The 54,433-nt window shown below is 59.6% G+C and carries 49 protein-coding genes; 22 read left to right on the plus strand and 27 right to left on the minus strand.

What is annotated here, in order from left to right; all coding sequences use genetic code 11:
- The 3 genes from BV106_RS01230 to BV106_RS01240 all read right to left on the minus strand — a co-directional run.
- Positions 1–617 (minus strand): Gfo/Idh/MocA family oxidoreductase (locus BV106_RS01230; protein ID WP_265595205.1); only part of this gene is annotated, 617 nt, incomplete at its 3' end.
- Positions 618–768: 151 nt separating this feature from the next.
- Entirely contained in the window at positions 769–1,725 is a 957-nt protein-coding gene (locus tag BV106_RS01235) for a PmoA family protein (RefSeq protein ID WP_081891423.1), read from the minus strand.
- Between the two features lie 280 nt (positions 1,726–2,005).
- A complete protein-coding gene (locus BV106_RS01240) occupies positions 2,006–4,333 on the minus strand; it encodes a PAS domain S-box protein (RefSeq protein WP_265595206.1) in 2,328 nt (775 codons plus the stop codon).
- A gap of 154 nt (positions 4,334–4,487) precedes the next feature.
- Here BV106_RS01240 and BV106_RS01245 point away from each other — a divergent pair, with 154 nt between their 5' ends.
- From BV106_RS01245 to tsaD, 5 genes are read left to right on the plus strand one after another with little or no spacing between them, the layout of a single operon-like run.
- A complete protein-coding gene (locus BV106_RS01245) occupies positions 4,488–5,354 on the plus strand; it encodes a YicC/YloC family endoribonuclease (RefSeq protein WP_265595207.1) in 867 nt (288 codons plus the stop codon).
- Positions 5,355–5,372: 18 nt separating this feature from the next.
- Positions 5,373–6,608, plus strand: a complete 1,236-nt coding sequence (locus BV106_RS34865; protein WP_051944699.1) for a PmoA family protein — start codon at positions 5,373–5,375, stop codon at positions 6,606–6,608.
- Between the two features lie 18 nt (positions 6,609–6,626).
- Positions 6,627–7,244 carry a guanylate kinase gene (gene gmk, locus BV106_RS01255; RefSeq protein WP_038159291.1) on the plus strand — a complete coding sequence of 206 codons (618 nt, stop codon included), beginning with the start codon at positions 6,627–6,629 and terminating at the stop codon, positions 7,242–7,244.
- A gap of 36 nt (positions 7,245–7,280) precedes the next feature.
- Positions 7,281–8,813 carry a S41 family peptidase gene (locus BV106_RS01260; RefSeq protein WP_081891424.1) on the plus strand — a complete coding sequence of 511 codons (1,533 nt, stop codon included), beginning with the start codon at positions 7,281–7,283 and terminating at the stop codon, positions 8,811–8,813.
- 21 nt (positions 8,814–8,834) lie between these two features.
- Entirely contained in the window at positions 8,835–9,881 is a 1,047-nt protein-coding gene (gene tsaD / locus BV106_RS01270) for a tRNA (adenosine(37)-N6)-threonylcarbamoyltransferase complex transferase subunit TsaD (protein WP_038159295.1), read from the plus strand.
- Positions 9,882–10,610: 729 nt separating this feature from the next.
- On the opposite strand, the gene BV106_RS39200 is transcribed toward tsaD, so the two are convergent.
- The 8 genes from BV106_RS39200 to BV106_RS01310 form a co-directional block, all read right to left on the minus strand.
- On the minus strand, positions 10,611–11,051 hold the full coding sequence (locus BV106_RS39200; RefSeq protein ID WP_038159299.1) for a hypothetical protein: 441 nt from the start codon (positions 11,049–11,051) through the stop codon (positions 10,611–10,613).
- A gap of 132 nt (positions 11,052–11,183) precedes the next feature.
- Positions 11,184–12,344 carry a sulfite exporter TauE/SafE family protein gene (locus BV106_RS01280; RefSeq protein WP_038159302.1) on the minus strand — a complete coding sequence of 387 codons (1,161 nt, stop codon included), beginning with the start codon at positions 12,342–12,344 and terminating at the stop codon, positions 11,184–11,186.
- 32 nt (positions 12,345–12,376) lie between these two features.
- Positions 12,377–12,652 carry a metal/formaldehyde-sensitive transcriptional repressor gene (locus BV106_RS01285; RefSeq protein ID WP_009965182.1) on the minus strand — a complete coding sequence of 92 codons (276 nt, stop codon included), beginning with the start codon at positions 12,650–12,652 and terminating at the stop codon, positions 12,377–12,379.
- A 784-nt stretch (positions 12,653–13,436) separates the two neighbouring features.
- The gene (locus tag BV106_RS37945; protein WP_265595209.1) at positions 13,437–14,018 is read right to left on the minus strand and encodes a hypothetical protein; all 582 of its coding nucleotides are present in this window, start codon (positions 14,016–14,018) and stop codon (positions 13,437–13,439) included.
- 85 nt (positions 14,019–14,103) lie between these two features.
- Entirely contained in the window at positions 14,104–14,400 is a 297-nt protein-coding gene (locus BV106_RS01295; RefSeq protein ID WP_038159311.1) for a hypothetical protein, read from the minus strand.
- A gap of 150 nt (positions 14,401–14,550) precedes the next feature.
- Entirely contained in the window at positions 14,551–15,288 is a 738-nt protein-coding gene (locus BV106_RS34870) for a DUF6794 domain-containing protein (protein WP_051944705.1), read from the minus strand.
- Positions 15,289–15,313: 25 nt separating this feature from the next.
- A complete protein-coding gene (locus BV106_RS01305; RefSeq protein WP_038159314.1) occupies positions 15,314–15,709 on the minus strand; it encodes a VOC family protein in 396 nt (131 codons plus the stop codon).
- 173 nt (positions 15,710–15,882) lie between these two features.
- A complete protein-coding gene (locus BV106_RS01310) occupies positions 15,883–16,434 on the minus strand; it encodes a hypothetical protein (RefSeq protein WP_051944709.1) in 552 nt (183 codons plus the stop codon).
- Positions 16,435–16,975: 541 nt separating this feature from the next.
- Between BV106_RS01310 and BV106_RS37950 the strand changes: the two genes are divergently transcribed.
- On the plus strand, positions 16,976–17,164 hold the full coding sequence (locus BV106_RS37950) for a hypothetical protein (protein ID WP_265595210.1): 189 nt from the start codon (positions 16,976–16,978) through the stop codon (positions 17,162–17,164).
- 1,545 nt (positions 17,165–18,709) lie between these two features.
- Here BV106_RS37950 and BV106_RS01325 read toward each other — a convergent pair.
- The 7 genes from BV106_RS01325 to BV106_RS01355 all read right to left on the minus strand — a co-directional run bounded on the left by BV106_RS01325 (position 18,710) and on the right by BV106_RS01355 (position 25,804).
- Positions 18,710–19,324 carry a hypothetical protein gene (locus BV106_RS01325; protein ID WP_265595211.1) on the minus strand — a complete coding sequence of 205 codons (615 nt, stop codon included), beginning with the start codon at positions 19,322–19,324 and terminating at the stop codon, positions 18,710–18,712.
- Positions 19,325–19,639: 315 nt separating this feature from the next.
- Positions 19,640–20,272, minus strand: a complete 633-nt coding sequence (locus BV106_RS37955) for a hypothetical protein (protein WP_265595212.1) — start codon at positions 20,270–20,272, stop codon at positions 19,640–19,642.
- A 293-nt stretch (positions 20,273–20,565) separates the two neighbouring features.
- Positions 20,566–21,429: a restriction endonuclease gene (locus BV106_RS34875; RefSeq protein WP_051944712.1), complete on the minus strand. Its 864-nt coding sequence runs from the start codon at positions 21,427–21,429 to the stop codon at positions 20,566–20,568.
- A gap of 359 nt (positions 21,430–21,788) precedes the next feature.
- Positions 21,789–22,817, minus strand: a complete 1,029-nt coding sequence (locus BV106_RS34880; protein ID WP_051944715.1) for a toll/interleukin-1 receptor domain-containing protein — start codon at positions 22,815–22,817, stop codon at positions 21,789–21,791.
- A 103-nt stretch (positions 22,818–22,920) separates the two neighbouring features.
- Positions 22,921–23,370 (minus strand): hypothetical protein, encoded by a 450-nt coding sequence (locus tag BV106_RS01345; RefSeq protein WP_038159329.1) that lies wholly within the window; start codon positions 23,368–23,370, stop codon positions 22,921–22,923.
- Positions 23,371–23,745: 375 nt separating this feature from the next.
- Positions 23,746–25,185, minus strand: a complete 1,440-nt coding sequence (locus BV106_RS01350) for an AAA family ATPase (RefSeq protein ID WP_051944718.1) — start codon at positions 25,183–25,185, stop codon at positions 23,746–23,748.
- 43 nt (positions 25,186–25,228) lie between these two features.
- On the minus strand, positions 25,229–25,804 hold the full coding sequence (locus BV106_RS01355) for an aminodeoxychorismate/anthranilate synthase component II (RefSeq protein ID WP_038159331.1): 576 nt from the start codon (positions 25,802–25,804) through the stop codon (positions 25,229–25,231).
- Between the two features lie 290 nt (positions 25,805–26,094).
- Between BV106_RS01355 and BV106_RS01360 the strand changes: the two genes are divergently transcribed.
- Positions 26,095–26,910, plus strand: a complete 816-nt coding sequence (locus BV106_RS01360) for a hypothetical protein (protein WP_038159334.1) — start codon at positions 26,095–26,097, stop codon at positions 26,908–26,910.
- Between the two features lie 86 nt (positions 26,911–26,996).
- Here BV106_RS01360 and BV106_RS01365 read toward each other — a convergent pair whose 3' ends face one another.
- The 5 genes from BV106_RS01365 to BV106_RS34885 are packed head-to-tail and all read right to left on the minus strand — an operon-like array spanning position 26,997 to position 33,172.
- Positions 26,997–28,292, minus strand: coding sequence for a glycosyltransferase (locus BV106_RS01365; RefSeq protein WP_038159338.1), 1,296 nt, complete (start codon positions 28,290–28,292; stop codon positions 26,997–26,999).
- Between the two features lie 47 nt (positions 28,293–28,339).
- Complete coding sequence (gene wecB, locus BV106_RS01370) at positions 28,340–29,473, minus strand: UDP-N-acetylglucosamine 2-epimerase (non-hydrolyzing) (protein WP_038159398.1); 1,134 nt, start codon at positions 29,471–29,473, stop codon at positions 28,340–28,342.
- Positions 29,473–30,303, minus strand: a complete 831-nt coding sequence (locus tag BV106_RS01375) for a sugar nucleotide-binding protein (RefSeq protein ID WP_051944721.1) — start codon at positions 30,301–30,303, stop codon at positions 29,473–29,475. Before BV106_RS01375 ends, wecB begins: the two co-directional genes overlap by 1 nt.
- A gap of 30 nt (positions 30,304–30,333) precedes the next feature.
- Positions 30,334–31,380: an SDR family NAD(P)-dependent oxidoreductase gene (locus BV106_RS01380; RefSeq protein ID WP_051944723.1), complete on the minus strand. Its 1,047-nt coding sequence runs from the start codon at positions 31,378–31,380 to the stop codon at positions 30,334–30,336.
- A 55-nt stretch (positions 31,381–31,435) separates the two neighbouring features.
- Positions 31,436–33,172, minus strand: coding sequence for a glycosyltransferase (locus tag BV106_RS34885; RefSeq protein WP_051944726.1), 1,737 nt, complete (start codon positions 33,170–33,172; stop codon positions 31,436–31,438).
- Between the two features lie 457 nt (positions 33,173–33,629).
- Between BV106_RS34885 and BV106_RS01390 the strand changes: the two genes are divergently transcribed.
- From BV106_RS01390 to BV106_RS01405, 4 genes are all read left to right on the plus strand, one after another.
- Positions 33,630–34,037 (plus strand): hypothetical protein, encoded by a 408-nt coding sequence (locus tag BV106_RS01390; protein ID WP_038159341.1) that lies wholly within the window; start codon positions 33,630–33,632, stop codon positions 34,035–34,037.
- Between the two features lie 215 nt (positions 34,038–34,252).
- Positions 34,253–34,948, plus strand: coding sequence for a MotA/TolQ/ExbB proton channel family protein (locus tag BV106_RS01395; protein ID WP_038159345.1), 696 nt, complete (start codon positions 34,253–34,255; stop codon positions 34,946–34,948).
- Positions 34,949–34,992: 44 nt separating this feature from the next.
- Complete coding sequence (locus BV106_RS01400; protein WP_009965206.1) at positions 34,993–35,394, plus strand: biopolymer transporter ExbD; 402 nt, start codon at positions 34,993–34,995, stop codon at positions 35,392–35,394.
- The gene (locus BV106_RS01405) at positions 35,372–36,880 is read left to right on the plus strand and encodes a DEAD/DEAH box helicase (protein ID WP_265595214.1); all 1,509 of its coding nucleotides are present in this window, start codon (positions 35,372–35,374) and stop codon (positions 36,878–36,880) included. Before BV106_RS01400 ends, BV106_RS01405 begins: the two co-directional genes overlap by 23 nt.
- A gap of 620 nt (positions 36,881–37,500) precedes the next feature.
- Here BV106_RS01405 and carB read toward each other — a convergent pair.
- Positions 37,501–40,770, minus strand: a complete 3,270-nt coding sequence (gene carB, locus BV106_RS01410; protein ID WP_038159351.1) for a carbamoyl-phosphate synthase large subunit — start codon at positions 40,768–40,770, stop codon at positions 37,501–37,503.
- 290 nt (positions 40,771–41,060) lie between these two features.
- On the opposite strand from carB, the gene BV106_RS01415 reads away from it, so the two are divergent.
- The 10 genes from BV106_RS01415 to BV106_RS01460 all read left to right on the plus strand — a co-directional run bounded on the left by BV106_RS01415 (position 41,061) and on the right by BV106_RS01460 (position 50,153).
- Positions 41,061–41,321 (plus strand): hypothetical protein, encoded by a 261-nt coding sequence (locus BV106_RS01415; RefSeq protein WP_009965210.1) that lies wholly within the window; start codon positions 41,061–41,063, stop codon positions 41,319–41,321.
- A gap of 119 nt (positions 41,322–41,440) precedes the next feature.
- On the plus strand, positions 41,441–42,235 hold the full coding sequence (locus BV106_RS01420; protein WP_038159408.1) for an ABC transporter permease: 795 nt from the start codon (positions 41,441–41,443) through the stop codon (positions 42,233–42,235).
- Between the two features lie 28 nt (positions 42,236–42,263).
- Entirely contained in the window at positions 42,264–43,034 is a 771-nt protein-coding gene (locus BV106_RS01425) for an ABC transporter ATP-binding protein (RefSeq protein WP_051944729.1), read from the plus strand.
- Between the two features lie 72 nt (positions 43,035–43,106).
- Positions 43,107–44,189, plus strand: coding sequence for an MlaD family protein (locus tag BV106_RS01430; protein WP_038159355.1), 1,083 nt, complete (start codon positions 43,107–43,109; stop codon positions 44,187–44,189).
- 189 nt (positions 44,190–44,378) lie between these two features.
- The gene (locus BV106_RS01435; RefSeq protein ID WP_051944732.1) at positions 44,379–45,440 is read left to right on the plus strand and encodes a PIN domain-containing protein; all 1,062 of its coding nucleotides are present in this window, start codon (positions 44,379–44,381) and stop codon (positions 45,438–45,440) included.
- A 16-nt stretch (positions 45,441–45,456) separates the two neighbouring features.
- Positions 45,457–46,320 (plus strand): DKNYY domain-containing protein, encoded by an 864-nt coding sequence (locus BV106_RS01440; RefSeq protein WP_051944735.1) that lies wholly within the window; start codon positions 45,457–45,459, stop codon positions 46,318–46,320.
- Between the two features lie 72 nt (positions 46,321–46,392).
- Positions 46,393–46,968 (plus strand): redoxin family protein, encoded by a 576-nt coding sequence (locus tag BV106_RS01445; protein WP_038159357.1) that lies wholly within the window; start codon positions 46,393–46,395, stop codon positions 46,966–46,968.
- 189 nt (positions 46,969–47,157) lie between these two features.
- Positions 47,158–48,429, plus strand: coding sequence for an NAD(P)/FAD-dependent oxidoreductase (locus BV106_RS01450; protein ID WP_038159359.1), 1,272 nt, complete (start codon positions 47,158–47,160; stop codon positions 48,427–48,429).
- 5 nt (positions 48,430–48,434) lie between these two features.
- Positions 48,435–49,484, plus strand: a complete 1,050-nt coding sequence (locus tag BV106_RS01455) for an FAD-dependent oxidoreductase (protein ID WP_038159362.1) — start codon at positions 48,435–48,437, stop codon at positions 49,482–49,484.
- Positions 49,485–49,532: 48 nt separating this feature from the next.
- Positions 49,533–50,153: a class I SAM-dependent methyltransferase gene (locus BV106_RS01460; RefSeq protein ID WP_051944738.1), complete on the plus strand. Its 621-nt coding sequence runs from the start codon at positions 49,533–49,535 to the stop codon at positions 50,151–50,153.
- 75 nt (positions 50,154–50,228) lie between these two features.
- Here BV106_RS01460 and BV106_RS01465 read toward each other — a convergent pair whose 3' ends face one another.
- From BV106_RS01465 to BV106_RS01475, 3 genes are all read right to left on the minus strand, one after another.
- Positions 50,229–50,831 (minus strand): NUDIX hydrolase, encoded by a 603-nt coding sequence (locus BV106_RS01465; protein ID WP_051944742.1) that lies wholly within the window; start codon positions 50,829–50,831, stop codon positions 50,229–50,231.
- A 167-nt stretch (positions 50,832–50,998) separates the two neighbouring features.
- Entirely contained in the window at positions 50,999–51,433 is a 435-nt protein-coding gene (locus tag BV106_RS01470) for a hypothetical protein (protein ID WP_038159366.1), read from the minus strand.
- A gap of 146 nt (positions 51,434–51,579) precedes the next feature.
- A complete protein-coding gene (locus BV106_RS01475; RefSeq protein ID WP_051944745.1) occupies positions 51,580–52,443 on the minus strand; it encodes an AraC family transcriptional regulator in 864 nt (287 codons plus the stop codon).
- Positions 52,444–52,568: 125 nt separating this feature from the next.
- Here BV106_RS01475 and BV106_RS01480 point away from each other — a divergent pair, with 125 nt between their 5' ends.
- Positions 52,569–54,014, plus strand: a complete 1,446-nt coding sequence (locus tag BV106_RS01480; protein WP_038159369.1) for a hypothetical protein — start codon at positions 52,569–52,571, stop codon at positions 54,012–54,014.
- The last annotated feature ends 419 nt before the right edge of the window (positions 54,015–54,433 follow it).

Here is a 54,433-nt window from a genome sequence, read left to right on the forward strand (position 1 = left end):
GTGGACGGCGGCTGCTGGGGGCCGGAGACCTTGCCGATGGACTTGCGGGCCTTGTAGTTCACGCCACGGGAGAGGAGCGTCTTGCCCAGCGCGCCGGACTTGAGGTACTCCTCAGCGGCTGCCCAACCGAGGTCGGAACGGCGCTGCATGCCGTGTTGCAGGATGAGCTTGCCTTCCACCTTGGAGGCGGCCTTCACGAGGGCGGCACCTTCATGGACGTTGTGGGAGACGGGCTTCTCCACGTACACGTGCTTGCCAGCAGCCAGGGCGGCCAGGGCGATGACGGTGTGGGTGTGGTTCGGCGTCGCGATGGTCACGGCGTCGATGTCCTTGTCTTCCAGAAGCTTGCGGTAGTCCGTGTAGCTCTTGACCTCAACGTTGTTCTTCTTGAGGCTGGCGACGTGCTTGTCCATCACCTCGGAGTCCACATCGCAGAGGGCCACGATGCGCACGCCCTTGATCTTCGAAAGGCTGCCAATGTGGCCTGCGCCGCGGCCTTTGAAACCGATGACGGCAATCCGGATGTCGCCGTTGGCTCCGGCAGGTGCAGCCCAGGTAGGCAGGGCGAGGGCCGTGCCGGCGTAAACGGTGCTGCGCAGCACGTCACGGCGATTCATGGAGGTGGGTATGTTCATTTTCAGTTTGTGGTTGGCGTTTTGGCGGATTGAATCGGCAAGAAAGCGTTCCCGGTGCCGGAAGAGTCAGTACAACGGGTGTATTTCTGCCATTTTGCGTTTTTTCACAGATTTGATGGGTTAACCCACCCCCCTACTGGGCCGAGTATTCCGTAAATTTCGCGGCCAGCGGGGTCGGGGTCGGCTTGCCTTTGGAGAAGTAGAAACGGTAGCGCAGGGTCACGCTCTCGCCCTTGGCCAGCTTGTGATCTCCCAGATGCTTCTCGTCCTTCTTGGCTTCAAAGTCATGGATGCCGAAGGGGTTGGCGGCAAACAAGCCGTAGTCCCGGGCATGCCACCAGGTGGGAGCGCGGAAGTTCTTGGGGTGCTCAAACATCACGACCCCCACCAAGTTACCCTTGGGATCCGGGCCGTAATAGGCCACCCAGGGGGAACGCTTGCCCCAGACGTCCTTGTTCTTGTCAGTGCCGGCGTTGTAGGCCTTGCCAGCGGCGCCTTCACCCTTGAGGCTCAGGCCGGAGCTGAGGCGGATGGCCATAGTGCCCTCCTTGGTGTCGCCAAAGATGACTTCGCCTTCGGTGGCCTTCAGAGTGATGTCGAAGTCGATGTACTTCTCGCCCTCTGGCAGTGCAGTCACCGTGATCTTGCGAGAATCCGTGAGCTGCACTTTGCCATTCGGAGCCACCCATTTGGTGTCAGCCACGAAGGAGCCCTTGTTACCAGTGGCGTTGACTTCCGAGAACTGCACGTGCTCCTGACGGCCGAAGTCTTTCTCCTCGCTCCAGAAATCCATGTCATTCACCGAGCCATGGGCGAACCAGAGGCCGCGATGGTGCTTGTGGTCCTTGGCCTCGCCAGGGACATCCTGCACCATGGGGAAATTGCGGACCACATTCTCTCCTGCCCCACCGATGATGGGATAGAGGAACGGCCGGGGCACATCCTTCGTGTGGTACTCAGTGAAAAGCTTGCCGTCGATTTCGACTTTCAGCCCGGTGTCGCCCGGCTTGAGCGTCACAGTTTGGGCTCCCAATGAGGAGACCAGGGCGAGAAGGAACGACGCGATAAGGGGAGGTGAGGTTCTACGCATGCAGCCAGAAATTTTGGAGGGAAGGCAACGGAAAGGAAAGAAAAACCTTTCAAGGGTACTGTCACGTCCTCACGCGACGAGTAGCGGGAATCCCTTGAGTTTAAAGGGCGGAGGCCTCCATCTGGTAGCTTTGTGACTCTTTGCCCTCACAAAGTTTGGTCAGACAGGTCGAGCCTCCTCCCCCGTGCCTCAAGGCCTTGGCCTCACGTACACACGATGTCATCGCGAGAACTCCCGCGACACATCTGTATCGCCCCTCCTGGGCAAGGCCGGGCCAGCTTTAGAGGGCAATGACGTCTTTCACCACCTTGAGTAGCGTTTTGGCCGTGTAGGGCTTGGGGAGGAAAGTCTTCACACTCGCTCCCGCGGCCTTGGCAGTGACATCGCTGGCACTCACGCCGCTCACAGCCACGATTTTGATCGCAGGATTCATCTTGGTCAGCACCTTGATGGTGGCTTCGCCGTCCATCACCGGCATCATCATGTCGGTCAGTACCAACGCGATCTGTTGACGATGCTCCACATACGTGGTCACCGCTTCCGCGCCATCGCAGGCCAAGATGACCTTGTAGCCAAAGGCCTCCAGCGTCTGCCGGGTGATCATGCGGATCGCCGCCTCGTCATCCACCACGAGCACCGTCTCCCCCTTTCCGCGAGGCACTTTGGAATCCTCGTCCGGCGCGGGTTGGTTCTGCCCCACGCTACGCGCCGGGAGATAAATGCGGAATTTTGCCCCTTTGCCAAGCTCGCTGCGGGCCCGCATGAAGCCGCCGTGGCTTTTGATGATGGCCATGGAGGTGGAGAGACCGAGGCCCGTCCCCTTCCCCACCGCCTTGGTGGTGAAGAACGGGTCGAAGATCTTGTCCAGGATCGCCGCCGGAATGCCCGTGCCGGTGTCCTCCACCTGAATCACTAGGTAGGGACCCGCCTTGGCCTCCAGGTTCATGGCGGCGTAGTGGGCGTCCAGCGTGATGTTCTCCACCGAGATGGCGATGTTGCCCCCCTCCGGCATGGCATCCCGCGCATTCACGCAGAGGTTCAGGAGCACCTGATGGAGCTGCGTGAGGTCGCCCGTGACGGTCCAGAGATCGCTGCCCACATTGGTGCGGATCTGGATGTTCTTGGGGAAAGTGTCGCGGATGATCCGCTCCACATCATCCACCAGCCTCCCGGCGTGCACCTCATCCCGCCGCCCTTCCACCCCACGGGCAAAGGAGAGCACCTGACCCACCATGTCTGCCCCGCGTTTCGCGCTGGTGGCGATGTTGCCCAGCAGTTCCTGGCTCCCGGAATCGCTCGTCTTCAGCTTGAGCAGGTCCACTGCCATCATGATGGGCGAGAGGACGTTATTAAGGTCATGGGCCATGCCACCGGCCAGCGTGCCGATGCTCTCCATGCGTTGCGCCCGGAAGAACTGCCGCTCCAGCCGCTTCTTCTCGGTGATGTCTGTGTTGATCACCAGCAAGCTCCGCGGCTGCCCCTGATCATCCCGGACGAGGTCCCACCGGCTCTCCACGATGAGGGAGCGCCCGTCTTTGGCCTGCTGCTTGAGCTCCCCAGTCCACTCCCCTGTGGCATTCACCTGGGTGAACGCGCCCTGAAATTCCCTGAGTTCAGCGTGCAGTAGATCCGCCACCTCCTTGCCCAGCGCCTCCTCGGAAGACCATCCGTAGAGCTGTTGCGCCCCCTTGTTCCAGTAAGTGATGCGGTGCGCCAGGTTCACCACCAGGATGGCGTCTTGCGCCTTGTCCAGCAGGTCTGCCTGCTCCCTGAGCTGTGCCTCCGCTTGCCGCTGGGCACTCATGTCCATGCCCACCCCCAGCAGACACGGCTGTCCTTCCATGAGGATGCGGCTGGCGGAGTAGATATAGGGCACCATGTCGCCGGTCTTCGACCGCAGCCGGAGCTCCGCCACGGCATGCCCATGAGTGAAGGCCTCAACAATACGAGCGCGCACCGCCGCCACATCGTCTGGCACGATGAACTGCTCTGGGATCATGCCCTCGATCTCCTGGGCGCTATAGCCTGTAACTTTCTCGAACTCACCATTCCACCGCAACATGCGCCCGTCCTGGCCGAAGAGATACACCGCACAGGGCAGGTTGAACATCAGCGCCGCCAGCGTCTGCTCACTCTCCCGCAGAGCTTCCTCCGCCTGCTTCTTGTCCGTAATATCCTGAAAGGCTCCATGCACCCGGATGATCTGGCCCCGCTCATCGCGAACCGCCTGCCCGATCACCCGCACCCAGACGAGCCGGCCCTTCGCAGTGCGAATCTGCATTTCCTCGTCCCACGCCATCCCCTGCTCAAGGCAGTCGGTGAAAACTTTCTGGATCTTGTCCCGCCAACCGGGGGCGTAGAAGGCGATGCCTTCCTCCACCGTGGGAGAGGTCCCTACCGGCATCTCGTGGATCTCGCACACTTCCGCCGACCACAGACACCTCTCTGGTGGCACTTCGACCACCCAGCCACCCAAGCGGGCCATGCGACCTGCCATGTGAAAGAGCGCCTCGCTCTCCAGCAGTTGCTCCTCTGCCGTCGCACGCGCCGACCCTGCGGTAGGAGTATGAATTCGTCGTGCTGGGGAAGCCTCAGGTAAGCCACTCATACGCGCCATTAATAATAATCGCAAATTTTACCAAACCCCGCAAGCTTGGTTCACAGAAGCATCATAATGATCCCAATTATAAGGAAGGGCAAGCACCCTGCCATCCGCGCAGTTGCCTTTCCCACGGCTGGCGTTACATCGCGCGATGCACAGCATGACAGGATTTGGACGAGGCGAGGCCGTTGGGAACGGCGTCGTCTGGCGCGTAGAGGCAGGCTCCGTGAACCGCAAACAACTCGAACTGGTGGTCCAATTGCCCCGGGAGCTCAATGAACTGGAGCCGTCCCTGCGGAACCAGCTTGCTGAAAAGCTCTCCCGTGGACGTGTGCAGGTCAGCATCAGCGCAGACAAGGGCACCGGCACGACCTCGGCTCTGACGGTGAACAGTGATCTGGCCCGGCAGTATGCGGCCGCCCTGCTGGAGCTCTCCAACAAGCTCGGCGTGCAGGCCACCATCAGCAGTGCAGACATGACCCGCTGGCCGGGCGTCTTCACGCTGGCTGATAGTGGCTGGGATGTGAAGGAAGCGCAGCCCCTCATCGAGAAGGCCCTGTCCCAGGCCCTCACCGCCATGCTGGCCATGCGGAGAACCGAAGGGGATCACCTCAAGGCCGACATCAACTCGCGTCTCGACACGCTGACGGCGATGCTGCAAGAGGCCGCCGCCCTGACCCCACAGGTGGTCAGCCGGTACCGTGATGTCCTTCGTCAACGCCTCACCGATGCCGGACTCCCCCTGCCACTGGAGGACGAGCGCCTCGTGAAGGAGATCGCCCTCTTCGCCGACCGGTGTGACATCAGTGAGGAAATAACCCGTGCCACCAGCCACATCGCCCAGTTCCGCACCTACATGGACAGCGGCGAACCGGTGGGCCGTCCGCTCGACTTCCTCTCGCAGGAACTCTTCCGCGAGTTCAACACCATGGGCAGCAAGGCCAACCACGCCACGCTGGCCCAGCTCGTGGTGAAAGCCAAGACGGAGCTCGAAAAGATCCGCGAACAGGTGCAGAACATTGAGTAGCCGTTCGTTCTTCCCATCATGAAAGCTTCCTCTCCCCTCCCACGCTGGACTTTCCCGCTGCTGATTCAGGCCGCCCTGTTGGGGGGCCTGCGGGCCGATGGCCTGACGGTGACTCTGGAGGGAGGAGAGAGTGGCCGCGAAGCCGGACTGACCAGCTTTGCCGCACCGACGGAGGCCAAGGGCATTTCTCAACTCACCACGCCGGATGGCAAGTCGCTGCCTGTACAGCCCAGCGCTGACGGAAAGACCTGGACGCTCATCACGCCAGCGATCGCGCCGGGAGCCAAGCTGGTCGTGAAAGCCACGGGAGGAAATTCCGCCGCCCCGTCCGACGCCATCCAGGTCGCCAAGTCGGGTGGCACGTTGCAGTTCCAGTCAGGCAAGCAGCCCTTCTTCGCCTACCAGATGGAGACCAGCGAGGTGCCTTCGGGAACTTCAGAAGACTTCAGCCATGGGGCCTATCTGCACCCGGTGTATTCCCCCAGCGGGAAGCGCGTCACCGGGGACTATCGACCGGACCATCCCCATCAGCGGGGCATCTTCATGGCCTGGACCAAGACGGAGTTCGAGGATCGTCATCCGGACTTCTGGAACATGGGCAAGGGCAAGGACGGCAAGCTCACGGGTGAAGTGCGCTTTGGCCAGCTGGACAGCCAGTGGAGCGGCCCCGTGCATGGTGGATTTACCAGCACCCATCGCTGGCTGGATCACACCAGCGGCGCGGAAAAGGAAGTGCTGCATGAGAAGTGGAGCGTCACCGGGTACGCCGTGCAGATTGCGGGCGCACCCGCGTACATCCTGGACCTCGTCACCACCCAGACCTGTGCCGGTCAGGCACCGCTGAAACTGCCCAAGTACCACTACGGTGGCCTGGGCGTGCGTGGCCCGGAGCAGTGGGATCCCGTGGACAAGGTGACCATGCTCACCTCCACCGGTGCAGATCGCATCAAAGGCGATGGCACGAAGGCCTCCTGGGTGTGGCTGGGCGGTGAGGTGGACGGCACCTTCACCGGCACCGCCGTGCTCATGCACCCGGACAACTTCCGCTTCCCCCAGCCCCTGCGCCTGAATCCCAAGAATCCGCAGCTCTGCATCGCCCCCTCCGCAGAAGGCGACTGGTCCATCGAGCCCGGCAAGTCTCTCGTCCTGCGCTACCGTTTCGTGATCCGCGACGGCAAGCCGGACGCGGCTTTGCTGGACAGGCTGTTGCACGACTACTCAAATCCGGCCAAAGTGACGGTTGGCCCCAACTGACTGACTCTGCCCCATTTCATGCCCGATCCCGCCTCCTTCCCGAAATCCCGCCTGGGAGTCCTGCTGATTGTCTCCGGCCCCTCCGGCTCCGGAAAAACCACCCTGTGCCGCCAGATCGCCGACCTGGGAGAAGCGGTGCACTCCGTCTCCGCCACCACCCGCAAGCCCCGCCCGGGTGAGATGCATGGGAAAGACTATTTCTTCTTTTCCGAGGAGGAGTTCGAGGAGAAAATCGCCCGTGGCGAATTCTTCGAGCACGCCCGGGTTCACGGCAACCTCTACGGCACGCTCAAGACCTATGTGAAGGAGAACCTGGAGCGCGGAGTGGATGTGGTGATGGACATCGACGTACAAGGTGCCACCCTGGTTCGAGCCTGTGACGATGATTTGGTGCAGCAATGCCTGGCCGATGTGTTCATCCTGCCCGGCTCCGTGGACGCGCTGAAGGAGCGGCTCGCCGGCCGTGGTACCGAGGATGATGAGAGCCTGGAACTGCGCCTGCGCAATGCCCTCACCGAGATCGCCCACTGGCACAAGTACCGGTACGCCCTGGTGAGCGGTTCCCGTGAGGCCGACCTTGAGAAATTCCGCTCGCTGCTGCTCGCAGAGCGCATGCGAGTGGCCCGGCTCACCTAGACACTCGCTGATCGATCCGACCGAACTGATCCCGCCATGCCTTCGCCTTCCTCCTCCATGCGCCCCTTTTCCAACGTCTGGTTCAAGCTGCTCACCGGTGCAGCCCTGGTCACGCAGGCTCCGCTGTATTCCCAGGAGCCGGCCAAGCCCGCCGCCCCTGCCCAGGAGGCGGCGTTCGCCCAGTTCGAGTTGTTGACACGGGCCATGGAGATCATCCGCCAAAACTATGTGGATGAGAAGAAGGTGTCCTACGAGCAACTCATCGAGGGCGCTCTGGACGGCATGCTCAAGAAGCTGGACCCCCACTGCGAGTACATGGGGAAGTCGCTCTTCGAGGAGATGCAGCAGGAGCAGCGCGACACCAGTGAAGGCGTGGGCATCACCATCGCCCTGCGCGAAGGCATGCTCACCATCATCACGGTGGATGAGCAGGGTCCCGCTGCGAAGGCCGGCGTCCTGCCCAATGACCAGATCATCCGCATTGGCGAGGTGCTGGCCGACAACATGAGCACCATGGAGGCGGTGCAGCATCTGAAGGGCAAGGCCGGAGACGCGGTGCGTCTCACAGTGCGTCGCCCCGGTACGAAGCAGTTTCTGGACTTCAATCTCGTGCGTCAGGCCCTGCAGGAGAGCTCCGTGCGCGATGCGATGATGCTCCACGCCCGTCTCTCCTCACCGTGGAAGATCGGCTACGCCCGCATCACGGAGTTCACCCAGGGGACGGTGAAGGACCTCTCCAATGAACTCGACCGCCTTGAGAAAGAAGGCATGCAGGCCTTTGTCCTGGACCTCCGCAACAACCCGGGCGGCCTGATTGACTCCGCCGTGGGCGTCTGTGGCGAGTTCCTGCCCTCCGGCACGGTGGTGGTGACCACGGAAGGCCGTGTTGCCACCCAGAACCCGCCGCCTTACCGCACGCCGCCACGCAATGGCAAAGCCCAGCGCAAGTACCCCATGTGCGTGCTCATCAATCACGGCAGTGCCAGCGGCTCTGAACTCGTCGCCGGAGCACTTCAGGATCTGAAGCGAGCCATCGTGGTGGGCACCACCAGCTTTGGCAAAGGGTCCGTGCAGACCGTGCTGCCGATGAAGAACGGTGCCGCCATGCGCCTCACCACGGCCAAGTACTACACCCCGAGCCATCGCACCATTCACGAGAATGGCGTGGAGCCCAACATCGTCTCTGCACTGACCAGCGACGAAGAGATGAAGATCATGCAATGGCGCACGGCCAACACCCAGGGGGAGGGCCGCACACTGGATCTGGCCAAGCTCAATGACCGCCAGCTGGAACGCGCCACCGACGTGCTCAAGGGCGTGATGACGTACGAGGAGTTCAAGAAAGGCGATGCCAAGCCGGCCGTGAAACCTCCCGTCGAAGCTCCGGCTGCGCCCGCCAAGCCTCAAGACTCGCCAGCGCCAGCGCCAGTACCGGCACCAGCGTCAACACCTCCTGCTGCTCCTGCGCCAGTCCCTGCCCCGGCGGCTACACCCGCGCCGTCTGGCACGACTCCACCGGCTCCCGCTCCTGCTCCCACCCCTGCGCCAGCCGCCCCGGCTGCCCGTTGATCGTTTCCTTGTACCGCTTTCATGTCCGGATCCCGCCCGCCCTGCCTTCTTGCCCTGGAAACCTCTTGTGACGAGACCGCCGCGTCTGTGGTCACCACGGCTGGCGAGGTGCTGAGCAGCGAGGTTGCGTCCCAGATTGAGATCCACCGCGCCTATGGCGGCGTGGTGCCCGAGGTGGCTTCGCGCAATCACATCCAGGTCATGCGCCTCGTGTGTGAGCAGGCCATGCAGAGTGCCGGCGTGGCCCTGCCGGAGATCACCGCCTTTGCCGCCACCAGCGGACCGGGCCTTGTGAGCTCACTCCTCATTGGCAGCACCATGGCCAAGGCCCTTGCGCTCGCAGGGAAGAAGCCGTTCCTCGCCATCAATCATCTGGAAGGGCACTTGCTCTCCCCCTTCATGACGAAGCCGGGTGAAGCCACAGGAGACACGGCGGCCCCCATCCCGCCCCACCTGGCGTTGATCGTGAGCGGCGGTCACACCATGCTCATGAACGTGCGCGGAGTGGGGCAGTATGATCTGGTAGGGCGCACCCGTGACGACGCCGCAGGCGAGGCCTTTGACAAGGTGGCCAAGATGCTGGGACTACCCTACCCGGGGGGGCCGGAGATTGACCGCCGCGCCCGCCATGGGCGGAGGGATGCCTACGAATTCCCCCGCAGCATGATGGAAGCAGGAAACTACGAGTTCAGCTTCAGCGGGCTGAAAACCGCCGTGCTCTACCTCCTGCCCAAGATTGATCTCACGGATGAAGGCACCATGAACGATGTCTGCGCCTCCTTCCAGGAAGCCGTCATCGAGGTGCTGGTGAAGAAGACCGTGAACGCCGCCCGCCAGCATGGCCAGCGGATCATCGGCGTGAGCGGCGGCGTGAGTTGCAATCACCGGCTCCGCGAGCGCTTCACAGAACGCTGCGCCAAGGCCGGCATCGAGCTCCGCCTCACCCCACCCACCTACAGCACCGACAACGCCGCCATGATCGGCTTCGCCGCCGTGCACCGTCATCTGACGGGCTATCAGAGCCCGTTGGAGATTGATGTCGATCCGAACTTGAGCCTGGTGGGATAGAGACGCCAGATCGACAAGGGGTGCCGCGAGGAACAAAGCACCAAGCATCATCGCTGCCTGCTCACCAACAGGAGCGAGGGACATTCTTGTCCCGGTTCGCACCAAACGTCCCATGAGACCATCGTCACGAACCCGCCACCAAATCACTTGGGCTGAAGTCGGGTACGCCCAGAGATCTGCCGCCCCCTCATGCCACCACGCCCCCAAGGAGCGGCGGTTTGTGCTTGCACAACCGCCGACGTGAAACGGAGCGCTTGACCACCAACGCCCTTCAATCGTTCTCCAAGCTGCCAACGCCGCTTCTTGGTCTGAGCTCGGTCTCGCAGCCATCCCACGTCATCCTCGCAACCACCCGTTTCCTTGTACCACCAAGGGCGGCATCACGACAAAACCGGAGGGACGCCAGTACCACGCCTCGGCTGGAAGTCGGTGTCACTTTCGACTCGAATGGCACCGCATCCGAGAACCTTTCGTGACGCACCTCCGCCTCAGCCCAACACCTCCCGCGAGCCGCTCAAGCCAGCTCCAATCACTTTCGGCCCCGCACCCCATGTCCCGGAGGGACGTCGGATAGTAGCCGGTGGTGATAACCACCGGATCCCGCCCCCAACCCCTCTGCGTCCCGGAGGGACGCCGGACCGGGGCGAGGCACCCCCAATGACTGCCAGACTAGCTCCACGGCGATGAATTCTTTGCCCATCACCCCCACCGATTCAAAAATCTATTTCCTCAATCCGGTAGCGGAAGCGGCGTGAGCGGAAGCAACCGGGAATCCTCGATCGCCGCCGTGCGATGACCAATGCCCGCGAGATACGCCTCATTGCTCGCGAAGCTCAGGAACGTCTCGACGCTGCGGTGTCGCACCAACATGACCAGATCCCAAGACTCGTCTTCAGGACCAATCAGGAACGGCCCTCCCTTGCCCATGAAGAGCAGGTCTCCCCCGCTCTCCCTGACATGGGGCAAGGCGTGTGCAATGTAGCGATCGAAAGCCTCGGCCCCTGTGCATGGGCCTTCGAAAGCCAATTCCGGGTGGGCCGAGTAGTCCGCCACCCTTCGGAAGCGCAACAGATTCAGCATGACCACCTCACCCCCACAACCGCGCTGGAAGAAAGCACGGCCGGATGATTGGGTAGGCTCAAGGTAACGGGTTTGTGGAGGTGTGGACACGGGTTTCCTTTCAATGCTCGCTCCGCCGCGAATTCCTTGTTCCCCACGTGGGCCACGAGGTCAGCAGGAGCTGGTCGCATTATCCGGGTGAAACAAGCTGTCAAATATTACCCGGATAAATTTACAACAATATCAAGCACTCCCCAGCCTTTGCAGCCCCTCCCAACCATGCCAGGCCATGAAGCCGGCAATGACCACCATCACAGCGCAGGAGACGTAGGGAGCACGACGCATGAGCTCGCCGAAGCCCCTGAAGCGCTTCTCCGCATGTCTCAGACTCCAGGCCGCCAGCACGCCAGTGGCCACCATCGTGAGGGCCAGCCCCGTGCTGAAGGCCGCCACCATGGCGAACCCCAGCGTAAACTTCTTCAACTGCAGGCAGATCAGGAGCACGCTGAAAGCGGCCGGGCACGGCATCAAGCCACCCGTGATGCCGAACAGGGCGATCTGCGGCGTGGTCACCGTTCGCCCCTCGAACCGCCGGCGGATCTCATCAGCGTGTTCGCGCTCATGGGCATCCTGGTACTCCTCGTCTGACGCTGGAGCCTCATCCTCGCCCCCTTCTCGAAAGGCCACTCGATACGTATGACTGTGATCGCCATGGGACAGGCTCATTTCCACCTCGAACTCGTGCGGTTCCGGGATGTGCTGCTCGGATTCCAGCCAATCCCCTTGCTGGCGCATCGCGAAAGACTCCCTGGCCCCACCCTCACGGATGGTCGCAAGCGCCACTTGCGACGCTGCCGGCAACCTGGCCCCAGTAGGCACCCGCATCCGGAACACCGGCGGCACGCCATCCTCATGGATCTCGATGCCATAGCGACCATGCCCCGTGTTGATCCACTTCACCTCCCCATGACCGTGATCGTGCAGATCAGCATGGTCATGAGCTGAGTGATCCCCATGATGGTGATGGTGGTGATGCCCGTGGTCGTGACCGTGATGATGATGCGAGTGGGCGTGCGCCTCACGCACCTCCCGCCGGGTGCGGAAGAACATCCATACCGCCATGGCCAGGACGAGCACTGCGGAGATGAGCTGCAGGTAAGGCTCAATCGCCTCTGCGCTCCACTGGCTGCCGAAGTAAAGCGCCCCTGCCGCCAGCGCCCAGATGATCAGGCTGTGGGAGATGGCGGCGGATACGCCCAGCAGCACCGCCTGGGCGATGGTGCCACGGATGGCAATGATGAAGGCCGCCATCATCGTCTTGGAATGGCCAGGCTCCAAACCATGAAGCGCACCCAGAAGGATGGCCGTGGGGATGTAAAGCCAGGAGATGTGCTCAGGGTTCATAAAACAACCAGTGAAGAGATGCGGCAGCGCGATCAGCGGAGGTACTTGCGGAGCACATCGATGAGCTCCTCACCCGCCTCGATGGGCGAATGGCCGTCATGGGCATCATCCATGACATGATGGCGGATGTGCCCCTCCAGGACCTCCAGCATCAGGCTGTTGATAGCACCCCGGAAGGCCGCCAGCGTGTGCAGGACGTCACTGCAATCCTTCTCCTCGTCGATAGAGCGGTAGAGCCCTTCGAGCTGCCCCTGGAGGCGACGAATACGGGCCAGGAGGTGCGGCTTATTCTGCGTGGTGTGTCCCATCTTGGGGAGACATATACCCTAGGGGGGTATGGTATACAAGACTTTTGAACCGTTGCCTCGCAAGACCTAGCAAACGATGGCGAAACACCAAAGCAAATGAGCTAGCGAGCGAGCGGCGCGGAACAGCAGGACGCAGACGGCATCCTCCGATTTGCCTAAAAAGGAAAATGGAGGCGTGGAAAACAGCTCTCCCTGCTGTGTTGCAACGATTTGATTCGGAAGGCGTTACCACCTAAAAGCTTCATCCCGGATCGATGGGAACTTATGCATCGTGAAGGCCTTAGGCATCCTCATTGCGGCTTCATTTCCTGTTTAGGATTTGGAAGACGTGGGCACCAGCGCGTCCGCCGTCCCGGAGGGACGATGGACAGTAGCCGGTGGTGCCAACCACCGGTTTCCGTGCCCCAAAACCCATCTGCGTCCCGGAGGGACGCCGGATCGCCTTTGCCTCGGAGTAGCCGGGAAGACTGTATCCGCAACCTTGGAGCGGGGCAGATTCACCGCGCCACCTTGGACAGGGTCTAAAAATGCACGTCTCGCGTCACCTGGAGAACAGAACCACCAACCCGCCCACTATGAATGGAGTGAGATAGACGATTGCAGAAATCCACGCTAGCTTGCAATGCTTCGGCCCCACCAGGAGAAGCGCCCCAATCAAACGCCATGGAGCGATCGGTTCGGTAGTCCTTGGATCGACGGTCATATTGACATACTCCTGGGTTAAACACAGCCTGAGATGAGTGCCGATCCGCCGTAGCGACATGGCAGGGCGGCATTTGTTTCGCTACCACCGGACGAGTTCATAAGCACAAAATTGGTGATGTCGGTCGAAGACAATTTTCAGTCCTCCTCCGTTCTTCCAACTTTGTACGTGGATGAGGCCATCCGTCGCAGTCCTCGTCTTGAGGCTCTTTTGGGGCGGGTTCTTGGTGTCGCCGAAAGTCCAGACGGAGTAATCGGTCTCTTCAGAGATCGGGGCGAACTTCCGATCGGAGAAAAGTTGCAGGAAAGCCTCCTCGGAAATGTTGAAGGTCGCATCCTGTTGGTAGCCATCGTCCCAGAATCCAATGTTCGAGGCAGAAAAAGGAAGCTTGAGGAAGGGAACTTCCTCTGGAGCAACTTGGGAGCCGGTAACTGGATCATGCACTCCCATCAGACGACGACAACCCGTGAACGCAAACGTGCAGATCAGAATCTGAGCAAGTAGTATGGCACAAGTCAGAAAGCGCATGGTGATGGGGCCAACCTCCAGTCGGCACCAAAGGCCGGAGCTATGAGGGGGCGTTGAGATGGGATGACCCGGATGACTATGCACCTCGTCGTGCTTCGTGTAGCGGTCCTGCTCTGAAAGCACGATAGTACTCATGATGCCAACGGTCCGCTAGCGACCGAGTTTGTGGAATGTCACGATTGAAACCAACGCGCGAAAACTAGGACACGATGGAGTATGACTAGATGCCCGGTTCATAGACGGGATAATAGATGGGTGGTGCCCCAGCCTGTCTAATGACCGTGCTGGGCGCAACACCCACGCTCCGCAGAATCTCACGGATGAGTGCGAGCCCTCGCTGTGGATCAGTAACTTCGATGTCAATGTTGGAACGGCCCATACCAGTGCCACCGCCAGTAACCTCGCCGAGTTCAGCCTGCTGTAGCGCCTCATCGATTGGGTCCTCGATTTCGTCGCGGCCACCAAAGGTAAAATCCTCTGTCTGTAGGATGATCTCAAAAAAAGTCGTGTCACTCATGCCGAAAATGGGTTGTCTTGAATACACAGGGTGCGCAGAAGCACCCACAACCTATGCTTGATCAACCACCAAGGCGAGAGCACTCGTTGCAGCGGCATGGCGGTTTGAACTACCGCGGTTGGCATCAGCACCAGCGCCTCGCCACGCCTTTTATTTCTCGGTCGGTTTCTCATTGGGGGCAAAAGGATCTGAACTGAAACTGTCCGTGATTCGCTTCAAGAGAGTTGCGTCAGGCAGATACACTCCTTTGTCATACTCATACACCAACCACCGTCCAGACTTCTTGCTCTTGCCAACGTGAATCTGGCGGGGCCTTTTATCATCACCGGCCCCAAGTGACATATTCCAGTCCACTTCAGAGCCATCTTTGGGGTCCTTGGCAGTCTCGGGCGGGCCTGCTGCGGCCTTCCAATAGGCGGCGTAAAAAGCTGCTCGCTCCTTCAGACGAAAATCCTGCTTGTGTCGCCTGCACCAAAAGGTTTCCAGAATGACGCCGGACATGTCGTCGGGGTGATGAAACCCGAGCTTGTTCATGGACTGCGCCAACGGCCCACCACCCCAGAGTCCCCAGGTGTTCCTCAGGCTCATGCCAAGGCCGAAATGATACTCGATCATCTCTTCCTCGGTCTTCATGGAATCAATCTTCGCAAGATCCTCTTTGGGAAGCAGCTTCTCCAACTGCTGATGCGCCTCCTCCAGAGTCTTCGGAGGAGGCTCCTTCGCCTCCCTGGCCTTTTCATTGCCTGGCTGCTTCGCAGGCCTGGCCGCCCTCTCCTCGGCCCCCAACTGGCTGGCTACGGCTAGAAGCAGAACGAGGATGACGATGGGCTGACTCAACGCGCCGTCTAGCCAAGCATCAAACTTGGATTGAAAAGAGGGAATGGTCATGACGGTTGACTAACAGGAGGATACCCTAGGCCTTCATTCTGAATCCGGCTTCGATGTTGTTGCCATCGGGATCAAGCACATAGGCCGCATAATACCCATTGCCCTCATCCTCCGGCGCGCCGTTGTCAGCGCCACCATGCAACAGACTCAACGCGTGAAATTCATCCACCGCCTGCCGACTCGGAGCAACAAATGCAAGGTGAAGGGGGCGATGCACAGCGGGTGCCAGGGATGTGCCGTAGTAGTCACCTTGAGCAGGCCCAACCCAGAGGAAGGGGAACTCCGATGGACCAGCGAAGATGGCGGCACCGAACTCCGGTTGACGTTGCACGACGGTGATGCCCAGCGGCGCGAGACAACGCTCGTAGAAGCTGATGCTCCGCTGAGGATCAGAAGCAAAAATGCCGATGTGATCAAACATGGCTTGTTGGGGTGGAAGCGGCTGCGGTGGACAACATGGTTGGGTTGGCCGCCATGGGATGTCGCACTGAGGCTAGCACCGTGCGATGGGCGTCACAACAATTAGCCACCCATCTCCCCACCGGGCATATCTGGAACCTCATTCACGATGGAGTCGATTGCACCGCCCCATCTTCACACGCCTCCACTCTTCTGGGCAAAGCCATAGACATCCGAGGGATCGGTCCACTTCTCATATTCAGGTGAACCCTTTGGCAAGCCTGGCCAGCCGATCCAATCCGGATAGCCTTCCGGAGCCTGCGCGATGCTGGTGATGAAAACCCAGTAGTCCAACTCCTCGCGGGCAAACAAGTCCTCGCCCCCGATCAGCAGGGCACGCAGCAGTTCGTTGGACGCCTCTGCTTCGTCGCCGAGCTCCAGCAACATCTGCCCACGCCGAAGATGCACGAATGGATTGCCGAAGCCGCCGTAAAGAATGAGAGCATCCCGCCAAGTATCCAGGCTGGCTCGATAATCCTTGGAGTGCCACTGCATATCCCCGATCGCGACCGCGAACCAAAGGCTGGCACTACGCCCCTCCCGAGGCAGCGGAATCAGATCGAACCCTCGGCGAAACAGAGTGATGGCACCGCCATAGTCACCTTGATCTGCGAGGACATTGCCAGCCACGGCCAACGCATCAAGCTCGCTCTGCAATTCGTCTGAGATGGAATCGGATTCACTCATGAGATGAGGATGTAGCGAGATGGAGTGGCGGGATTTATTGCAGGACGCATGGACGATACTGCAAACCAAACGGCTTGCTCCAGCGCCTTGTTCGACCTAGTGCCGGAGCCCTGCGAGCTGCGCAGAGAACGCTTCGATCGTTTTGGGAGGGTCACCGGACGAAATCGGGCCCCGGATCCAATCCTCGTAGGTCAGGACTTTGCGATCAGGCTCGGAGTAGCCAAATGAAAGCAAACGATGCCCAGCAGTGAAAACCGATCCCCTCCATCCAATGTCGAGATCTCGTCGGGACATGTCCGCCGAAGTCGGCACCAAGTATCCAAATATGGGAAACAGCGTCCCACCAGAGACGCAGACACTGTATGATGAATCAGTGAAACCCGTGTGGAGGAGATAGACCGTCGTGCGACCTGAAGGTGAGACCAGCACCTCTGAAACATCAGTGGTGTCGAACATTGGATCCCATGCTCTCCATGCAACGGCCATCCGATGGCGAAGAAAATATGCATCCCCTACCAGAAGCACCACGGCAATGAGTGGAATGATCATCGCCCAACGCAGCCATGAACGTCTCAGCCACACAAGTGGAGCCAGACAGACGAGGCTCCAGACGATGGGCAGCAGCGTGCTGTCAGTGAACGGCTGCTGGGCAAAGACGATGGCCGTGATGATGCACAAGCAAGAGATCGCAGTCTTCATTCTTTGCATGGCGGGTGACGCCGCAGGCTGACCGAACGCTTAAGCCTCGCCGCCCACCAGGGCAGGCTTGATCGGAGAGACTAAGCGACGCGTTGAGGTTTCGAAACGTATGAATAATACCGCAGCCCCATCGGTTGGTGCCAGCGCATTCTTCGCCCTCAGTAGCCCCTACGGAAGGTGGAACTCTCCGTTCTTTGCTGCGACTGTGAAGATGGCCCCAATCCTCACAAATAGACTATTTGCTGGGTTGTTTTCGTCTCGAGGGATAGTGGGACAGAGAAATAAGCACATGGCATCCAGAAGTGCTTGGTTCAAGGGGACATCTCCACGTGCTAGGGTGTATTCGAAGACTCGGTCGTGCCACATCTGATGAGCCTCAGGCACCAGCCCACGAGGAAGGGATGCCTCAAGTAAGCCACGACCGAAGCTCTCGATGTATGCCAGTGAGTCTGAGCGACCCGCGAAGAGCGTAGACATCGCAAAAAAGTAGGCTGCCACTGTGCCGACAGCTAAAACGTCAGACTTGTTGGTGACAACAAGCGAAGGTGACAGCTCCAACGCAAGCCTTTCGTAGTCACTAATCGCACGGGGCACCACATTGCTGGCCACATACGCTCCGAAACTTTTGGTGCCAGATACTTGCTTCGACATGGACTCTCTATTGGTTGGCCTAACATGTAAGCTGTGGCGACGGCGAGCGTAAAACCCCGCTCATGCTACAGACCGCAACGAGCCGTTGCCACAAGCGTTTTGTTCGGCCTGAGTTTTCCTGGTGTGTTCTTTGTTGTGGTACTCAATGAATGCGACGTCGAGATTGTGTTCAGGAAGCAGATTCAATGTGCTCAGCTCAATCGGGATAGAAAAGTAGTCTAACTCGACATGATGATTTGGACAGACGCAAACAATGTTTCGAGGGTGGTCGGGGCCACCTCGTCCAAGGGGCCGAAGGTGATGGCCTTCTGCGTATTTAGCGTCTCCTGGCAACATGATGCACTCACCACAAATCTGACACTGGTAATTGTAGAGCTGCTTAATATAGCGTGAGTGATCGCTATCGCGTATGACCCGATGGGTCGTGACCGATGTTCTCTCAGTAGGACTGTAGTCAAGATCAGAGGCAAGGGGTGCCTCTGGAGGCACAGTCTCACGAAGGCAATTCCGACAAGCAAACAAGGTCAGCTTGGGCCAATTCGCCGCAAGCACTCTTCGTGCAGCTTCGATGTCAGGAAACGGAACCCAACCTCCTTGGCTCCTCGAAACCACCGATCCAACCGGCTTCTCCGTGCCTTGCCTCTCTCCCTTTTCAATGGCATGGCTACAGGTGCCCACATGCAGCCGAGCCCGACTTGTTTTCGGGTCCAGGTTCAACCAAAAGGGCGATTCTGCAGTTGCGGAGGACATTGCTCTTAGATCGAACGTAGAGATAGTCTGCAAAAAAACAGAAAAAATCAACAACATTATAGGCAGCAAATATTCAAATTAATCTCAAATCACGAGCATTGCTACATGTTTTGAAAGGTGCAAACTGGAGCAACCTCGCAATAGCCCGTCTTGTTGCAGGTCGGATCGGCCTGAGTTACTTGTAACCGACAAAGATGAACACTCCAACATCGGGATGGATGGGGCACGATTTAGCTTGGTACGGCTCGGGACTGAACGGAATGCCAACGGTCTGAAATGCTCTGCGGATTTTTTCAGCTGAATCCGCAGCGGCTTCGCCGACCGAGAATATGCGAATGCCTTGAAACGTGAAGGCCCCGAGTGGGGTGAGACCGAGCGCCTCTGGCGGCACCGCAAGAGCGTCAGAAAGCTGTTTGGAGTAACTTTCGCACTCGGGGTCGAGCATCTTGGATGCAATAATGATAGGAACGGTCAGGCCGCCCGAAAACCCCTTGCGCATGGCGGCGCGCAATGCCTGATTCTGTTCGGGGGTAACAGTGCGAGGCTGGCCCCTGGCTTCGAGTGCGGCAACAAGCTTGTTGGCTTCCTCTGCTTGAGTGTGAGCGGCGGAAATTTGATCTTCGGCGAATTTCTGTCGTTCCTGCGCCTTGGCCTTGTCGGCGCGCTGCACTACGAGCAGCTTGTCGGCAACATAGTGACTGCCGAAGGTGATTATGATGCCGATGGTCGTAACGGACAATCCAACCCATCGCAGAATGCTGGCCCATCGTTGAAGTTCGTCGGCTGTCATTGGGAAAAATGGTTCGCTGTCGCTGCCCTTTTCTATTCGGCTCACGTCCTTTAGCATTCGCGCGCTATGCAAAATCTAACGCTATGCGCGAATGGAGTTGAAGCAAGCGAGTGCCCCCATAAGGCGATGGCGCGAGGGGAAGCGCCGATGACACGACAAAGGCCATCCGAGCCGTTGCCTGCATCCGCATTGTTCGACCTATTGTTTGCGCAGGATACGTCAGAATCGAACTGACGCCTGGCCCTTGATCAACCGACTCGCAGGGAGTGTCGGCTGATCGAGGGGCGATGCTACCACTACACCAGTATCCCAAATTCACAGTCGCGAGCATACATCTTCAGCGCTGGAAGGATCAAGTGCAAAACGATCTCGAAGAAACTGAGGAAGCTTTTGAGAACCCTGCTCAGCGATAAAAGCTCTAATGTCCGAATGCAGTGCAATGTCTTGAGGACTGGGCAGAAGCAATTTGCACCAAAACTCCGCCATGCGACGAACAGCATGCGTGAAAAGGAGAAAATCATCATAACCCAGGTCTGCGAAGGGCGATGGTCTACAGCGACCTTCAAAAACGGTGTCCCAGTTTGAGCAGTTGGCAAGGCGCGTGAGTATCTCTGAGAATCTTTTTGGCAGCGCTCGTCCCTTGTGTGCTTGCTCGTTTCGAGTTAGCCTCACCAGTTCCACCAACAAATCGAGCACTGCAAACTCGGGCGACTTGCTGAGCAACTGAGCATTTCGAAGGCATGTTGCAAAATGGTCGTGTTTTGCAACTCCGTCAGGGAGCCTGCCAAAATCAACATCAATCGACCTCAGTTCACGAAGCTCTGAGCTAAACTCGAGAAGAAATACTTCATAGCAAGCATGTGCAGAACTAATACCAGATAGGGCAACAACACGATGGGCGTCCTGCGGCGATTCAACACGGACATGCAAACCGTGATCGTGAGCCAAGGATGCAACATCACCCGAAAAGTCAGAAGAGCCCCCAAAAGACGTCGTTAGATGACGGAGCCCTAACTCAGCGAGCTCATGCGCTCCATCCAAACGTCCGAGCGTTGTGATGAAGCTTCGAAATGATCGATATACTCTTGGTGTCACAGATTCTGATCTTGGGCCGAACGTCTAAGCTGGGGCAAGCGCGGAGACGAAATGGTGGGTTGGAGGTACGGAAAGCATGTTTGACACGGCAGCCCCGGCGGCTGGCACCAGCGCTTTATTGACCTTCATTGTAGCTGTGGGACTGGTCATGATGGATGAACGCGTTGAATCGGCAGTGCCATTTTCGCCATAAAGGCGAGCTTCTTCAAGTTCCGTTGCATCTGCTTCTCGGGGGCCAAGAGCACCAGAAAGAAGTAGAACGTCGGGAAGGTGATGAAAACAGATATTTCAGGTTCAGTGTACTCCTCATAGTCTATGCGCCGAATCAGCAACGAGCGATCCTCGGTGGCTCGAAACGGTGCCCCGGGGCTTCGATCATACTCGAACTTCGCGTTCGGGAACTGAAATGTCGTGGAACGTCGGTGAAACTCTAGCAGGTCTTCGATCTGGGGCATCTCGGTTCTCGATGAAATCTCCGGGTAGATGAGCTCTCGGTCATCGTATGCCTGCCTCCAATGAATGCCGGGACGGGAATAAATGCAAAGCCTCTGTGGGTGAGGCTCCCTGTGCATCTCCCATCCCGACGGGCAAGGCACAATCACACCCCAATCATCCTTATACATTGTAGCCCCGCCAATTCCATTGAAGCTATCCAAATCCTCGAAGTCTAATATGACGACATCAATGTCTCGCCCCTCATTGCGGGCTCGTCTGAGGGCCGCTTCTGAGAAGCCCACGTTCGTGACAATGACTCCCTTACTAACTCGCAAATCGGCGAGAAAGGCGATAAACTGCTCAACTATGCCAATGTCGATCTTCGTTGAGAAATACTTGCAGTCGATCGCGATGTCCGTGCTAAAGCCAGCCAGTGACCCAGAAATGAGGATATCAATCTGACGCTCAGAGTGAGAAAAGATGCCTCGGCGGCGAACGTCATGCTCAATGAGCGCATCTGGGTAGAGCATCTTAAGATGCTCTGTGATGTGCTGTTCATAAATACGCCATGACATAGTCAGTTGGATGAACGCCTAAACTATGCCGACCGCCGGGGCGGGATGATGAGGGTGGAGACGGGATCGTAGGCTAAAGTTGCGAAAGGCACGAGTGACACAGCGGTCCCAGCGGGCACCAGCGCTTGTTCGCCCCCGTTTGTTCACGGAGTATGCTGTGCGAGTTTCTTGGACTCCGATTCACTGCAACTGGATCGATGAACTTGGGGATGTTCATTTAGGCAGAAGGATTAAGCTTTGGCGGGTTCCATGAGTGCTGAGCGCGCTCTTGCGGAGGATGTTTCGAAGCAGGCGGAGACGAGATGGAAACGTCGATGACGCAAAAGATGCAATTGGAGCCGTTGCCTGCATCCGTTCTGTTAGCCCTTCATTCGCGATTCAATGATCGCCGCCAAATGGGAATGAAGCGTCATAAGAAAAAAGTCCACGAGCCCAGAGTTGTCAAATCTAATTGTTGCCGATTCTGTCCACACGACGTTGCCATTGGCGGTCAACTCAGGAACAAATTGATGGTCTTCCAACCTGTCAGGACGAATGAAACTCCCGTGTTCATCTCGCTTTGGTCTGAAGACGCTAATGTCAAGTCGTGTGCCTGTAAGTGCCCCCTTTGGACGGGTAGTCTCCACGCGAACCACGTCTTCGTTTGGTAGCGTGACGTTGAACCACACAATGTCATATGGGATGCAACGAAACTCACCCGAACTCCAGCTAATCCCGAACTTCGGATTTGCTAAAGCTATTTGCTCTACTTCAGCATTGAGTTGTGACACAAACTGCGACTGAGCGGCATGGACAAGGTTGGGAGCCCCTGGCGACTGATTCATGGCCCTAGTTGCAACGTACTCACTTAGGCGTGATCCTAGTGTTTGAAAACACTTTCGCGGATCACTGACGATCGGCTCATGCACATAGATGCTTTCAACCGAGGCCGCCTCGATTGCCTCGACGATGCATGCGACCACTTTATCGAGCTCCTGGGCGCTATCGATGGCACGCCTATCTGCAAGAATCGGCGAGAACTTCTCAACTTCGCTCTTCGAGACGCCTTTCCAAATAGGGACTATCTTGCGGGTTCCGACGTTCTCAAGAGCAAACAATCCAGCAATTTCAGCTTGGGTCCACTTCTTCTGAAAGAAAGGATCGCTTAAGACGACAACTCCAAAATCACAGTCCTTTAGTCCCGCGGAGATGCTGCCAAAAATACTCGCTCCAAAAGGGAGTGAATATTCATCGTACCACACATGACTGAGCCTTTTCAGTTTTTCTGCCAGCGGTCGGACAAACTCAACTTTGTCCTCAGTAGCGTGCGAAATGAATATCTTGGTTTCGGGTTTCATTTGCTTGTCGCACCTGCAAGCGGTGCCAATCACCGGGGCAGTGATGAGCATGGAAGCGGAATGGCGGGTTAAGGTTACGCTAGACATGGCCGAGACAGCCCCCCCTGCGATTGGCACCAGCACGTTGTTCGCCCGGATCGGCTACAGCGCATGGCTAGGCGCGCTCGTCGATAGCGGAGTCATCAAATAGCACTTCAGGTTCAATGGCGTCGCGTGTAACGGACTCGATCTCGATCGTGAACTGAACCTCCTCAGCAACGTCGTCTGCCGACGCAGATGCCAGCTGATCGGAAGGCATGGTAACACGAGCAAAACCCTCGAATGGGCCGGCAACGTCGTCACTGCCATACTCGCTATCGGAGGTCTTGTAATCGACGGTCGTATCGCCAGTTCCGGTGAAGGGAATCGTCCAGTCAGGATCCTCGCCGTCCGGCGTGCCAAAGGTGGGACCGGTTTGGACGGCGAATGCAGTGACACTTCCCTTGATAAGTCCGTCTCGCGAGTCGTAGGCAGTGCCGGACTGATCGATCTGCGAGCTGATAAGAGTGTCGGCCACGCGCTGGCGGAAGGTTTCAGTTGCGATGATGTCGTGGATTGTAGGCATTGGGGTTTTGGGACTTAGGGAATTGCACGAGCGTGGCTAAAGGCAAAATATGCGGATAGTTTGCAACGACACGCAAAAAAAAGCAACGCCGGCGTAGCTTGAATTTTTTCGATATATTTTCGATTTTACGTCTTGCGACGTACAGGAAGTCAGGCGCATCGGAAAGATTCTACTTCAAACATGCGGGAATCTCGCGCAGATGCCGGTGTTCGTTTTCAGCGACTTAGGGCGGAAAACAGCCTGCAGGCAAAGACGCACCGCGATCGAGCACCCTCTACCCCCTTCCAGCGACTTCACTCATCTCATCCACGCCACCACAAAACAAAAAGGGCGCGGTCTTCACGACCGCGCCCCTGAAAAACCAACGAAGATAGATCAACCCTGCTGCTTCGCCGCTGAAGTCGCCTGCATGAACTTCCTCACCTCGTGGTAGAGGGCGTCCTGCTGGGCGGCCGGGGTCTGCTGCTTCACGCCATCCAGCCACGCTTGGGTGGTGGGGGTGTGGGCTTGGGAGACCTGCTGGAGCAGCTCCATGGTGATGGGGACCGTTTTCCCCGCATGGAGGGCGTCAGCCAGGGCCAGCTCTGCGGCACGATCAAAGACCCAGCGCAGGTCCGCCCCGGAGAATCCGGCGGTGGTGGCCACGAGCTGTTCGTGATCGAGCTTGGCAATGGGCTTGTCCTTGGCGAGCAGACGGATTATCTGATGCCGGGCGGCATCATCCGGCGGCGGCACGAAGATGGCCTGGTCAAAACGACCGGGACGACGCAGGGCGGGATCCAGCTGCCAGGGTGAATTGGTGGCACCAATCACCAGGATACGCTGGTTGTCGCTGCGGAGGCCGTCGAGCTCGCTCAGGAACTGGTTCACCACGTTGCGCATCTGCGTGTCACGCACATGCCGGCGGTCTGGCGCCAGGCTGTCCAGTTCGTCGAACACCAGCACGCAGGGCGTGTTGGCCCGGGCGGTTTCGAAGATCTGGTGCAGGTTGCGCTCGATGCTGCCGTAGTACGGGTCAAAGACCTCGTGCAAGCCAATGGCGAAGTAGTTGCAGGACACCTCGCCGGCCGTGGCCCGGAGGATGGTGGTCTTGCCACAGCCGGGAGGACCGTAAAGCAGGATGCCACCGCCGGACTTGCGCCCATAGGCCTTGTACAGGTCTGGATGCTGGAGCGGGTAGATGATCTTGAGACGGATCTCCTCCTTGAGGGCCTCCATGCCACCCACGTCGGCAAAGGTCACGCGGAAGCGCTCGCCATCGCCCGGGGCAAAGAAGGTCTCGGGCCGCCATTCGTACCCGGCAGGCTCATCAAAGGGATCGTCAAAGAACTCCTGGGGCAGCTCGCTGCCGACCTCATCGTCGTCCGGAAGCTCCAGCGGGCTGGAACTGCGATCGCGTCCGAGTTGGGGTGTCGGCTTGGGTACACGGCCCAGATCCGCCTCCAGCGCGGCGTCCGCGGCTGAGGAGTCGATTTCCTGAGCACGCTTGTAGTGCTCCAGCGCCTTGGAGCGCTGGTTCTCAGTAAGGTGAATGCGGGACAGCAGCAGGTGGGCACCTGCATTCTGAGGATGCTTTTGCAGCACCCGTTCCGCCCGGACGGCGGCACCGCTGGTGTCGCCCTGAAGGACAAGCACCCGGGCCAGGCTCAACTGAGCCTCGGCATGGTCTGGCTCCAAAGCCAGCAACCGACCCAGGATTTCCTGAGCCTCTTCCAGGTGGAGCTCATCCAGGCAAGCGTGACCGTACAACAGCAGGAGAGCCGTGTTGTCCGGCGCTTGCGTGAGTGCTTCGCGAAGGGTTTGGAGTCGAGACATGGCAAGAAGCCCGTGTGCGGCTGGACTAGCAACTAAAGTGCCGCTACGAGCGCATTTCCAGAAAATTCTTCAAGAGTCGTTTCCCGTCCTGAGTGAGGATGCTTTCCGGATGGAACTGCACCCCGTGAATGGGGAGTTCCTTGTGGCGCACCCCCATGATTTCCGTGTCGTCATCAGACGCCACCGCCGTTACTTCCAGACAATCAGGAAGGCTCTGACGCTCAATGATCAAGGAATGGTAGCGAGTGGCTTCAAAGTCCTCCGGCATCCCAGAAAATACGGACTGGTTGGTGTGGTGGATGCGGGAGGTCTTCCCATGCATCAGACGAGGGGCGCGAATCACGTTCCCACCGAAAACGTCACCAATGCACTGGTGGCCCAGGCACACCCCCAAAAGGGGGGTCCGGCTGCCAAAGCGGCGGATCACCTCATTGCTGATGCCAGCCTCCTTGGGCGTGCAGGGCCCGGGCGAAATGCAGATGTGATCGGGGTTCAGGGACTCGATCTCCTCCAGCGTGACCTTGTCATTGCGCCGGATCTCCATCGTCGCCCCCATCTCGCCAAAGTACTGGACCAAGTTGTAGGTGAAGGAGTCGTAGTTGTCGATGATCAGGAGCATGGATGGGGCCTCTAGGGAACCAATGTAATGCACGTAACGCCGCTGGCAAACGGCTTGGACGCTTCCCTGCGTCTTGGAGGGGTTCTCAAACCCAGAATGTGCCACTCTCCCCTTCCTCCAGCGCCCATCTCGGCAGCTGGCACCGCCTTTTATTCAAGCATTGCGATCCACCTCTTTTCCACTTTTTCACCCGCCGTTCACCTTCCTTGTTGAGCAACCTGACATCAGCTGAATCGTGTCCGGGACAAAACCAAGCCCAATTTCCCCCACCTCCCACGCAAAGACAGCCAATGCCCCCCATTTCCCTGGTGCTGGTGAACTCCAAAATCAAGGTGTCCGAGAGGCCCTTCTCCTACACACCGAATCGCAGCATCTACCCTACGGAGCAGAGGTACGAGCAAACCCTGGCGACCATCCGGTCGGTCCGGGACAAGATCCCCCGGTCGTACGTCATCTTTGTGGACAACTCCGAACTCCCTCCGGACATGATCGAAGGGCTGCGCGCCTCCGTGGATCTGCTGATCAACCCCACCGACGACAGCACCCTGAACGCAGACACGGATATCAATCCCACGAAAGCGGTGGGGGAGCTCGCACAGGTGCAACTGGGGCTGCAGGCCATCGACCAGCTCGATTTCCAGTGGAAACACCTCTTCAAGATCTGCGGTCGCTACGTGCTCAACGATTCGTTCGAGTACCCCCAGTTCGACAACGCACACAACATTTTCAAGGTCAATCAGCCCCTGACGAAGTACAAAACCGACACTGCACCTGCCGCCGCACCGGTCGTCTTGCCAACACCCAGCCCATCGACGCCCTTCCAGACCGTCATGCGCTGGCTCAAAGGGCCACCACCGCCACCGCCCCAGCCGCCCCCCCGGAACACCACCTGCTACTGGACGAGCTTCTACAAAATCTCCCGCGAACACTACGCCGAGTACAAAAAGGCGGTCTCGAGTTCCTACGATCTCTTCAAAACGGATCCCGCTTACTTCAACGAGCCTCTGGAGCTGATTTTCTGTGAACGAGTCCGACCCAAGCTGGAAGTGGATCGCCTGGGGCTCACCATCAACGCTGCGGTGGAAAACTGGATCGAGGACATCTGACCCTGCCAAGCCATCACCGCTGGGACTGACAAGCCGGGCGGTGCGCCTTGGCGGCTACTCCAAACGCGCAGATGGGCCCCTTCTCCCTAGGGCACGGCAGTGTCAGCCTTCTGGCGCCACAGTTGTGAGAGCTTTTCGGCCTGTGTGTGGTGACGTTCGGCCACGGCGCGCCAGCCGGGCAATCCGCGCGTGACCTCCAGTCCGATCGAGGTGGCACCAGACAGTGCTTTGAAACACTCCTCCACCGCACGTTCATAGCGGCCCCGCTCCTGGTAGGCACTAGCTTTCTCCAGGATCTTCTCAACCTTTTCCCACGCACGCTTCTGCGGACTCCGCCACTTCCAACGGCCGAGCAGCGAGTTTCGCACCCCTTGAATCAACTGCCTGGCCCCCTTTAAGCTCTCCCGAAGCACCTCCAGGATCGCGGCAGCTTCTTCGGACCGCCGTATTTTCGCTTTCTCCAGCGCGCGTCGACGCTCCTCGGCCTCGGTTTTCTCCTTCTCGACCAATTTCGCGTACAGGCCGCCCTTCCCTAGGATCAGCTCATTCAGAGCATCATTGATGCGCTCCGCTTCAGCGGAGAACGGATCTCCCCAGCCCGAGAGGTTTGCCCGGCAGGCTGTGGACGGCTGGGTGAGCAGGCGGAATACTTTCTCATTCCTCAGGCTGCGCTCACAGAGTGCGCCATTCCCGGGATTCACATAGTGATTCTGGTGATAGACACGCGGTTCATCCACAAAACGGAAGCCGATCCCAGCCATCCGGATCCGGTGAACCAGGTCATCGTCATCGTAGGCCACACCTTTGGCATAGCGTTCATCGAACCCGCCCAGTCTTTCGAGATCAGTCCGCGTCAGAGCACCGCAGAAGTGAAAGCCCCGCGGATTGATCGTGGAATGGTTGTACCAGCCTTCCCCCGCCACGAGATGAGGGGCCACCTCCAGTCTGGGCAGGGAGTCTGCCCATTGCGGCACTGCCTCGGGTGCCAGACGCTGCAGGGCCTCCGTGTCGGCTGCGCTTAAGGCATAGCACCCATAGCTGAGGTACACCCCATCGGCCAGATGGGCTCTCACATGGCTGAGGATGTCCCCCACGTGCAGGCACTCGGGATTTTGCAGCACCAGGGCATCTCCCTTCGCCTCTTTGATGGCGAGGTTGAACGGCATGCACGGATTGCAGTACCACTTCCGGTCCGGCTCCAGTCGGATCACCCGGAGAAAGGGAAACTCCAGGCTCAGATCTTCTATGCGCTCCTCCGCACGGCTGCCGTCGTCCACAGCCACCACTTCGAAATCATGGCCGCTCCCGTACCTGGCGAGGCTTTGCAGCGTACGCAGAAAGAGAGCCCTGCGGTTGTAGTAGGCGGTGACAATCGAGATCATGTTCGCAATCGCAGCCGGGGAAATCCAAGCGCCGGCTATTCACTATTTCATAGATCCTTTTCCTGCCAGACCACCCGCTTCACAAAGTCCGCATAGCCGCAGATGACCTTTGCCACCTTCCACGAAACCTGGTCCACATCATAGTCCGGCGGCACCATCGGGATGATGCCCGCCTCCCGCTGGGCCACCGCGACCGCCACAGCTTGGAGGATCCGCTCAGGGTTCAGGCCACTCATCACCAGCACCCCTTCATCCATGCCCTCCGGTCGCTCATGAGCTTCCCGGACGGTGACGGCAGCGAATCCGGCCAGCGCCGCTTCTTCCGTGATCGTGCCGCTGTCGGAGATCGTGCAGTAGGAAGCCTTCTGAAGGGCGACATAGTCAGGGAACCCAAGCGGCGGCATCGTACGGATCGATGGAGGAAGAGTGATCCCCTCAGTCTCCAATCGACGGCGCGTGCGAGGATGAAGCGAGACAATCATCGGAAAACCCGTCTCCCCGTTGAGCATCTCCAACGCCCGCACCAGTGATCGCAAGTGCACCGGCCTGTCCACATTCTCTTCCCGGTGGGCGCTGACCACAAAGTACTTTCTTTCCTCCAACCCCAGACGGGGCAGGATGTCAGAAGCTGCCACCTTGGTCGCATGAAAGGCCAGCACCTCCTTCATGGGCGACCCCGTTTTGATGACCCGATCTTCCGGCAAGCCTTCTCTCAACAGGTTGCGGCGTGCATGCTCGGTGTAGCAGAGGTTGACGTCGCTGGTGTGATCCACAATGCGACGGTTGATCTCCTCAGGGACACGCGAGTCGAAGCAACGATTGCCCGCCTCCATGTGAAAGATGGGAATCCGCCGCCGCTTCGCCGGAATGACGCACAGCGCACTGTTCGTGTCTCCCAGGACGAGGAGCGCCTCTGGCTGTTCCCGCTCATACACGGCGTCAATCTCGCGAATGACGTTGGCAATGGACTCCGCAGCATTCCGTCCCGCCACCTCCAGCACGACATCCGGCCGACGAATCTCAAGCTGATCAAAGAAGATGCCGTTCAACTCGTAGTCGTAGTTCTGCCCGGTATGCACCAGCACGTGGTCCGTGAGCTGGTCCAGAACCGGGATCACGCGACTGAGCCGGATGATCTCCGGCCTCGTGCCCACCACGGTCATCACTTTCATTTTTTTCATCATCGCAGCCCTCCTTCGGAATCAAGTGCAGGGCCAGCCTGCTGCCAGGCTTTCAGCTCCACCAGCTGCTGTTTCAGGGATGGACGTATCCAGTCTGGCTTCAATGTTCGGTCCACTGGTGTGGATGTGTCGGCGGGAATCACCGTCGTCTGCCTTTCCCATGCTTCCGCGAACCACTGAAGCAGTTCAAACTTGCTCACGACTTCAGGGGAACCCACCTGGACCAGTCCATGGCGACATGGGGCAGCCCCTTGCATCACTTCATCCGCGACCTTGGCCCATTCCAGCGTGGTAATCCCATTCCAGAGATGATTGGTGTAGCCAGTAACGCTCCCGCTCTGCCCCAGGAACCACGCGAGCAACCCCTTGCCACCGCCGCCCAGTTCCGGACCGACAATGGAGACACGAAGGCAGAGCACCCGTGGATCCAGCGCCACCGTCTCGCCCAGCGCTTTGGAGAGGCCGTAGATGCTGTCTGCATCCCGTTCCGCCGCGGTCGCATAGCCCCCCGTTTTCCCGGAGAACACGCAGTCACTGCTGGCGTGAATAAGCTTTTGTTCTCCTCCCAGAGTTTGCAGCAGATGCAGGGGGAAGAGGGTATTGGCACGATACATCGTGCCGTCGCACCCTTTTTTCTGCGGGATGGCCCCCAGGGCATTGATTACCCATTCGCATCCGGAGTTTCTCACAGCCTGGAGCAAAGGATCACCCGGTCCGCCCTCATACCGAAGGCCGCTGGTTATCACCTCATACCCACAGTGGGTCAGGTGGGACACGACGACATGCCCCAGCATGCCGCCGTGACCCAATACAAAGACACGCTTCATCATTCAGTGACGCAGTGTGGTGGCCTCATTCGATCAAACCGCAACTGCGGCCCCCAACTCAGCTTTGATGTAGTCCAGCCCGAGCAGCACTTCCGTCAGCTCTTCGTCGGTCAGGCGGCGCGTGTTCTCTGAGGTGTAGTCGATCGCCTCGGTGACCTTCCGCTCCCCTTTCTCCACATAGTTGGCATAGTTGAGATCCCGTGTGTCTGATGGGATGCAGTAGTAACCTTCGCGATCATCCGCCCGGACCATTTCCTCACGGGAAAGCAACGCCTCATGCCGCTTTTCGCCATGTCGCGTGCCAATCACGCGGATCTCTTCCTTCGACTCGAAGATCGATTGCAACACCCGGGCCAGCTGTCCGATCGTCGCCGCAGGCGCTTTATGTACCAGGATGTCTCCACTGCGCCCATACTGAAAGGCATAGAGCACCAGATCCACTGCATCATCGAGGGACATCATGAACCGGGTCATGCCTGGATCCGTCAACGTCAAGGGACGCCCCGCCTTGATCTGCTGCACGAACAGCGGAATCACCGAGCCCCGCGACGCCATGACGTTCCCATAGCGAGTCACGCAGATCGTCGTGCTGCCGGGGGAAAGATTACGAGACTGCGCCGAGGCCACCTTCTCCATCAGGGCCTTCGTCATACCCATCGCATTGATGGGATAGACGGCCTTGTCCGTGCTCAGCACGATGACGTTGCCCACCTTGTTCGCAATGGCAGCCTTCAGGGTGTTTTCAGTACCGAGCACATTGGTATAGACCGCCTCCATCGGATAGAACTCGCAGGACGGCACCTGCTTGAGAGCCGCAGCACTGAAGACCATGTCCACGCCACGCATGGCGTCACTGATGCTCCTGATATCCCGCACGTCTCCAATGTAGAACTTCAAGCGGGAATCGCGGAACTCCATCCGCATATCCTCCTGCTTTTTCTCATCCCGACTGAAGATTCGGATCTCATCCACTTCTTGAGTGAGAAACCGACGCACGACGGCATTGCCGAAGGAACCTGTGCCGCCGGTGATGAGAACGGTTTTTCCAGGGAACTTGGTAGGCAGGAGAGGAGCGGCCATGAAGGAGAATATTGCGATGATGATGGAGCAGCGTCAGACAACAAGACCCGCCTCCTCAAAGAGAATCCTTCCGGCCTTTGAAAGCCAGCATGATTTTCTTCCAAAGTCGGCGGCACCCCGATGGGCGAGCCTGTTGCTTGAGCACTGCTTTCTCCAGTTTTCCAGTCACTTTTTCCACCTTCTTCAGACCATGGGTTACATTCGTCAGCTTCCCTTTGAAGGAGTGGGTCAGACCGTCCAGACGGCGATGCAGTTCCAAAAACCCTTTTTGCACTCTGTCTTCCCTTATTTCCACCTCGGATGGCTCCAGTACTGGCATGAATCGCACAGCCGCCTTCTGACGATCCGTCAGAGGCGAGGAAATAGTTGCGTCATGCAACTTCGTCTTGATGGCGAAGAATGCCCCGAAGGGAGGCGTGGGTTCTCCTTTCCAATTATACCTGTGAAAGTCCCTGCACACATGATGCTGCCAGTCAGCGGGAAAGTCCTCCGGCCCCCACCCTGACTGATGGCGTTGCACAGCTGTCCCCGAAAGTCCCCATCCATCGTGCCCCTCCTCCGCGCACTCTTGCGGGATGAATCCGAGCGGTGTGAAGATGACGATCTGCACGGCCGCCACCCGTTCCATTTCCCGGATCATTTCCAGCCCCACCTCTTTCGGAAGGTGCTCAATGACATCCAAAAGGAAGATGGAATCGAGGCCCCCATCCGGGAAGGATTTCAGAACTTGAAGGGCATCCCCCTGAAGCACCAGGCAACTCGGCAGGTGGGCATACTGATGACGCAGCATCTGCACATACTCGTCGTGCACGTCTGCCATGATGTGCAAGAGCGGACGGAAGAAGGTCATGGGCCTGATGCCACACCCCAGGTCCAACACTTTGCCGGTGGGCCGGATAAACTTCAGCACGTCGTGAAAAAACAGATCCCGACGATGGTGGCAGATGTATCGCACTTCGCCAGGGGCTTCCCCGCGCCCGGCAGCCGGCGGGTGGAGCGCTCGCTGTTTCACCACGTGCCGGTTCAGGATGACAGACATGGATGCCCCCTCTCTTCCGCGGCCGTTTACGAAATCCTTGCTCAGGGGGTGGCCATTGAACCAGTGCACACACATCACCTGATCGTGGAGGCTCTCCAACTTCGTCTCCAACCAGAGGGCCTCCAGATTGAAAACTGGGTAGGGATAGAAGATGTCGTAAGGCACCCCCACCACATCGGGGTAGCGCTGCCGGACCTCCTCGAGAGTCGGATAGAGACCGTTCAGCAAGGTCACACCGAACTCCTGATGGTCCAAGGCTCTTCCATCTGCTGATCTGTCTGAACGCTCCTGGCAGATTTTTATCAACTCTGCATACAGCGGATGACCCGGCAAAGACATCATCACTCCAATGTTGTGCCAGCCGGTCGTGTTTTGGGACAGACAAACTGTCGCTCCCGCCGTCGCCAAGGCACCGCCCAGGCCTTGCACCTGGCCAAATTCAGACATCGGCTTGATCCAGACCACATCGAAGTCCGACCATACCCCGCCGTTCCGGTACAGAAGTTGATAACGGAGGATATCGGACCGCAAAATGTCGGGCAAATGTTCACCAATGCCATATTCCGCCAGATCAACGGTCACGATCTTCACGTACGGCAGCTCCTTTACCGCCGGGAAATGATCGAATCCTAGATAGTCAGGGATGTACTTGACGGCCGAGCCGCTCTTTGCGGCAGGGACGAAGACAGTGATCTCCCAGTCGGGATTAAGATCATGAAAGGTGGTGACGGTCCTGGACTGCAACCACGACATGGGTCCATGGTCCCAGTAAAGATAGAGATGCTTGGGTAAACGAGTCACTGGAGAATGCGCAAGGGGGGGAATTTCGGGGACACAAGACTGGTGCGGCATGGGCGGCCTGGTTTTCTGGCTCGCCACAAGAAAGCAAGGTTAACCCTTGCACCGCCATGAGCCTTCCCACCAAGGTCTCTGTCTTAAGCGAAAGCGCTATGGTAACTCAAGCGCCAACATGCGGCATTTAGACGCCCCAAAGCGCCTCCTCGACGACTCCCCTGCAAGCTTCATCGCTTTAACATCTCATCAAGAACACCTTACGAATTGGCAGGCTGTTCCCATACCGCATGCAATGCGTAAACCTTTGGCAGTAGATCCCTCTCAATTCCCACTTGCGCATAAACTTAATTCATCCATAATATCAACCATTCTCAGGAGCAGCGCCATGCCCCCTGTTCGATCTTCCCCCATCCCGATGACCACGCCCCAGACGTCGCGTCTGATTGCGGTGACTGGCCGGCTGCGGAATGAGCATTTTCACCTTACCACCGACCACCTGCTGCTGGAGGTGGATCGTGCGACCCTGAATCTGAAGCGCGCCTTCGCCGAAGGGAGTGTGGAAGTGCACCTCCACCATGCGCCGCTGGGGCTGGAATACGTCTTCTTTTCCCGCCGCGCGATCTACCAGCCTGACGACGGCCACCTCCACCTGAGCGAATGGCTGGGCACCCGGCAGAACGGCCTTTATGAGCCCTTCCCCGAACCCCGGCGGGAGTTGGTGCTGCCGGTGGACGGGACCTTCTTCATGGAGGAGGAACTCCCTCAGGATCTGAGGGAAAAGGGCCCCGACGCCCTCTGCTATGAAGTGCTGGCAACGTTCTAGTTTCTATCGTCCAATGACCCATGGAAAAATAGCCCCAGATTGCGAATTCATGAATTGCCACGGCATGAAAAACGCTTTAAGGTCGGCCCTCGTGGCCGGGTTGACTCCAACTCATGCCTGAACATCACGGGACTCTGTGATTTGTTCGTCCTTCGGCGGGCATCGCAACGTAAACGAACCACCTTCCAACCCTTCTACCACCTTCCCCGCCGCACATGCCCGACTTACTTTCCAAAGGAGGCCCGCTCGTCTGGTTGCTGCTTTGCTGCTTCGGACTCGCCCTGGCCATCTTTGCAGAGCGTCTCGCATACTTTCACCGCGCGTCGTTGAATGTTGGGGAATTTCTCGCCGGTCTGGCCAGCCTCATCCGGCGCAAGAATTTTTCTGAAGCCCTCCAGGAATGCGTGGCTACGCGGGTGCCAGTGGGTCGCGTACTGCACGCTGCCCTGCTCCGCCACCACGTGCCCCGCGAGCAACTCAAGGAGATCGTTCAGGAAGCGGGCCAGTTGGAAGTGCCCCGCCTGGAGCGCTACCTGAGTGTTCTTCACGGCATCGCCCACGCTGCTCCCTTAATCGGTCTGCTCGGCACCATCGCCGGCCTCATGGACACCTTCACGCAGCTCAACAACGTGAATGGCTACGCCACACCGGCCGATGTGGCCCGCGGCGTTTACCAGAGCCTCATCACCTCCGCCCTCGGCCTGGTGGTGGCCATCCCCAGCTTCCTCTTCTATTCCTTCCTCGCCGCCAAGGCCCGTCACCTGATGCATGATCTGGAGCGCGCCGGCATTGAGGTGGTGAACATCCTGGATGACCACCGTGAACCTGCCCAGAATGCAGATTCGGGTGCCCAGATCGTGGAGTTCCGCCAGAGCGACTCCGGCATGCGCAAGATTGGCAAGAACGCCTGAGTCTCCTCCGGTCGTCCGCTGCAAGCCAGTCCGCCTGTCCTGCCATGAAGCTTGAGAGCCATCTGCCCAAACAGACCTTTTGGCTCTACTTGGGCCCAGTGCTGAATGTGCTGCTCATCCTGCTCATCTTCTTCCTGCTAGGCTCCTCGTTTGTGATCCAGAGCGGCGTGAGCGTGAAGCTCCCCGAAAGCGGCTTCCCCCTCCGCGACTTCCACCATCCGCTCGTCGCCACCGTCACGGCCAACTCCGACCAGTTCCTGTATCTGGAAGGCAGACCAGTGACCCTCTTGGAGATGCGCAAAGGCCTTGAGGAAAAGAAGAAAGAGACCCGCCAGCTCATTATCCATGCGGACGAGATGGCCCCCTTTGGTAGAGTCCAGGAAGTGGCCAATTCCGCACTGAGCCTCGGCTATGAAGTCGCCTATGCGACGCAGCCTGCGCGATGATCGCGGGGTACGGGGCCTCACCCTCTGCAACTATGAGCAGGTGCTCCGGGACTACCTCGATATTGAGCGCAACTCGTGGGACTTCGTCATTCTGGACGAGACCCAGCGCATCAAAAGCTGGGAGGCAAAGACGAGCCGCATCATCAAGGGCCTCCGCTCCCCCTACGCCCTTGTCCTGACCAGCACCCCGCTTGAAAACAGGATCGATGACCTCTTCTCCGTGGTGGAGTTTGTCGATGACCGGAGACTGGGGCCTGCCTACCGCTTCTTCCACAGCCACCGGGTGGCCACGGAGACCGGTCGTGTCTCCGGCTACAAGAATCTGGATACGCTGCGTCAACAACTGGAACCCGTGCTGCTCCGTCGCACCCGGGCCAGCATCGCCCTAGACCTGCCTCCGCGGACGACAGAGATCGTCCGCATCCCCGCCACCGAGGAGCAGCAGCAGTTGCACAATGCCCACATGCTGACGGTGAATGCCATCACCTCCAAGAAGTTCCTCAGCGAGATGGATCTGCTGCGGCTTCAGAAGGCCCTGTTGATGGCGAGAATGAGCGCCAACAGCACCTATCTCGTGGACAAGCAATCGCCCGGCTTCTCGAGCAAGCTCGACCGTCTGTCTGAGCTGCTGGAGGCCCTGAGCGCCGAACCCGAGCGAAAGATCATCCTCTTCACGGAATGGACCACGATGCTTAATCTCATCGAACCCCTTCTAGAGAGGCTCAAGATGGCCTTTGTGAGGCTGGACGGCCAGGTGGCCCAGAAGAAGCGGCAGGCGCTGGTGTCAGAGTTCCAAGGTAATCCGAATTGCCGGGTGTTCCTCACCACGAACGCCGGCTCCACCGGACTCAACCTCCAGGCCGCCGACACGGTCATCAACGTGGATCTGCCGTGGAACCCCGCATTGCTTGAGCAGCGCATCGCCCGAGCCCATCGCATGGGCCAGAAGCGCAAGGTCCAGGTGCACTTGCTGGTGACCGAGGGCACGATTGAGGAGAACCTGCTGGCCACGCTGGGGGCAAAACACGAACTGGCGTCAGCAGTTTTGGATCCTGATTCTACCTTGCAGGAAGTGGCCCTGACCTCCGGGATTGAAGAACTCAAACGACGTCTGGAGGTATTGCTGGGTGCCAAGGTCGAAGCGGATCTGGATGTGTCCTCCAAGAATCAGGCGGAGGTCGCAGCCGGGATCAGCGCAGGAGCAACGCCTCCCGCCGATGCAGAACGCAAGGCCCGCGTCGCTGAGGCAACCGGAACACTGATGGCCAGCGCCTTCAGCCTCCTGGGTGAGCTTCTGCCGTCCGGAAAAGTGGCCCCGCCTGAGGAATCGGTGAATGCCCTCCAGGCAGCCTTGCTGGAGAATGTCGTCGTGGGTGAAGACGGCCAGCCGACACTGACGTTGAAGCTGCCCAACCAGGAAAGCGTCAACGCCATGGCGACGGCTTTGGCGAAGTTGATGAGCCTTGGGAGTGGTGTGGGGGCGTGATGGAGGGTGGAGATGGACTTCGCTTTGACTGCATGGTGACTCGCGCTTGATCGCGGCCAGAAAACGGTGTCGAGCCACCGTACTCCAAGACGCTTCGCGTTGTTGGAAGTGCTGGGGAGTGAGGTCGAGGTGGGAGGTTGGATGCTTCAGTTGGGCACAGAGCACGCGCGAGTTTTCCGAGCCAGCCCTTTTCAAAGCTCGCGCCAGCGTCTTGGAGTGCTGGTGGCTCGACACCGCTTTCGCCGGCACCACGCGAGGACAACGAGCGCAGTGGGGCGAACCGCTGATTGCGCGGCCACACGGCAGCCATCAGCGCTAATGTCTCACCGACCCAGCTCCCATTTCGCGGCACGAGGAACTCACAAGCGCCGCCAAAGCGGCGGTTCCCGCGCGCACTCCAAAGATGCTTCGCATCCAGGTGGAGGAAGTGCCGAGATAAGATTGCTACATCGAACCTGCCTTCGAACCCGGAGGGCTCATCATGTGCAACCCTTGGTTGATCCGCATTCGTTGCTACCGCGGAGCGGTAGGCCCATCGCATCGCCCACCCCACCCCACCCACAAAAAACCGCCGCCCCAGTTTCCCAGGACGACGGCAACAACTCAATCAGATCAACCGATCAAGCCTTGTGATAATCCTGAAGGGCGCGCACTTCGATGTCAGCGGCCTGGAGGGACTTGATGGCTCTGAGGCTTGCATCCGCGGCACGCACGGTGGTCATGATGGGGATGCGGTTGGCCACGGCGGCGGTGCGGATCTTGATCTCATCCGCACGCGGGCTCTTGCCGGAGGGCGTGTTGATGATGAACTGGATCTGCTTGTTTTTGATGAGGTCCAGCACGTTCGGACGCTGACCGCTGGCCAGTTTCGGAAGCACCTTCACGGGAATGCCTTCGGCCTCCAGAAGCTGGGCGGTGCCGGGCGTTGCGTAGAGGACGAACCCGAGATCCGAGTAACCCTTGGATACCGCGGCCACGCTGGTCTTGTCGGACTCCTTCACGCTCACGAAGATGTTGCCGCCCTTGGGCAGAGCACCGCCGGCAGCCATCTGGCTCTTGGCGAAGGCCATGCCGAAATCCGGGTCAATGCCCATCACCTCGCCGGTGGACTTCATCTCAGGCCCAAGCGTGATGTCCACACCGGGGAACTTGCTGAAGGGGAACACCGCTTCTTTGACGCTGTAGTGCGGCGGGGTCACCTCGGTGGTGAAGCCCAGGTCCTTGAGCTTCTCACCCATCATGATCTTGGCCGCGTACTTGGCGAGCGGCACGCCGATCGCCTTGCTCACGAAGGGAACCGTGCGGCTGGCGCGCGGGTTGACCTCGATCACATACAAATCATCGCCTTTCACAGCGAGCTGCATGTTCATCAGACCGCGCACGTCGAGAGCGCGGGCCAGTTTCTTGGCGGCATCGGTGATGCGAACCTGCATCTCCTGGGTGAGGCTGAAGGGCGGGATCACGCAGGCACTGTCACCGCTGTGAATGCCCGCTTCTTCAATGTGCTCCATGATGGCACCCACCACCGTGGTCTCACCGTCGCTGATGCAGTCCACGTCCACTTCGGTGGCGTCTTCCAGGAAGTGGTCCACGAGCACCGGGCGCTCAGGGCTGGCCTCCACGGCGTTCTGCATGTAGTGAATGAGCTCCGCGTCGCTGTACACGATCTGCATGGCGCGACCGCCCAGCACGAAGGAGGGGCGGACGAGGCTCGGGTAACCAATGCGGGCCGTGATGGCGAGGGCCTCTTCCGTCGAGACCGCCGTGCCGCTGGGAGCCTGGTTCAAGCCCAGCTCATCCAACAGGGCGGCGAAGAGCTTGCGGTCCTCAGCGAGCTCGATGCTCTTGGGGCTGGTACCGATGATCGGTACGCCCGCAGCAGCCAGACCAGCGGCGAGGTTCAGCGGGGTCTGACCACCGAACTGCACGATCACGCCCCAGGGCTTCTCCTGCTCGCAGATGTTCAGCACATCTTCCAGGGTCAGCGGCTCAAAGTAGAGCTTGTCGCTGGTGTCATAGTCCGTGGAAACCGTCTCGGGGTTGGAGTTGACCATGATGGCCTCGAACCCGAGTTCGCGGGCGGCGAAGGCGGCGTGAACACAACAATAGTCGAACTCGATGCCCTGACCGATGCGGTTGGGACCACCACCGAGGATGATCACCTTCTTCTTGTCAGAATCGCGGCGCTCGTTCTCGATGCCGTAGGTGGAGTAGTAGTACGGCGTGTAGGCCTCGAACTCAGCAGCGCAGGTGTCCACCAGACGGTAGGTGGGGATCACACCATACTTGATGCGACCAGCCCGAAGCTGTTCGTCGGTGATGCGATACTGCGTGGCGAGCTGTTTGTCTGAGAAGCCCTGCTTCTTCATCTTCAGCATCGAGGCGCGCAGCACGGCGGCCTTGCGCTCCTCAGTGAGCTCCGCTGCCGGAATCTGGCTGAACAGATGCTCGGCGGTGTTCACCGAGATCTGCTGGGTCGCGTGCACAATTTCCTGAATCTGCCGGAGGAACCAGCGGTCGATCTGGGTGAGGGAAAACACCTTCTCCACATCCCAGCCGCGGTCGAAGGCCTGGGCGAGGAAGAAGATGCGCTCTGCATTCGGCACGGTGAGCTTTGTGGTGAGCGTCTCGTCATCCACTTCCTTGTCAGCGCCATCGCCGAGCAGGCCAAAGCGCTTGATCTCGAGGGAGCGGAGGGCCTTCTGAAGGCTTTCCTTGAACGTACGGCCGATGGCCATGGCCTCACCCACAGACTTCATCTGCGTGGTCAGGGTGGTGTCGGCACCGGGGAACTTTTCAAACGTGAATCGCGGCACCTTCGTCACCACGTAGTCGATGGTGGGCTCGAAGCTGGCCGGGGTCTCGCGGGTGATGTCGTTCTTCAGCTCATCCAGCGTGTAGCCCACGGCGAGCTTGGCAGCGATCTTGGCGATGGGGAACCCAGTAGCTTTGGAGGCCAGGGCGGAGCTACGACTCACACGCGGGTTCATCTCGATCACGATCATGCGACCCGTGGTGGGATGCACGGCAAACTGGATGTTGGAACCACCCGTCTCCACGCCGATCTCACGGATACAGGCGAAGCTGGCATCCCGCATGATCTGGTACTCACGGTCCGTGAGGGTCTGGATGGGGGCCACGGTGATGGAGTCACCCGTGTGCACGCCCATGGGGTCCAGGTTCTCAATGGAGCAGATGACCACGCAGTTGTCGGCGCGGTCACGCATCACTTCCATTTCGAATTCCTTCCAACCCAGGAGCGACTCCTCGATCAGCACTTCATTGACCGGGGACATGTCGATGCCGCGGGCCACGATGGTCTCAAACTCCTCGCGGTTGTAGGCGATGCCGCCGCCGCTGCCGCCAAGCGTGAAGGCGGGGCGGATGATGAGCGGATAGGTGCCGATCTCCTCCGCAATGACAAGCGCCTCTTCCAGCTTGTGGGCCACGCCCGACTGCGGCAGGTCGAGCCCGATCTTGAGCATCGCGTTCTTGAAGAGCAGACGGTCTTCGCCTTTCTCGATCGCGTCCGCCTTGGCGCCGATCATGCGCACGTTGTACTTCTCCAGCACGCCGCCCTTGAAGAGGGACATGGCCGTGTTCAGAGCCGTCTGACCGCCCAGGGTGGGCAGCAGAGCGTCGGGGCGTTCCTTGGCGATGATCTTTTCCACCACCTCAGGGGTGATCGGCTCCACATAGGTGCGGGCCGCGAACTCCGGGTCGGTCATGATGGTGGCCGGGTTGGAGTTCACGAGCACCACCTCGTAGCCCTCCTCCCTCAGGGCCTTGCAGGCCTGGACGCCGGAATAGTCAAACTCACAACCCTGACCAATGACGATAGGGCCGGAGCCGATCAGGAGAATCTTGTGGATACTGGTGTCTTTGGGCATGGGAAGGAGGACGGGACGCGGGCAAAAATGGTGGTTTACATGGCACGCCCGAGGGGTGGTGTAAAGGAGAGAGACGAGACAAGAGACCACAAGCTCCCCAGTCCGGGCTCTGCAGCCCGCATCTGGAGGGGGAGAAGGAGGCCTGCCAGCCGGGTGGTGACGATAAAATCACACAGGGCAGTCGGCGTTGCCACAAGTCGGTGGATGCCAGCGCTTTTTCACAGATTCCCGCCAGCGGGCTGGACAAAATCCCCCGCCCTCCCCTAGACTCCCAATTAACCGCTGCCTCTATGACTGAACTTCTTGTGTATGCCCCGGGTCTTCGTGATGAGGAAAAAGTCCTCCAACTGGGCCACCAGATGGACATGTTGCCCGCCCGCTACAAGCTCGATGCTCCCCATGACATGGTGTACTTCGAGATCGATGATCCCAACCGCGTCACGCTGAAGCAGTTCAGCGACCTTTTCGAGAACATCGGCCTGCAGGCCCGTTTCGTCGGCCAAATCCCCACGAACTTGCGCCGTGGCGATGTGACGGACCGGCTGGTCTGAGCCCCTCAGACCTCACCAAAAGGTTAGGAAAGTCCATCCTGAGGCCGTCAACTGCCTCAGACAGACAGAGAACGTTCATTGCGCTGCGCCCATGACGGTGCATGGTGCGAACCTGTCTCATGGACCTCCTTTGCCTACCCGGACGTCTCTTCCTCAATTTCCTGATCTACATGGGTCAGCTCGCCGCACTTCTGCGGGAGTTGGGCATTGCCATCAAGTCCGGGGTCTGGCGGATGCGCTTGGTCGCCCACCAGATCGTCTCGATCGGCTACGGCTCCCAGGTGGTGGTAGTCGTGACGGGAGCCTTCACCGGAGCGGTGTTCACGGCTCAGACCTACTTTAAGTTCAAAGACTTCGGCGTGGAGACCGGGGTCGGAGCCATCGTTTCGGTGGCGATGTGCCGTGAGCTGGGTCCCGTGCTGGCAGGGCTGATGGTGACCGGGCGAGTGGGCGCGGCCATGGCAGCGGAGATTGGCACCATGAAGGTGACCGAGCAGATCGACGCCCTCCGGGCCCTCGGCGTGCATCCGGTGGACTACCTGATGCTGCCGCGATTCTTCGCCATGCTGATCAGCATGCCCCTTCTCATCGCGGAGAGCATCACCTTCGGTCTGGCTGCCTCCTACTGCGTGGTGGTATTTGGCTTTGGCGTGCCCAGCGCCTGGTTCTGGCAGCACGTGGTGGAGCACACGAATGAGCAGGACATCATCTATGGCATGATCAAGGGCCTGATCTTCGGCATCCTGATCACGGTCATCTCCTGCCATCAGGGCCTCACGGCGAGCGACGGTGCAGTAGGTGTGGGCATCGGCACGACGCGTGCGGTCGTTTATTCCTCATTGGCCCTGCTCATCTGCAATTTCTTCCTCTCCATCCTTCTGAACTACTTCTTCCCGCTCGGCACTGCGATGTAAGCAGGCGCCCTCTTTCCACAGCCGCCCCATGGCCCAATCCCCGCCCAACTCCAGCTCTCCCTTCATCTCCGTGCGCGGCCTGACTCGCAAGATCGGGTGGCAGGAGATCCTGCGTGGGCTGGACCTGGATGTGCATCGCGGGGAGACCTTGATGCTCATCGGCCCCAGCGGCGAAGGGAAGAGCGTGCTGCTGAAGCACCTGATCGGCCTGATGAAGCCCGACAGCGGCAGCATCGTCGTCAACGGAACGAACATGACGGGGTTGCGCGAACGTCAGATGGCCCCCATTCGCAAACAGATCGGCATCCTCTTTCAAAACGCGGCCCTCTTCGACAGCCTCACCGTGGAGCAGAATGTCGGCTTCCCTCTGGTGGAAAGCGGCATCCGCGATCGCAAGGAGATCGAGCAGCGTGTGCACGAGGCGCTGGAAGTCGTGGAGCTGGCCCAGCATAAGGACAAGATGCCCGTGAATCTCTCCGGCGGCATGCGCAAACGCGTGGGCATCGCCCGGGCCATCGTCCCCCGGCCGCAATGTGTGCTGTATGATGAGCCCACGGCCGGTCTGGACCCGATCGTCTCCGACGTGATCGACCAGATGATCCTCCGCCTCCAGAAGCGCTATGGCGTGACCTCCATCGTGGTGACGCATGACATGAAGAGCGTCTTCAAAATCGCCAACCGGGTCGCTATGCTCAAGCGCGGGGTCATTCACTTCCTCGGCACGCCCGAGGAGCTGCGCAACTCCCCTGATCCCGAAGTGCAAGATTTCATCGAGGGCCGCTCCGGAGTCACAGGTTGACCCTGTGCCACCTGCCCAGCCCACCAGTCAGCCCTCTCACCCTTTCCCCGACCCACCTGCCTTTGCCCCACCATGGAAGAACGCGATAGAAAATCTGAATTGCTCGTCGGGCTGTTCCTGTTCATCGGCATGCTGCTGCTGGCCTACCTGATCCTCCAGTTCGGCAGTGTGCGGGAGCTCTTCAAGCCCACCTATGCCCTGACCGTGGAGCTGGCTGATGGCACCGGCATCCGGGAATCCACCCCGGTCATGCTGGGTGGCTCCCGCGTGGGCAAGGTGACGGAGAAGCCCGTGCTCAACGCCGCGCAGAACGGGGTCATCATCTCCCTCCAGGTGTATCAGAACACCAAGATCGGCTCAGATGCCAAGTTCGGCATTGGCACCTCAGGCTTGCTGGGAGACTCGTTCATCGAGATCAAACCCAGCGGGAAGGAGCCCACGAGCTTCATCGAACCCGGGGCTCACATCAAAGGGGAGGTTTCTGCCGGGCTTGCCGGACTCCAGAACTCTGCGGAACAGATTGCCAACAAGGTGGATGTGGCTCTGGAGGACATCCGGCTGGCGGTGGCGGACCTGCGGGTCTCGCTGAAACGTGTCAATGACGGCGCGCTCTCAGAGAAAGGGATGGCGGATGTGAAGGACTCGTTCTCCAAGTTCAACAACATCGTCACCCGTCTGGATGAGAAGACACTGAACGAAGAGACCAGCCAGCACGTGAAAGAAGCGGTGCGCAGCTTCAAAGAGGCAGCCAAATCCCTCGAGGAGTCGGTGAAGAAGCTCCAGCCTGCCTTTGCCAAATTGGATGGTGTGGTGACCAAGATCGACGGCGTGGTCACGAAGGCGGACACCGTCATGGGCAGTGCCGATGGAGCCATGAAGTCCATCGACGAAAGCGCCGATGCCATTGGCAAGGTCGCCACGGACTTGCGCAAGGGTGAAGGCCTGCTGCCTGCATTGATCAATGATTCAGCGCTCAAGACCGACTTCAAGAACCTGATCTCCAACATGCGCCAGCGCGGCATCCTGTTCTACAAGGACAGGTCTCCCACCGACTCGGCCACGGTTCCTCCCTTGGCTCCGTCCACGAGTTCCGGTCAGAAGCCCCGCTCAGGTTCATCGCGCCCCAATCCTCCTCTCGGCGGCCGCGGTCGCTGAAGGCAGCCCCTCTTGGGGACTCATGTACCAGGAAGGCTTGGTTTGTTTGTTATCTGGGGTAATGCGGTTCTTGAAATTGCATTTGCATTTCGAATAACAAATAACGAATAACCGCTGTCGGCCTCCCATTCTCTTGCGCCAGCGGCAGGGTGGACGAAGATTGTTCCACCTTATTCCCTTCCCCCCTGGATGCCTGTCCCCTGGTCCATCCGGCTTGTCCGGACCCTCTTTCTCACGGTAGCGGTGCTCATTGGCGCCACCATCGCGCTGGGCTTTCAGCAGCCCGCCTGGCTGGGAATTGTGTGTGGCCTCATCGCCGGCGGATTCTTCGTGCTGGTGGATTCCCTGCTGGCTCAGTTCAGCTTCCGGGAGTTTTCATTCAGCGTCTTTGGCCTGCTGGTGGGCATGTTCTGCGCCTTCCTGATCACCAAGATCGGCCTCTTTGACCTGCCGTGGTTTCGCAATCTCGATGCTTCCACGGACCCCTTCCGGAGTATCGACTCCATCCGGAGCATCGTGGAAATCTGCCTCTACAGTGTCTTCGGATTCCTGGGCATGAGCCTGGCCCTCCGCAGTGACCGGGACCAGTTCTCCTTCATCATCCCCTACGTCCGCTTCCGCCGCGATGCCTCCGAAGGCGAGCCGATGCTGCTCGACAGCAACGTCATCATTGATGGCCGCATCCCCAAGGTCTTTTCCACCGGCTTTCTCAGCGGACGTTTTGTGATCCCCCGTTTTGTGTTGGATGAGTTGCAACGCTTGGCCGATTCTCGCGAACCGCTGAAGAGTGCCCGTGGAAAACGCGGTCTGGACTGTGTCCAGGCCATGCGGGAGGCGCACGGCATCGAGCTGACCATCCACGAGGACCCTCTTCACGAGAATCAGCCTGTGGATACCCGGCTGGTCACTCTGGCCCGCGAACTGAACGCCCGGCTCCTCACCAACGATGTGAATCTGGGCAAGGTGGCTTCCGTCCGGAGTGTGACCGTGCTGAACTTTAACGACCTCGCTCGCGCGCTGCAGCCAGAGGTCGCCACCGGGGATGAGTTTGACCTCAGCCTCGTCAAGCCGGGCAAGGACAAGCACCAGGCGGTGGGTTATCTGCCGGATGGGGCCATGATCGTGGTCAATCACGCCTCCCAGTTCCTGGGGGAAACGGTGCCCATCGTGGTGAGCGGCACCCTCCAGACCTCCGCTGGCAGGCTGATCTTTGCAGAGCTCCGATCCGCCGACACGGTGGTGGAACGTTGATCGAACCCCGATCCCCATGCCCTCCCTTCGACGCTGCTGGTTCCGTGGGCTGACGTTGGCGGTGTTGCTCTCCGCCACCCAGTGCAACAAGGAGAAACCTCCCGGTGCGCTGGATCGCTCCGGCTACCATGTGCGGGGGAGCAAGATCTTCTTCCTTCCCAACTGGACCAGTAGCGCCTGGGAAATCGAGGGTGTGGATCGGGCCACCTTTGAGTTCCCCCTGCCGAAAGGCACCGATGCGGACTACGCGAGGGACAAGCACCACGTGTACTGGCGGGGGAACCCGATCCCGGGCGTGGACCCGAAGACCTTTGAGATCCTGGATTCCGGCTATGTGCGCGACGCCTCCAACGTGTATCGCAACGGGATTCTGATCTGCGATGATGCCGCCCACTTCGAGATGGTGAGCGGCAACTTCGTCAAGAACAGCCACACCGTGTACAGGCTCTATCCGGCCACCACGCCGATCTCCGATGACCCTGCCCATTTTCGCGAAGTCTCCGCTCAGGATGGCTACAGCTTCTGCGCGGATCTCGCCCAGGTGTTTGTAAACGGGAATGCCATTCCCGGAGCTGATCCTGCGACCTTCCGGGTCCTGCAAGGCGGTTACACCCGGGATGCGGGGCAGAGTTTCTACTTTGACAAGCCCATGCCTGAGGGGACCAAGATCGATTCCCTGGAGATTCTGACCGGGGCCTACGCGAAAGACGCGGCCCGCGTCTATCACTTGGGCCATGTGGTGGAGGGAGCCGATCCCGCCACCTTCGTCGTCACTGACGACAAGTTCCAGCGGGCCAAAGACGCAGGTCAGGAATACGAGCAGGGAAAACGCAAACCAGGGCCTGCCGCTGCGGAACTGCCGTCACAGAGCGGCCAATAAGAGGCTTATTTTCTGGTACAGCACACGCAGGTGCCCCGTATGAATAGCCTTCACACCCTCCGCTGATCCATCATGAAAGTCCTCCTGAGCGCCCTCTTCTGCCTGCTTCTTCAAGCCAGCATCACGCTGGGGCAAGACAACAAGCCGCTGGAGCTGGCCGACGTGGAGGGCAATCCCCACCAGCCGCTCAAGGTGGAGGAAGGCAAGAAGGCGGTGGTGCTGCTCTTTGTCTCCCCCTATTGCCCCACGGCTGGGAAGTTCCTGCCTGAGTTCAACCGCATCGCTGCCGAGAACGGCCCGTCGTTTTCCTTTTACCTCGTGCATTCTGATCCCGAAACCAAGGTGACGGATGCCTACAAACAGGCCGTGCTGAACGAGGTGAAGTCCACGGTGCTGCTCGACAAGGACCAAGCCCTGGCGAAGAAGCTGAATGCCCGGATCACGCCGGAGTGCGTGGTACTGAACCCTGCGGGCGAGGTGGTTTATCAGGGGCGCATGAACGACCTCTACCTGGCCCCGACCAAGCGCCAGCGTCAGGCCACGACCAAGGAACTCAGCGATGCGCTGGAGGCGATCGCGGCAGGCAAACCGGTAGTCACCCCGCATACCGAGGCCGTGGGCTGCAAGATCGGCGGGCTGGCCCCGTGAGGTGATGGTCCATGGTTCGCATGGCGTGCGCACGAGAGGCCCTGACCGTTTCCGACCTCACATTTCCGGTCACGCCGGGCCTGCGTTCGACAATCTAGGGAGACTCAGCGTGCCCTGACGGCACGGAGAGGGCGCATGCGTCGTTGCGCCCATGACGTTCCTGAGTCAGAATTGCGGCCCCGATTGTCCATGAATCCACCTGAATCCTCCGAGAACTCCTGGGATGTTGTCATCATTGGCGGAGGTCCCGCCGGATCCTCAGCCGCCACCACCCTGGCCCAGGCAGGCCGAAAGGTGCTGGTGCTCGAGAAAGAGAAGTTTCCTCGCTTCCATATCGGCGAATCCCTCCTGCCCTACAACCGCCAGGTGTACGAAGAGCTCGGCGTATGGGACAAGATCTCCCAGGCAGGCTTCATGCGCAAAAAGGGTGCTCAGTTCCTGCTCGGCGATGGCACGCGCAAGGTGCGGCTGGATTTCTCCAAAGGCTCCTTCACCGAGTTCCCCGAAGCCGTGCAGGTGGAGCGGGCCAAGTTTGACAACATCCTTCTCACCCACTCCCAGGAGTGCGGTGCCGAGGTGCGGCAGGAGTGCCTGGTACAGGAACTGCAGGTCAACGCCGAGGGTGTGGTGGTCAAATATCGCGACAAACAAGGCGTGACGCACCAGGCAGGGGCCAAGTTCCTGATCGATGCGAGCGGGCTCTCCAACTTCACCGCCAACCGCGAGAACCGCCGCACCTACTATCCGGCGCACAAGAAGATCGCCATCTTCAGCCACTTCGCCGGGGTGGACATGCCCCAGGGAGAGGAATACGGGGACATCCTCGTGATCCGCCGGAACAACTCGTGGTTCTGGATGATCCCGCTGGAGGACGACAAGGTGAGCGTGGGACTGGTGATGGATCGCGGTGACTTCCAGGCGCTCGGGCAGGAGCCCAAGCAGGTGTTCGAGGACGCAGTACGCACCACCCCCGCCGTGCAGGAGCGCTTCACCAAGGTGGCGCCGCCCGCCTCCGTGTATGTGGCCACCGACTTCTCCTACCGGAACGACTCACTGGTCTCTGATCGCGTGATCCGCGCCGGGGATGCTTCCGGTTTCATCGATCCCGTCTTCTCCAGCGGCGTGCTGCTCGCGACCACCAGTGGCCGCCAGGCCGGACTGGTGGCGGATGAAGCCATCAAGCTGGGCGAATCCATGACCCCTGCCATGCAGGCGTATGAGACCGACACCCGCAATCGCATCGGCCAGTACTGGCAGTTCATTGAGCGCTTCTACACGCAGCCCTTCGCCCAGCTCTTCTTCCAGCCCTCCAACCGCTTCAAGATGATGTGCTCCATCAATGCGGTGCTGGCGGGATGCACACGGCTGCCTTTCCACGTGCGGATGCGCCTGCGCCTGTTCTTCGGCCTGGTATGGCTGCACAAGAAGTTCGGCATCGCGGAACAAATCCCGATCAAATAGCCGCAGTGAGTGATCTGCGCCCCGTCCTCATCGCCGGCCAGGGGCTGGCGGGCACGGCTGTGGCCTGGCGGCTCTGGGAGCGGCAGGTGCCGTTCCTCATCGTGGATCCCCAGGCGGCGCAGACCAGCTCGAAGGTCGCTGCCGGGCTGGTGACGCCCATCACCGGCATGCGGCTGAACCTGAGCTGGCGCATGGCCGCCCTGGCCCCGGAGGCCGTCGGGTTCTATGAAAGCATCGAACACCGCCTCGGGCAGAAGTTTTACCATGCCGCCCCGCACGTCCGGCTTTTTAAGAACGACCGGGAACTGAAGATCTGGGAGACACGCGCCACCGCGCCTGAACTCCAGCCGTGGCTGGAACCAGCCCCGCCCTCCCCGTTGGTGGATGAGGCCAGCTTCCATGGAGAGCTGGGCGGCTTCCAGCAACGCGACTCCGGCTGGCTGGACACTGCCTCCTATCTGGAAGCCAGCCGCACCTTCTTTGATGCGGAACAACGGGTGCAAACCGGCGAGGTGAATGACCAGGATCTGGCCGTGATGGCTGAAGGGGTGCAGTGGCAGGGCGTGGACTTCTCCCATGTGATCTTCTGCCGGGGCTGGCAGGAGTCTGGGTCCTCACGATTCTTCCCCTGGCTGGAGTTCGATGCCGCCCGTGGGGTGATCGTGACCCTGCGCACGGATGTCGTGGAGCACCGCATCCTCAATCGCGGTGCCTGGATGCTGCGACGCCCGGATGGAGCCTGGCGGGCAGGGTCCACGTATGAGTTTGATTTCAACCGTCCCATCGAGGACTCGGTGGCTGACGTGCGGCGCAAGCTGGAAGGCCTGCTGAAAGCTCCCTATGAAATAACTGCCGCCCAGGCAGGCGTACGCCCCATCATCAAGCGCCTGCCCTCCGTGGTGGGCAGGCATCCTTCCCATGAACGCGTCTGCGTGCTCAACGGCCTGGGGTCCAAAGGCGTGCTGCGCTCCCCCGCCATGGCCCGGTTGCTGGTGGAACACCTGCTGGATGGCCGCGAACTGGACGCTGAGGTGGATGTGCGCAGTCACCCCTGAGCTGACGGGTTGACACCTCCCGCCATCTTGTGTCCCGTGAGGGCGTCCATGGCCAACGCTCCACGTCCCCCCTCCACTCCCCTGCCCACCGCGGTGCGCTGGGTGCATGCGATCCTGGAAACGCGTCTCTTGCCCGGCGATCTGGCGGTGGATGCCACGGCGGGCAACGGGCACGACACGCTCTTCCTCGCGCAACGGGTGCTGCCAGAGGGACAGGTCTTTGCCTTCGACATTCAAGCCGACGCCATTCAGCAGACGGAAGTCCGGCTGCGTGAAGCGGGCGTGGACATGAGCCGCATCTCTCTGCATGTGGCAGGGCACGAGACCCTGACGGCCGCGCTACCGACAGAGGTGCATCAGCGGTTACGGCTCTGCATGTTCAACCTCGGCTACCTGCCTGGCGGCGACAAAGCCCGTATCACGCAGGTGGAGACCACCCTCTCCGCCATCCAGCAGGCGATGGATCTGCTGGCGGAAGACGGTCTGCTCACGGTGGTGGTCTATCCCGGCCATGAAGGCGGCATGCAGGAGGCAGGACGCGTCACAGCGATGCTGGAGGCGGCTTCGCCCGACTACTGGGAGGTACAGCGCATCGGCTACCTGAACTTCCGCCCCACCACGCCCTTCTGCCTGGTGGCACGACGCCGCACTGCCGCCCGGCCGACTTGACCCCCTCTTAGGTATCACAGACGGGAGCCACCGGGCGGATTCAGGAAACAATTCGACCACGCTGTTCCCACCTGCCTAATTGAAATAGGCAGGTCCTCCGCCCTGGCGGTAGAAGGCATGGGCCCGCTCAATGTCCTGGCGAGCCGCACGGTGGGGGTCCAGCTCAGGAAGCGAGGCCATGTCAAAGAACTCAATCTGGCTGCTCTCCAGGTTCGGGGTCGGCTGCCCGCCAATGATCTCGCAGAGGAAAAACATCTTGTAGATTGTGTTGGCATGCCTGGGATATCCGGCGCGATCGCGGTCAATGATGGAGACCAGTGCAGTGGCCTTCACCTGATATCCGGTCTCTTCCAGACACTCACGTTCCACACTCTCACCCGGGCTCTCATTCACATCGGCCCACCCACCGGGCAAGGTCCACAAGTTGGACGCGGTCTCCTTGATCAGCAGCACTTGATCCCCCTGGAAGATGGCTGCCCGCACGTCGAGTTTTGGAGTGGGATAGCCGATCTCGGCCGGCCATGTGAACTCCGGCTGCCGGAGAGGAGACTGGAGGAGCTCACCCGCGAGCTGCCTGAGCCGCAGAAAGCGCTCTTTGTCGAAAGCATCCTTGGTATAGGTCAGGCCTGCCTGGGCAATGGCTGCCAGTTCACGGGAGATTTCCAGAAGATCCGTCATGACCAAGGATTAAGCACCACCCGGTGAAGGGTATGTGAACGCCCTACGAATTCTTCGCGAATCGTGGCCACTGTGGCGCTGACAAACGGCGTGATCACACCGTCGAATTCCCTTTGCTGGCCCGGAGAAGGGTTCGAGTTCCGTCTTGGGGCAACCAGAACCTGCTTCTACCGCTTCTCTTCTTCTTCCATTTCGCGGAAGGCTTCTTCGAGCGCCGCATTCAATTCCTCAACGGTCGCCTTGGTCAAGCCCGGGTCCAGTTCAGGCTCCGGCACGGGAGTGGTCTGGCTGGCAAAGTCCCCTTTGTTGAAGGCCACGATATTGCTCGAGGCTGGCTCAGGAGCGGCCTCCATGAGATACTGCAAATCTGACGCTCCGTCCTCGGAGTGATCCTGGTTCACCTTGGTTTCCATGTTCAGGGTGGGGTCAAAGGATTGCAGCGCTTGCAGCCAGCCGCGAACGGAGGACAACTCCCGGTCAAATGTGGATACGACCCTCAGCCGGGCTTCCACCAAGGTGGCCTCGATCCGGGCCAGCTTTTCTTGAAGCAGGCTGTTCACCGGATGGGCGGGGTGGGAGGCGAGGGCCAACGAGGAGGACATAATGGAAATTATATACAATTTCCATAATTACACAATTAAAAATGACACTCCATATCCACCGAACTGACGCCAATGAGAGTCCGGCCGTTCAGAGTTCAGGAGTCGACTTTTCTTAAATATCTCATCATAAGCACCTTATAGAGAACTTAAGATCGACGATGCCGTGATCGATACAAGCTGGGGGCCGTGCCTTTGGCCGCCGCAAAAACGCGATTGAAGTTGGAGAGGGACTGAAAACCGGTCAAAAACGCGATTTCGCTGACAGACAGCGCCGTCTCCACCAACTGCTTGCAGGCCCTCGCCACGCGCAACTCGTTGATCAAGGCCGTGAGGGTTCGACCGGTCACTTTCTTGCAGTAGCGACTAAAGGCGGCATCGCTCATCCCAGCGACTTGGGCGATTTCGGGAAGGCTCAAGGGTTCTTCCAGATGAGCGTACAGATGGTCGTACACCCGGCGCATGCGATCGGCAGCGAGGGAGTCATTGTCCGGCAGATAGCCCACCCCAGCCAGACGCGAGGCCGCGCCAGCCCCTTCAGCGAGGATCTGGAGAATCTCCAGCAGACCAAGCAAACGGTTCGATCCCTTGGAAGACTCCAGCGATTTCATCAGAGGCTGCACTCGGGCGGAGATGCCAGGATCAAAGCAGAGCCCCCGTGGAGCCGCGTCCAACAGCTGCTTCCATTCCCGGCATTCAGGCAGCTCCCAGAATCCCTGCCCCAGAGAGGTGGGCCGCATATGGAGCACCAGAGCCCGGGCCCGCTGGTTTTTCCCACCCGCACCCACGCTCCGCCAGTAGTGCGGAAGATTGGGTCCCAGCAACACCAGATCGCCCGCAGAGAAAGCCCCCAGGTGATCGCCCACGCAACGGTCGCCCTCCCCTTCCACGATACAGGCAAGCTCAATCTCCGGGTGAAAGTGCCACGGCACTTCAAAGCGTGGGAGCTCGTAGCGCCGCACGAGGAAGGACTCGTCCGGCCCCCATTGCACATCTTCCAGGCGGGCGCGCATAGCGCTCCACATTGCCAGTCATTTACCCGGAAAGTCAATGAAGCCTCATTGATTTGGTCAAAATCCTGGGAGCAGCGGACAAGCAGTGGGTGGCACAGCCTCCTCCGTGTCGGTAGGATGATCTCATGAAACCGGCTGCCGATTTCGCCTCCACTTACCGTTCGTATCGCAACCTGCCGCCGCTCGCCGGCGTGACCACCTTTGCCAAGGCTGTGGAGCCAGGCCTCGCGGTGGAGGCCGGGGTGGACCGCCTGAAGCGCCATCACTACACGCTCAAGCGGCTCATGCAGATCCTGCAGTCCCGGTTGACGGCTGAACCGGTGTACGAGCTGAAGATGACCTACAGCCTGCACTCCCACTACTGTGCAGAGCATTGCACCGCCATGCGGGAACGGGTGGCCGAGATGCGCACTCCGCCTCTGGGTCTGGAGAAAGTGCCGAATGAGGCTCTGAAAACCTTCTTCGACGAAATCCAGAATGCCCCCACGACGGCGGAGATGCTCACCGGCATTTACGATCACGCCCTGCCCGCCCTGCAAAAGGCCATGCAACGCCATCGGGAGGAAACGCACCCCATGGCAGATCACCCCACCGTCCGCATCCTCAGATTTGCCCTGCTGGAGATCGAGGAAATGACTCACTGGGGCCGGGAGGCACTGCCCTGCCTGGTGTCTGCGGAAGCCAAACACAAGATGAAGGACTGGGAGCACCTGCTCGAAGGCCTGCTGGCAGCAGCTGGAGGCCTGGATGGAGCCGCAACGCCTGAGCCGTGCGCCCTCGCCCCCATTTACAGTGACCAGCCGATGGCCTACGACAAGACGCCCCGGCGGGACGAACGCTTCCCTGACCCCTACAACATGGGCGTGCATGCCGAGGAGTTCCTCTACGATCCCCAGTACTCCGCCAGGGACAAGACGCTCATGATGTACTACAAGCGGCTGCGGGAGATTGACGTGCCGGAGATGATGGCCAGCATTCTGACGGAGACGCCGGACAAACCCTGGGGCTACTACCGGGACATGACGCGGCAACTCTGGGACGAGGCGCGCCACGCCATGCTGGGCGAGATCGGTTTTGTGGCGAGGGGCATCGACTGGCCCCACCGGGTGATGGTGAACTTCACCTGGGCGCTGGGGTTGAACACACAGCTCAAGCCATGGGAACGGCACGCGGTGCTTTATTTCATCGAACAGGGGCTCATGACCAAGACCGGCAAGCGCTTCGAATGGGAAGTGGGCATGGAGTCGGGCGATCCCCTGGCGGAGACCTTCCAGGATTTTGACTGGGCAGATGAGGTGCTGCATGCCCAGATCGGGAAGCAGTGGTATGTGAGCGCCTTTGGCGACCAGAAGCAGGCGATTGAATACGGCAGCAACTGCTGGAGCAAGGTGCTCATTGGCTGGCGCGAATGGAAGGACCAAGGGCTGACGCAACACCGCAACTGGTGGCCGGAGCTGTATCGGGAATACTGCACGGTCCAGGGTGTTGAACCGGATCCCGCGGCACTGGCCTATCACACCACCTACGAGACTTCCCGCGCCGATCTGGAGAAGCTGGCGGCGTCAGCGTGAGTGTGCGGGGCGTGTGCCACACACAGACGTACCAGCAGTCTCGTCCCGGAGGGACGTCGGACAGTAGCCGGTGGTGACGGGAGCGTAGCGACCACAACCACCGGATAACATGTGTGAAATCATCGCGTCCCGGAGGGACGCCGGATCGGGGCACATGGTCTACCACGTTCACCCAAATTGCGAGCAGCGTCCGATTGCGCATCCACTTTGCAGGCTGATGGGCGGCCTCTTTGTACGCCGTCCCCAACACCTGGTCCCGCCTGCGGGACTTTGGGACTGCGGTGAGAATCACCGCTTTGGCTACACCTGGTGAGGTTCCAGCTCCTCACATAGGCAGCGGAGCCCCGCCGTCTTTCACTCCGTTCACACCACATCGTCACCCGCCTGACGCAGCACTCCCCAAAGCGGCAATTCTTGCC

This window comes from Verrucomicrobium sp. BvORR106, from assembly GCF_000739655.1.
In the GTDB taxonomy this organism is placed as follows: Bacteria; Verrucomicrobiota; Verrucomicrobiia; order Verrucomicrobiales; family Verrucomicrobiaceae; genus Verrucomicrobium.

Coding starts and splice junctions, on each gene's coding strand:
- BV106_RS01380 (WP_051944723.1), bottom strand. CDS start 31,380: ATGGCCGCTCCTCTCCTGCCTACCAAGTTCCCTGGAAAAACCGTTCTC.
- carB (WP_038159351.1), bottom strand. CDS start 40,770: ATGCCCAAAGACACCAGTATCCACAAGATTCTCCTGATCGGCTCCGGC.
- BV106_RS01350 (WP_051944718.1), bottom strand. CDS start 25,185: ATGTCTCGACTCCAAACCCTTCGCGAAGCACTCACGCAAGCGCCGGAC.
- BV106_RS37950 (WP_265595210.1), top strand. CDS start 16,976: ATGATCATCGCCCAACGCAGCCATGAACGTCTCAGCCACACAAGTGGA.
- BV106_RS01440 (WP_051944735.1), top strand. CDS start 45,457: ATGCCCTCCCTTCGACGCTGCTGGTTCCGTGGGCTGACGTTGGCGGTG.
- BV106_RS01415 (WP_009965210.1), top strand. CDS start 41,061: ATGACTGAACTTCTTGTGTATGCCCCGGGTCTTCGTGATGAGGAAAAA.
- BV106_RS01305 (WP_038159314.1), bottom strand. CDS start 15,709: ATGTTTGATCACATCGGCATTTTTGCTTCTGATCCTCAGCGGAGCATC.
- BV106_RS37945 (WP_265595209.1), bottom strand. CDS start 14,018: ATGAGTACTATCGTGCTTTCAGAGCAGGACCGCTACACGAAGCACGAC.
- BV106_RS01355 (WP_038159331.1), bottom strand. CDS start 25,804: ATGCTCCTGATCATCGACAACTACGACTCCTTCACCTACAACTTGGTC.
- BV106_RS01375 (WP_051944721.1), bottom strand. CDS start 30,303: ATGATGAAGCGTGTCTTTGTATTGGGTCACGGCGGCATGCTGGGGCAT.
- BV106_RS01260 (WP_081891424.1), top strand. CDS start 7,281: ATGCCTTCGCCTTCCTCCTCCATGCGCCCCTTTTCCAACGTCTGGTTC.
- wecB (WP_038159398.1), bottom strand. CDS start 29,473: ATGAAAAAAATGAAAGTGATGACCGTGGTGGGCACGAGGCCGGAGATC.
- BV106_RS01390 (WP_038159341.1), top strand. CDS start 33,630: ATGACCACGCCCCAGACGTCGCGTCTGATTGCGGTGACTGGCCGGCTG.
- BV106_RS01450 (WP_038159359.1), top strand. CDS start 47,158: ATGAATCCACCTGAATCCTCCGAGAACTCCTGGGATGTTGTCATCATT.
- BV106_RS01285 (WP_009965182.1), bottom strand. CDS start 12,652: ATGGGACACACCACGCAGAATAAGCCGCACCTCCTGGCCCGTATTCGT.
- BV106_RS34880 (WP_051944715.1), bottom strand. CDS start 22,817: ATGCTCATCACTGCCCCGGTGATTGGCACCGCTTGCAGGTGCGACAAG.
- BV106_RS01395 (WP_038159345.1), top strand. CDS start 34,253: ATGCCCGACTTACTTTCCAAAGGAGGCCCGCTCGTCTGGTTGCTGCTT.
- BV106_RS01470 (WP_038159366.1), bottom strand. CDS start 51,433: ATGTCCTCCTCGTTGGCCCTCGCCTCCCACCCCGCCCATCCGGTGAAC.
- BV106_RS01295 (WP_038159311.1), bottom strand. CDS start 14,400: ATGAGTGACACGACTTTTTTTGAGATCATCCTACAGACAGAGGATTTT.
- gmk (WP_038159291.1), top strand. CDS start 6,627: ATGCCCGATCCCGCCTCCTTCCCGAAATCCCGCCTGGGAGTCCTGCTG.
- BV106_RS01430 (WP_038159355.1), top strand. CDS start 43,107: ATGGAAGAACGCGATAGAAAATCTGAATTGCTCGTCGGGCTGTTCCTG.
- BV106_RS01475 (WP_051944745.1), bottom strand. CDS start 52,443: ATGCGCGCCCGCCTGGAAGATGTGCAATGGGGGCCGGACGAGTCCTTC.
- BV106_RS01480 (WP_038159369.1), top strand. CDS start 52,569: ATGAAACCGGCTGCCGATTTCGCCTCCACTTACCGTTCGTATCGCAAC.
- BV106_RS01465 (WP_051944742.1), bottom strand. CDS start 50,831: ATGACGGATCTTCTGGAAATCTCCCGTGAACTGGCAGCCATTGCCCAG.
- BV106_RS01360 (WP_038159334.1), top strand. CDS start 26,095: ATGCCCCCCATTTCCCTGGTGCTGGTGAACTCCAAAATCAAGGTGTCC.
- BV106_RS34865 (WP_051944699.1), top strand. CDS start 5,373: ATGAAAGCTTCCTCTCCCCTCCCACGCTGGACTTTCCCGCTGCTGATT.
- BV106_RS01245 (WP_265595207.1), top strand. CDS start 4,488: ATGACAGGATTTGGACGAGGCGAGGCCGTTGGGAACGGCGTCGTCTGG.
- BV106_RS01235 (WP_081891423.1), bottom strand. CDS start 1,725: ATGCGTAGAACCTCACCTCCCCTTATCGCGTCGTTCCTTCTCGCCCTG.
- BV106_RS01420 (WP_038159408.1), top strand. CDS start 41,441: ATGGACCTCCTTTGCCTACCCGGACGTCTCTTCCTCAATTTCCTGATC.
- tsaD (WP_038159295.1), top strand. CDS start 8,835: ATGTCCGGATCCCGCCCGCCCTGCCTTCTTGCCCTGGAAACCTCTTGT.
- BV106_RS01345 (WP_038159329.1), bottom strand. CDS start 23,370: ATGCCTACAATCCACGACATCATCGCAACTGAAACCTTCCGCCAGCGC.
- BV106_RS34875 (WP_051944712.1), bottom strand. CDS start 21,429: ATGTCATGGCGTATTTATGAACAGCACATCACAGAGCATCTTAAGATG.
- BV106_RS01435 (WP_051944732.1), top strand. CDS start 44,379: ATGCCTGTCCCCTGGTCCATCCGGCTTGTCCGGACCCTCTTTCTCACG.
- BV106_RS01365 (WP_038159338.1), bottom strand. CDS start 28,292: ATGATCTCGATTGTCACCGCCTACTACAACCGCAGGGCTCTCTTTCTG.
- BV106_RS01400 (WP_009965206.1), top strand. CDS start 34,993: ATGAAGCTTGAGAGCCATCTGCCCAAACAGACCTTTTGGCTCTACTTG.
- BV106_RS34870 (WP_051944705.1), bottom strand. CDS start 15,288: ATGACCATTCCCTCTTTTCAATCCAAGTTTGATGCTTGGCTAGACGGC.
- BV106_RS01280 (WP_038159302.1), bottom strand. CDS start 12,344: ATGAACCCTGAGCACATCTCCTGGCTTTACATCCCCACGGCCATCCTT.
- BV106_RS01425 (WP_051944729.1), top strand. CDS start 42,264: ATGGCCCAATCCCCGCCCAACTCCAGCTCTCCCTTCATCTCCGTGCGC.
- BV106_RS34885 (WP_051944726.1), bottom strand. CDS start 33,172: ATGTCGTGGTTGCAGTCCAGGACCGTCACCACCTTTCATGATCTTAAT.
- BV106_RS01460 (WP_051944738.1), top strand. CDS start 49,533: ATGGCCAACGCTCCACGTCCCCCCTCCACTCCCCTGCCCACCGCGGTG.
- BV106_RS01310 (WP_051944709.1), bottom strand. CDS start 16,434: ATGAGTGAATCCGATTCCATCTCAGACGAATTGCAGAGCGAGCTTGAT.
- BV106_RS01325 (WP_265595211.1), bottom strand. CDS start 19,324: ATGACAGCCGACGAACTTCAACGATGGGCCAGCATTCTGCGATGGGTT.
- BV106_RS01445 (WP_038159357.1), top strand. CDS start 46,393: ATGAAAGTCCTCCTGAGCGCCCTCTTCTGCCTGCTTCTTCAAGCCAGC.
- BV106_RS01405 (WP_265595214.1), top strand. CDS start 35,372: ATGCGACGCAGCCTGCGCGATGATCGCGGGGTACGGGGCCTCACCCTC.
- BV106_RS01240 (WP_265595206.1), bottom strand. CDS start 4,333: ATGAGTGGCTTACCTGAGGCTTCCCCAGCACGACGAATTCATACTCCT.